We start from the raw sequence: 57671 nt of genomic DNA on the forward strand, positions 1-57671 counted from the left end.
ATGAAATTACAATTTATGGGCAAAAACTATGAAAAAATGCCCACAGACTGGAAAGTCACCGAAGGCAAAGACGGCGGTTTGTATCGCGGCAAACCCTGGAAAGTACATCATTTTAGAGAAGAACACCGTCACCGCCATGACAAAAACCAGCTAACCTATCGTGGCATTCCCTACCATAAAGATTAAAGCTGGTTTCAGTCAATGAAAATACACTATTTTTGTATAGATGGGGCAGATAAAACACCTACTTTAGAAATTGATGAATTTGAGATTACTCATCAACATCGTTTGCCAAATCGCCCCTATCCCTATCTTCGGCATATAACTAGTTTTGAATCTCAAGCTCATCGAGGAAATCGCCTGTCTCATAGCAATATTTCTACAAAATGCCGATTAGATATCGAAACACCATCGGCAAAAATTTTAACGGCAAGTTTTGGCGATTGGCAAAGCCAGCACGCGAAGCGCGATCGCGTTAGGAAATATATTCCTGTTTCTAGCCATAATTGCCTCATAGAACGCTAAATTATCTTTCAAACAAGCTCCCAGGCGCATTACGCGCCTTTTTTTGTCGAACGGCTTTAGAGTACTTAGAGAAATTAGAAAGACTGAAGAAAGCTATAAGACTCAACTGATTTCTACTTTCTACTTGTTTTTATCTAACTTCCTTAAACTTATCTAGTCCCGTAAAGAATTTTTCGCTAAACAAACTCAAAACCGTGCGATTTTCTCTAACTCTGATGTTTGCCTGAACGCCCATACCAGACTGTAAAGGTACTTTTTCACCTCTAATAGTAAGGAATGGTTGGTCTAAACTAACTTTGGCGGTATAGCGGAAAAAATCATAAGGTGGTTCTGGCGGTAAAGAATCTTTACTAATAAACGTTACTTCCCCTTTTACATCGCCAAACTCACTGTAGGGAAAAGCAGAAATTCTAACATCCGTTGCCATTCCTTGGCGTACAAACCCAATATCTTCTGGTTTGATAAATACTTCGGCTACTAGTTCGTCTTCAGGAACGATTTGTAAAACTGGTTCTGCCGCTTGACCTGCTGGAGGAACATAGCCAGGATAGGCTCTCAGGTCAAAGATTTCGCCATCGACGGGAGAAACTATTTTTTGATATTTTAGGGTTTGTTTGGCACCGCTAACTTGACTGTTAAGTTCGGCAATTTGCTTGTCATTCTCAACAATACTTTTATTTAACTGACTGTCAATATCGGCAATACGCTGGCGATTTTCGGCAATTCTATCGAGAATCTCTTTTTCTGACAGGGCTGACGTATTAGTAAGTTCTGCTTGCGCCTGATTGATATCTAAGCGCAATCTTTGTTCTTCTTCTAACAAACGCTGAATTTCTGCTTGGGTAGTTGTTACCTCTTGCTGTTGGCGATCGCGCTCGATCGTGCCTTCGGCTCTTTGCTGCATCAAGGTAGCGCGGCGGTCGTTTACCTCCTGTCGCTGTCTATCGCTCTGAATTTTAGATAGCGCACCTTCTTTTACCAACGGCTCGATTGAATCTAGAGTTTCTTGTTCGATTTTCAAGCTTTCCTCGGCTTGAGCAACTGTTTCTTGATTGCGGCGATCGATTTCTGCCAAGACCTGTTTGGCTGTAGCTAGTTTTTCTCTATTATCACCTAGCTGTAGTTGATTTTGATTTAGCTGTCTTTCTAGCTGTTCGACTTCTAATCTCGCAGCAGCCACCCGAGAATTTAGTTCGGCTTCAGATATTCTCAGTCGGCTTCTTTGTTCGGCAGAAAGATTATTACCATTCCCTCCTAACTGAGCGCGAAGCAACTGATTTTCAGCCTGCAACTCGGCGCGATTGCGGGTTAGAGAGGTTATTTCACTAGGAAGTTTGAGTTTGTTAACCGCTTCGCTAACTCGCTCTGGCTGTATTTCGCCGTTCATTAAAGCCCGATAGAATTTGTTTTCTTGTTGGAGTGACTGACGAACTTGTTGGTAAGAGTCTAACTGTGCCTGAGAAGTAGTCGAATCTAAAACCAATAATAAATCGCCTTTTTGTACTCTTTCTCCTTCTTCTACTGCTACTTCTTCTACCACGCCATTGGTAGGTACCTGAATTTCTTTGAGTTTGCCAATGGGTTTGATTTGTCCCTGGGCAGGAACTACCTGTTCGATTTTAGCGACTGCCGCCCAGAAAACCGTAAATACCGTCACACCTACAATACCCCAAATAATAGCCCGCGACCATTTAGGCGATTGTCGCAGCATAACTGTCTGCTCGAACTTTTCGGGGGCGAACGAGTCCGAACGTCTGGCAAGAGCGGAAGAATCTTCTTGGCTATTCGTACCGACTAGCTGGCTAAAAGTATTAGTTGCTGGGCGATCGCCTGATGCGGTTTGCGCCGCTAGAGAAGATTGAGCGGCAGTTGATTCGGTACCGTTTTTTTTGGGTAACATCGCCAAATTGCGATAAACTCCAGGTCCAATCTGTGCGTAGCCGCGATGCACCGACTTAATTGCGTCGGTGAGTTCTTTAGCTGGGGTTCCCTTAAGCAAATAACCCATTGCGCCACAACTAAGAGAGCTAGAAACATATTCCTGGTTATCAAATGTGCTTAAAACTAGTACTTTGACGTGAGGGAACTTTTGACAGATTATTTTAGTAGCTTCCACTCCGTTCATGCCTGGCATTTCCATGTCCATTAGCAAGACATCAGGTCGAATGCTCTCTAATTTTTTAATGGCTTCTTTGCCATTACTTGCCATATCGATTATTTCCAGGTCTTTATCTGTCTGAATCAAAGCTCTTAGACCTTCGCGAATCATTTTTTGATCGTCTACAATCGCAATTTTTATAGTTTCTTGCTGTAGACTAGTGCGGTTACCCGAAGGATACGCTTCGCGATCGCCATTGTTGCTAGTTAGGTTCATCATAGGTCTATATAAATTATTAGAAAATTTAGTATTGCGAAATTTCCGAACTTTTTGAGAACAATCTCTGTGAGACTACCAAAAGTTGAGTTTTCACCACATACTGGCAAAGATCTACAAAACAGATCTACAAATTCTACCAATGGTCAAATAGGATTGCGATTTCAAAATTCGAGAGATTGTTGCTGGCAAACCAAATCTAGATTATTGAATAACCATGTTTGCAACTCGCAATCATACTCAATGTTTCGCTTTACACTATTACTCCGCTTATGCTTACAAGAAATTACTCAAACTAAAAACATAGTCGGTATTATTTTGCCCAGATCGCTAAAATAATCTCACAATTTAATTAATTCGACTATAACCAATATTTTGATAACTAGACATTAAATGAAGGTTAGAATGCTACGATTGCGTCGTAGCTTTGTGCTACAGTAACAATTCATAACAAGTAGCTGATTGTTCTACAATACAGTAGATAGACATCAATTTTTTTTACTTTAAAATCCCGATATTTTTTATGAGTTCAGCCAAATCTCCCGCCAAAAATCCAGACAAAACTTTACAGTCAATGACCAAGTTTGCCCAACAGTATGCTAGAAGTACTGATACCTATTTTTGTAGTGACTTGTCTGTAACTGCTGTAGTAATTGAAGGATTGGCAAGACATAAAGACGAACTAGGAGCACCTTTATGCCCTTGCCGTCACTATGAAGATAAACAAGCCGAAGTAAAGAATACTTTCTGGAACTGTCCCTGTGTTCCAATGCGAGAAAGAAAAGAATGTCACTGTATGTTATTTATTACTCCAGACAACGAATTTGCTGGCGACAAACAAGAAATCGAGCTAGAGATGATTAAAGAAGTTCGCGAAAATACGCAATCTTAATTGAATTTTAATAAATGTCATCTCCAGCATTTTGGCAGGGTATAGAAGAGTTTAATCAACGGCAATTTTATGCCTGTCACGATACTCTCGAAGCTATTTGGCTCGAAGCTTCAGAATTAGACAAGAGATTTTATCAGGGAGTCTTACAAATTGCTGTAGCGTGTTACCATCTCGGTAACTATAACTGGCGGGGTGCGGTAATGCTGTTAGGAGAAGGTATTAGACGATTGTACGATTACCAACCTTCCTATCACGGTATCGATGTCGAGTTATTGCTGCATCAGAGTATTCAGCTGTTGCACAATCTACAGCAACTCGATCCAGAGCGAGCAGAAGAGTTTTATTGCCAGTTAGCAGCCAAACAACAGCAAAGTAGCGAGCGAGCGTCTGCGGAACTTGCAAATACACTCCACTCATCTAACGAACGTGAAATAGATCTGACTCATGGTTGTCAACTTCCTTACATTCTGAAAGTCTCCGATCGCGCCCAGGGTTAGAACTATAAAATGAGCCGCATTAGGGGAACCGTAACGCTAAATAACTCGTCAAGAGCAAGTGAAGTATATAACTTGTCAGACAAAAATAACTCACGCTATCGATATTTTAAAACCTGCTATCTAGCATCGAAACCGACGGGGTACAAGTTTTTAGCAAAGTTAGCCCCGTTAGTTAGGGGCTTTTAAAATGACAAATAACTCACACACCAATCTATTGGTAAGTCTTATTATTAAGAATTATGTCTGCAAGCTGGCGATCTTTTCGCAATAGAATATTAAAAATTATTACAGTAGTCGCGATCGCTTTTACTCCTGCTAGTGTGTTGGCGCAGAATACAAGTTCGGGAGGAGCGATTACCCTTCGTTCTGACGTTCAAGAATCTAATTCCGAAACTGGAGTAATTACGGCCAGGGGTAATGTCAAAATAGACTATCCAGTCAAACAGCTTCAGGCAACAGCAGCACAAGCACAATATTTTACTCGCGAACGGCGTTTGGTACTGACCGGCAATGTATATGTTTTGCAACAGGGCAACAGTATGCGAGCCGAAACTCTAACCTATTTAGTTGATGAAGGTAAGTTTATTGCTACTCCTAAAGACAATCGCCAGGTAGAATCGACATATATCGTCACCGAACCAATTCCCGATAATAGCGAAGAACAGCTTAATAATTAAGTGAGTTTATTTTTAAAAAATATCCATAAATCTTATGGAAAAAAAGCTATAGTCAGCCGTGTCAATCTCCGCGTTTTACCAGGAGAAATAGTTGGCTTATTAGGTCCTAATGGTGCTGGTAAAACTACCACTTTCTATGTGGCTACGGGAACTGTCGCTCCTAATGAAGGTAAAGTTTTACTTGGAGATCGCAATATTACCAAGCTTCCCCTGCATCAAAGAGCGCGGTTGGGTATTGGTTATCTTACCCAACAACCAAGCATTTTTCGCAATTTGAGCGTTCGCGATAATATTTTATTGGTATTGGAACAAACAGGTATCCCTCATTCTGCTAGAGAAATTCGCCTCCAGCAGATTCTCAAAGAATTTCGCCTCGAAAAAATTGCCACTACTCTCGGTTCTCAAGTATCTGGGGGAGAAAGAAGGCGCACCGAGCTAGCTAGAGCTTTAGCTGCTGGCATTGACGGACCAAAATACTTACTGTTAGACGAACCATTTGCAGGAGTCGATCCTATTGCCGTAGCAGAAATGCAAACAATTATTGCCAAATTGCGCGATCGCGCTATGGGAATTTTGATTACCGATCACAATTTTCGTGAAACTTTAGCTATTACCGACCGCGCTTATGTTTTGCGAGACGGTCAAATTCTTGCTTCTGGTACGACAGAAGAACTATACGATAATCCTTTAGTCAAAAAGTATTATCTGGGAGATAGCTTTAAAATTTGAGCAGAATTCTGATTTCATTCGTATAAGAAGTCTATTTTAATTCTTCCCGTATTAAATAATTATTTAATCTGGTTGCTAATACTCTAACATTCGGTTCTTGTAGTAGAGAAAAATGATCGCCTGGAACTTTGGCAACTTTTAGCTGGGGTGCAATTGTTGGTTGCCAACCAAGGGTAGGAAACAATAATAAAGCGAGTTTACGGCTAAAAAACGAATGATAACTGGCTTTAGTTGCCACAAATAAAGATACTGGTAGTTCGTAAGGTCGAATAATATAAGAATCTCGTCGCTCGGCAAGAGAGCGATCGAGATGGGAACGGGATTTTGTCTGACTATGTACGGAGGGAGACTCGGTAATTCCCAAAAGACGAGTTAACCGATTCCAATTAGTCCGCAGCGTATAGTCAAGGTGCTGATATAGTCGATAGCTTGGCTGAGTGCCAAAAGTATCTAACAAAAATAGCATCGCTGCCGGTTTGCCTATCGCTTTAAGCTGTTGGCAAATTTCCCAAGCCAGAAAACCGCCAAAAGAATAGCCACAGAAAAAATAGGGAGGATCGGGCTGTACGGCTAAAATATCACGTAGATGATAGGCGGCTAGTTCTTTGATTTGGCGGCTAGTGCCTTCAATTGCATAGTAACCAGACTCTAAAAAATACAAACCTCGTTCTGGGTCGATATATTTAGCTAATGAAGCGATTTCATCGTAGGCGTTAGCGCAGATAAATAGCGGCGGTTTAATACTGCGATCGCGTACTGCTACCATCAACGAGTTAGGACGATTGCGCTTACCACCGCGACCCGCAACAATAGTTAACAATAATCTAGCTTGTTCGGGCGAAATACTAGAAAAAATTGGCAAGTCATTAACAGAGCGATTCGAGCGCAAGCTTGTCGCCATTTGTTCGATAGTATTTAACGTCGATAGAGTTTCTATAGATAGGGTTTTATTTAAGGTGCGTTCGACTGCGACTATTAAATTCATCGCTAAGATCGAATTACCCCCCAAATCGATAAAATTACTTTTTACACCAATGGGACTAACCTGAAGTATTTTTTCCCAGATTTGAACTAGTTTTGCTTCTAAGCGATCGCGTGGAGCGACATATTCATCATCGATGGCGCGATCGCGTAAATTTACTGGCGGTAGAGCCAGGCGATCTATTTTACCGTTGAGAGTTTGGGGCAAACTGTTTAAAGTTACAAAGGCAGTGGGAATCATGTAGGCTGGCAACTGTTGCTTGAGAAAATTCCGCAGTTCTTGGGGAGAAGGACTTTGGCTTGCGACAACCACATAAGCAACTAAAGTTTTATTCCCTGACGAGTCATTAACGTCAATAACAACTGCCTCTGTAACGTTGGGGTGTTGCTTAATAACTGCTTCGATTTCGCCAACTTCAATGCGAAAACCACGAATTTTAATCTGGCGGTCGAGACGACCCAAACAGTCTACCGTCCCGTCTTCCAAATAACGAGCTAAATCTCCAGTTTTATATAGGCGAGCTTCCGTTCTCTTGTCAAAAGGATCTGGGATAAATTTAGCTGCGGTCAGTTCGGGTCGATTGAGATAACCCCTTGCCAAACAATCACCACCGATATGTAACTCCCCAGGTACGCCAATTGGTACGGGTCGCAAATGGCGATCGAGAATATAATATTTAACATTATTTAAAGGACGACCGATGGAAATAAAGTCTGAAGCAGTAACTTCACAAGCAGACGACCAAATAGTTGCTTCTGTAGGACCGTACATATTCCAAAGGCGATCGCATATAGGTAATAACTGCTCGGCTAAGTCTTTAGATAGTGGTTCTCCACCAGAGAGAATTTTTAATTGAGGACTGCCTTGCCATCCCGCAGCTAATAATAATTGCCAAGTTACTGGGGTAGCCTGCGCGATCGTAACTTTATGTCGCGACAAAACTCGATCTAATTGTCTGCCATCTGCTGCAACTCGACGACTGGCTATAATTAATTTCGCTCCTACTATTAAAGGCAGAAAAATTTCAGCAACGGAAATGTCAAAGCAAATTGTCGTCACTGATAATAAAGTATCTTCGGCAGCAATCCCTGGCTTACCGTCGATCATTGCAGTTAATAAATTAACTGCCGTGCGATGCTCGATTTGTACTCCTTTAGGTTTACCCGTAGAACCAGAAGTATAAATCACATAAGCTAAATTATTAGGAGCCAGGTAACTTGTTAGTTCGCAACTGCTTTGAGCGAAGGAATTTATACCTCGATCTAGATAGACGATTTGTAGCGACTGCGAAATAGTTAAATCTAAATTAAGATTACTTTGAGTTAGTAAAACACTTAGTTTGGTATCTTCTACCATGTAGTTCAAACGTTCGACTGGATAAGTCGGATCGAGAGGCACATAAGCACCACCAGCTTTAAGTATTGCTAATATTCCTACTATCATTTCGGGCGAACGTTCGACACAAATACCCACCAAAACGTTTGATTTTACTCCCAATTCTTGTAAGTATGCGGCGAGTAAATTAGCTCGCTCGTCTAGTTCTCTGTAAGTAAACTCTTGGTTGTCAAAAACTAAAGCAATTCGTTCTGGCGTTTTTCGAGCTTGTGCTGCTACTGCCTGATGGAGACATAAAAAATTAAGATTTTTATCGGTCTTAGTATCGTTCCAGGTTGTCAGAATCTGCTGTTGTTCGGCAGCAGTTAATAAAGGTAAATCGATAATATTGCTTTCAGGACTGGCGATAATTCCTTCAAGTAAGGTTTGCCAGTGTTTTAGCATTCTGGCAATTGTTTGAGCTTTAAACAAATTGCAATTATAAGCAAACTTACAAGCTAAACCTTCTGTTTTTTCGATAATTTCTAAAATTAAGTCTAGATCTAATTTTTCTGTATCAAAGTAATTTGTTTGGCTCTGTAAATCGCTACTTTTAAACTGAAAAAATACTCGAATTAAATGAAAATTATTAGTAACTAAATCGATATTGGATTTATGAGAAAGCGCGATCGCTCGTTCGAGTTTGAGGGTTAGTCGATCGAAATTGAGATCGTCTTCTAACTGCAAGCGCACAATGCTCGACTGAAAATCTTTATCGGCAAAAATTTGAGTTCCTATAGCGATATCTTTTTGGCTCGTGTAGCGATCGAGCAGCAAATAAAAAGCGGCGAGCAATTTAGTAGATAATTTGCTACATACGAATTTGTCTGAATATCTTAATAAATCATACTGTCGGCGATCGAGAAGTAAACTTTGACTGGCTTGTTTGTAGGTTTTAAGACTCGATCGCGGTATGTCTGTGGGTAATTCTACAATTGGTAATTTGTCGCTTTCCACCGATATTTTTGTCTTTGTATTATAAAAAAAACTTATGTGTTAGCAATGGCGTTCTATTAACACATAAAATAAAGCCACGTATTTCTTATATACGTTTAAAACAAAATTTGCATTCATTTTAAGTGCAATAGCGACGATAATAGCTGACAATAAATTTCGAAGTCTAAATATTATTTAACCATTATTTATAATATTTAGGAAAAAATTTAGATAAGACACAAATATACAGCAGTTTTTTGCTACTAGTACTATAGATAGAGCAACCGTTTAAAAATCTCGAAAGCCTTACCAACCAATAGAACTCCAGTTCTATTAAAGAGTTGCTGGCAAGCAGACAAGCCGTAGAAGTAATTTTTCTACGGCTTTATGACATACAATTTATTTCGTTAAGTTATCAACATAGAAGGTGAAAAAAGGTAAGGTTGCCTTACCATCTCTAATCATCTTGTAGAACAAAGATCGATTGGGTATAAGAACTTTTGTATTAATAACAATTATTAGTTATTAATGAGCAAAATCGATGTGTTCAATGCTCATTGTTCGTTGTTCATTGTTGCTTTGTGCGGCTATGATGACGGCGATCTACAACAATTACTTCGGGATGTTCTCGAATAACTTCATAAATGACCCATTCTCGAACCCTATAGTCTTGCAAAATTGTTTCCGCACCTGATATATCGGCTTCATTTCCTTCTATCATTACTAGATATTCACCCTTATTAACCAGATCGTTATAAACTCGCGCCGTATCAACAGGAATATCTAAGTGAATCAAAGCTTGAGTTAAATCGATTGCCGTTTCGCTAGCAGTGCTAGAGTTTTGTGGAGTAACGCTACTAATTCGAGTATCGAAGCGATCGCGTAAAGATTTACACGATTGAGTATCTACGATTTTTTTTTCTGTCTCCAAGTCTTGAGCAATAACAAAAACTCGCTCTAAAGAATAATGAGAAGCGTCGAGTTTTTTTAATGCAGCTTCAGTATCTGCACGATCTTGAAAGATGCCTATTGCTCTTTGAAAGTTTGCCATAGCTATTTTTGCCTATCTTTAGAAGAATTGTTTAATTTTGATAGGTACGATTGCTATATTCTCTTGTATTAAAAGAAATTTCTATTAAGCCAAAGGTAGATTTCTGTCCGAAGTATTATCCCTCCATCGTTCCCGAATAAACTAGACCACGCTTGGCATCTACGGTTAAAATCGCTCCTTCTCGAATAGTTTCTGTAGCATCTTTAACGCCGACGATTACAGGAATACCCAAACGCAAACCGATTACTGCCGCATGACTGGTAAGATTGTCTTCTTCAGTAATGATTCCTGCGGCTTGCCGAATCAGATCGACAAATTGAGCATTAGTTCTGGGTGCGACTAAAATTTCACCTGGATTAAAATCATTAATTTCTAGAGCATCATGGGCAACTCTGGCTCTACCGCTAATCGAACCTTGACCGATGCCAGTACCCTGACCCAATAAAGCTTTAACTAATTCTACTTTAATTAGATCGGTAGAACCCGAAACCCCTTGTAAAGTTCCAGCGGTCATGACCACCAAATCTCCTGCAAATAGCCAATTTTTTTCTTGAGCTACATTGATTGCTGCCTGAAAAGTTTGACTGGCTGAAGCAAGATCTAAAACCAGAAGCGGTTTTACTCCCCAAACCAACTGTAGCCTCCGAGCTACATAAACGTGAGGAGTAATAGCTAATATGGGAGTTTTAGGGCGAAATTTAGAGACATTGCGAGCGGTAGCACCCGTTTTAGTTAAAGTCATAATTGCCGCTGCTCCCAACTGTGCTGCGATCTGTCCGACAGCCGCTGAAATTGCATGAGTGATCGATCGCTTGGGATGAGTATCAAATACTTTAGGCTTTTGTTCTCTTTCGATACGACAGGCAATTTGTGCCATTGTAGCTACGGCTTCAACGGGAAATTTACCTACAGCAGTTTCATTAGATAGCATTACAGCATCAGTACCATCCAAAATCGCATTGGCAACGTCGGAAACCTCAGCGCGAGTAGGACGGGGATTGTTGACCATGCTGTCTAACATTTGCGTGGCGGTAATTACAGGAATGCCCAATTTGTTAGCACTGGCGATTAAGTTTTTTTGTAAAATTGGTACGTCTTCAGCGGGTAACTCAACACCAAGATCGCCTCTGGCAACCATAACTCCATCGCAGAGAGAAAGAATCGCATCGATCTGTTCGATCGCCTCGTGTTTTTCAATTTTGGCAATTACGGGAACGGATTTACCCGCACTAGCAATTAAATCTTTAATTTCGAGAATGTCTTGTGGATTGCGGACAAAGCTGAGAGCGATCCAATCTACTCCCTGATCCAAACCAAACATCAAGTCTTCGCGATCTTTGTCTGTCAGAGCTTTGACCGAGAGGAACACACCAGGAAAATTAACCCCTTTATTACTAGAAAGCTCTCCTCCTACAACCACCCGACAGTGAAGGCTTCGAGCAGCAAGATCGACTTTTTCTACCACCATTTCGACTTTACCGTCATCGAGTAAAATTACGGCATTTTCGGGAACTTCTTCGGCTAGTTTACTATAGCTGATCGAGGCAATTTCGGTATTGCACTCGACGGGACGACTGGTAAGCACGAAGGGATCGCCCGATCGCAGCATAATTTTACCGCAGGCAAATTTACCCAAACGAATTTTTGGTCCCTGTAAGTCTTGTAAAATTCCTACGGGTTGATTTAGTTCAAACGCTGTCTGACGAATCAATCGTATGGCTTTTTGATGGTCTTGTTGCGTACCATGTGAAAAGTTGATTCTCAGAGTTGTCGCTCCTGCTTTAATCAGCCGACGCAGGGTATCAGGTTCGAGAGTAGCAGGTCCCACAGTAGCAACAATTTTGGTTCGGCGAGGAGATTTTGGCGATCGCATTGCTTTCATCTAGTATATATAGGGGTTCTCTCTCAAATGAGACATGATTTTTTGGCGCGTTAAAGGAAAATTATACTGGATTTGAGTATTTTAATCTTGCATATCTGCTACTACTTTTGCAGGAGTGGTTAAGAAAATAAGCAGGAAGTAGAGCTTGTGTAGTCTACAATACAAACAAACCGCAATTTTTTCTTAAAGATAATCTCAATTCTGGACTAAAAATCGAGATTATTAATGAAAAAAACCCTATTTGCTCTCAATTTCAATCGCCGTTTGCCCATCGCAGCTATTGCTTCAATTTCTTGTTTACTCTCAACTTCTAAAATAATTTCTAATTCTGTTAATGCTGCTGAAGAACCGCTAGTCATCAAATCGACACCAGAAAACGTTGTTTGGGGAGAATTATTCAAACCCGATAGTCAACCAATTATGACTGTGCAATCAGGCGATCGCGTTACTATTGAAACGGTTTCTCACGAAGGCATTTTACCAGACCAGGGAGATACAGTAGAGTTTTTTACCTCGGCAGGAATTGCCGAACAAGATATCCTACCCGACCAACTAGCGGTTAAAAGTCAAATTGAAAGAACTGCACCAGGACCTCATGTAATTACTGGTCCAGTCTATATAGAAGGTGCAGAACCAGGAGACGTATTAGAAATCAAAACGGTTAATATCGATTATCGCGTTCCCTATGGTGTAATTTCCAATCGCCATAGTAAAGGTTCTCTACCAGGAGAATATCCTCTCAACGATGCTGAAATCTATACCAAAGTGATTCCTCTAGATATAGAAAGAGGAGTGGGTATCTTTCGCCCTAGTAATGACAAACCAGACATTGAAATTCCCCTCGCACCCTTTATGGGCATTATGGGTGTAGCTCCTGCAGATCCAGAAGAAGCGGTAAACTCGGTGCCTCCAGGTAAATACGGTGGCAACATCGATATCAAACGTCTTACCGTAGGCTCTAGTATTTACCTACCAGTACAGGTTCCAGGAGCATTATTTTATACGGGAGATCCCCACTGCGCTCAAGGTAATGGGGAAGTTGCCCTTACCGCGATCGAATGTTCTCTTACCCCTACTTTTGAACTAATAGTTCATAAAAACAAACCGTTAGATGGTCCAATGGGAGAAACTGAAGATGCCTGGTTGGCGATTGGCTTGGATGAGGATCTAGACGAAGCAATGAAAAAAGCAGTCAGAGAATCACTCCGCATTATGGAAGAAGAATATGGTATTACCAAGCAAGATGCTTTATTATTTGGCAGTGCGGCGGTTGACTACGAAGTTTCTCAAGTTGTTGATATTGTTAAAGGAATTCATGGCGTTATTCCCAAGGCAGTTTTGCAACCAGCTTTAGTGAATGAGTAAATATAGTATTTAAAAACTATGTGCGGATATAATTTCTTTGGGAATTACAGTAGATCCTTAAAAGTATTCATTGTTTGTCAAACAATGCTCTGCTATTGCGATATCAAAAGAAAAACTTTTTAATTCCCAAAGAAATCCTAAAAAAAATTAGCCATAAAATTTAACACAATTAGCTCGATAAAGATGTTGGGGAACCAAAATTATTTTCAGCTTCTATGTCTGCATCTACATCTATCTCAAAATCGAGCGTGTCATTTTCTGCACCAGAAATTATGTCTAATAAAAACAAGCAAGTTTCAAAGCTGATAAATATTTAGTAGGAAACGCAAACAAAACTGAATAACATTGTTAGCTATAGTTAAGTATTTTTAATGAAGTAATTTTTGATTTAAATTTGCCAAATCTATGTTTATACGGTGTCGATAACATTAAAAAATATTTAAGATTGAGAAGCTTAAAAGAAAAACCGTGCGTTATTGGCTGCTAACACACGGCAAAATTTACGACGCTTAAGTCTATCTATATGGTTAGCAAAAAAAATTGTGAGATATGATTTTTTTTTGCTGTTCAAACATAAATCCGAGCTATTAACTTTGTCGCCAGCAATTTTACCGAAAAAACATGATTGAGTATGTATAGTACAAATATTAGTTAGTAGAATTTACTTAAATAGAAGATACTGATTATTAAAAAGCGGTAAAATAAAACAAAAATAATCGCTCGAAGTAATACAAGAGGTTAGTACATGCAGGCAGGTTCGGATTTAGATAAGCGTAAGTTACTCTCGGCTGGTTGTCACGCTTCTATATTTATTAGTGCGCTTATTGTTTCTATTGGTATTCCCGTGGCAATTATGTTTGTCTCTGAAGATGCGATCGTTAAAGAAAACGCTACCGAAGCGATTAACTTTCATCTTAACGTTTGGGCAATTGGAGTTGTAATTACCGTATTGTCTTTTATTACCTTTGGTTTATTAGGTCTAATTCTCGCGCCTATTTGGTTAATCTATCATTGGGGTCTATCAATTTGGGCAGTTATTCATACTCTTAACAGTCCAGACAAAGCTTTCCGCTATCCCTTTATCTTCCGTCTGATATGAAAACTTTCGTCAAATTGCTGGTTTCACTGTCGTTCGCCCTCTGGCTGGGGGCGATCGCCATTTTTTCGATCCAAAATATTCAACCTGTATCCCTTAAATTTATCACCTTTGAGTCAATTTCTATTCCTGTAGGAGTGTTGCTAGCTTTTTGTGTGGGTGTAGGAACAATCTTGGGTTCGTTAATGCCGCTTTTGTGGCAAAGACGGAGAAGACAGTATTAACTAGATAAATAGTAGGAAATAATATTAGGCTTTAGAGAAGTGAAGCAATAAATAGTAGTTAGTGGGTAGTTGACAATAAAGTAAAACTTATTTGTTATTCATTACTCTTCGTCTCATTTTCCATGCAGCAAGACATAAAAGCAGGGAACTATAAATAGAGTCAGCAAAGTTGCCAGAGCCAAACCGGAAAAAACTACAACTCCCAATGGTTGTAAGAGTTCTGCTCCTTCACCAATACCGAGAGCTAAAGGAAACATTCCTAAAACTGTCGTAATAGTAGTCATCAAAATCGGTCGCAGTCTAGCGGTTGCCGCACTTATAATTGCCGTAGCGCGTAGCGAAGCACAGCCCGGCGTATAGCCCTGTCCGTTAGGCTTATCGCATTGTTCCTGTCGTAGCTGATTGGCGAGTTCCACCATAACGATCGCATTATTAACCACAATTCCTACTAAAAGAACCGCACCTACTAAGACAGTGGCACCAACGGCAGTATCAGTAATATACAATCCCAAAATGCCTCCTGCCAGAGCCAGAGGAACGGTAAATAAGATTATCAAAGGATCGATTAGAGAATTATACTGAACCGCCATCACTACAAATACTAGAAAAACCGCCAAACCTCCCAAAATCTTAAGCGAGTTTTGCACTTCCTGACTGGAGTTGGCTGCATAGCTGGGCAAAATATTAATGCCGTCTGGCAATTCGATTTCAGCCATAATTGACTGTAATTCTGCCATTGCTTCACTAAAGACAGCTTCTTCATTAAATTCACCGACAATGATAAAGACGTTACGTTGGGCGAGTCTTTGAACTTCTCCTGGTGCTTCGGCTAGAGTTATCGAAGCCACATCCTGTAGATTTATCGTACCGCCTCGGTTTGTCAGTATTGGTAGCTGCTCTAATTCTGTAATAGACTGACGAGAACTTTCATTCAAGCGAACTCGCACATCTACCAGGCGATCGCCTCTTTGTAGTTGGGTAGCGACAGTACCGCTAATTGCAGTTTGTACCGTCGTTCCCAAATCGGTTACGGTCAATCCTAAATCTGCCAAACGGGCGGGATCGGGGATTATCTGGACTTCTAGAGGTCTGGGATCGTTGCGAGTGCGATAGCGGGCTTTAGTAGCGCGATTATCTAACATTTCTAAAACCTCATTACCAGTTTGTTCTAGTAGGTCGAGATTTGCTCCCTGTAAAATTAAATCGATATCTTCGTCTACAGGAGAATTATCTAGAGTCAAACCCCTAACCGATTCGGGAAAAACAACCAAGCGAGTATCGACTAGGTTTAGCTGTTGAAATTGGTTTTCGACTCGTTCGACATAAGCTTCAACATCACTATTGGGTTTGAGGGTAATAGTCCCAGAACTACGCAAAGGATTATCAATGGTGCTACTACCAAATAAAAAACCACCTGCGGCAGTAAAAGCGTATTCGGTTTCTGGTTGATTCAATAAAATTTCGTCTACTGCTTGCATTACCCTTCGATTGGTTTCTAAATTGGTTCCTGGGGGAAAGCTGGCATAAAGTCGTGCCTGTCCCGTATCTATAGAAGGTAAAATTTCTTGGGGAAGTTGCTGTAGCATTGCATAGCTACTACCGCCAAATATGGCAAAGGCTAAAATGATGACGATGAGGCGATGGCGAATTACTCTCGTTAAAATGTTTCGATAACTCTCAGTTGCTCTAGTAAAGGCGCGATCGAACCAGACTAAAAAGGGGAATTTAGCAATCTTGCTGCTGCGTTTTATACCCAACAGACGCGAGGCTAACATCGGAACTACAGTCAAAGCCAACAGCAAAGAAGCCGCGATCGCAAAGCTAATGGTTAAAATTAATTCTTGAAATAATAAAGAAAATAAACCGCCAATTAACAAAAAAGGCACAACTGCAACTAAATTAGTGGCGGTAGATGCCACTAATGCCGACTCTACTTCCTGGCTGGCTGCGATCGAATTTGTCAGATAGTTGCGGTTATCTCTACCTCGTTTTCTAACTGTCAGCACGATATTTTCTAGCATCACGATGGAGTTATCGACGACAATACCTACCCCTAATGCCAATCCGCCCAAACTGAAGATGTTAATTGACAAGCCAAATAGCTTCATGAGAATAATGGCGGTAAGGATCGCCAGGGGAATTGCCGTAGCAATGATAAATGTCTGACGCAAAGAACCCAGAAACAACAAGACGGCGATCGCTGCCAACACCGTACCGATTAATCCTGCCGTAATCAGATTGGCAATGGAATTACGAATAAAGATCGCCTCATTTTTGGTAGTAATTAACTGCATATCCGCAGGAATAGTTCCTACAGCTTGCATATTTGCCAGTTTGGTTTTAATTGCCTGAGTAACGCTAATAGTATTAGCTTCTGGTTGTTTCTGCACGCTAACCTTAATTGCAGGTTTGCCATTTAGTGAGACAAATACCCGCTGTTCTGCAGTACCGTCGGTAATACGCGCCACATCCTCTAAATAGACCAGTCTACTAGCACCTGCTTCATTAGCTAAATTCAAACGAAGATTGCGAATTTCGGCGACGCTTTGCCATCTACCCGTAGTTCTCACTAAAGGTTCGCCTGTTTCACCTTGCAGCCTACCGCCAGCCAAATCGCGATCGCCCTGGGCTAAAGCTTCTTCAACGGTATTAAAACCAATTCCCAAAGCCTGTAATCTCTGCAAATCTACATCAATGCCAATTTCTTCGGTCAATCCTCCCGATACCTCTACCGAAGCCACACCTGGAATGATGTTTAACTCTCGTCCTATTTCTTCTTCGGCAAATATTCTTAATTCTAGATTGTCTAACGAAGCTGACTCTACTGCAAATTCATAGAATGGTTCTTCCGAAGGTGAAAACTTATATAGGCTGGCATTTTCAACTCCATCGGGTAAAACGCGATCGCGGTTGCGATTAAAAATTGCCGTAGCATCTGCTAAAGCGCGATCGATGTCTTCTCCTGGTTGAAAATAAAGATCGATACGAACGCTGCCTTCTCTGGTACGAGAAAATATTTGTTCGATCCCTTCAGTAGCACTCAAAATGTCTTCTAATGGTTTGGTTACTTCTTCAACCACTACGGCAGTAGAAACGCCTGGAACATCGAGGCTCAAACCGATACGAGGATAGGTAATAGCTGGCAATAAATCTACCTGTAACCTGAAGATAAAGACTACGCCGACTACAATTGCCGCCAATGCAACCATCAAAGTTCCAATATGACGTTGAATAGCAATGCTGCTAATAGAGATTGATTTCATTAATGAGAGCCATAAGCGAGCGGCAATTCGATTTTAACGTAAGGACAAAACTTCGCCCTTCTATAACTTGTGTTGCCGCTCAAAAAAGCCCTGTCTCAATGAGATAGGGCTTAATAAATATATTTATTGACAGTTAGCTCGAACTAATCAAACAATATGCCAGAAACTTAACTGCTTTTATCTTCTTGCTGGGAAAATCTCTGATTTCCAGAAAACGACGAACGAGAAGCAGATTTTTTACTTAGTGCTTTGGCATATGCTTTATTACGAGCAGCTTTTTCTTTTTTAGGGTTTCGGCGTTTAGCCACGAACGATATCTCCAGATTTAAATAACTAGAATTCCTACAAAATAACAATTATGTTATGTATGCATGACAAAGAAATTATTCGGTTTAGCTGCAAACTATGATTATCATTTTAAAAATGATGAGTTAAAAACGGAAATTTCTACGTCCGCCGCCTCCAGAACTTCTAGGTTCGCGAGGTCTAGCTTTATTAACTTTGAGCGATCGACCCATCCATTCAGCACCATCTAGAGCGCTAATTGCCGCAGTTTCTTCATCTTCCGTTCCCATTTCGACGAAGCCAAAACCACGTTTGCGACCTGTTTCGCGGTCTGTAGGAAGATGAACCCGCTTGACCGTACCATATTCGGCGAAAACCTCATTAAGATCTTCTTGGGTAATCTCATAGTTGAGATTGCCGACATAAATTGACATCTATTGTCTCCTCAATTGAATTAACGTGTGGAGAGACAAGATTGCGAAGAAAAGCCTATCAATACTATATGGAAAAACCTATCAATACCAATCAAACTCGATCGCCGATCTTTATTCTCGCTAATTATACTAGCATTTTTTATTAAAGTCGAAACACACTTTACTGCTTTCAAAAGCATCAGTCAAGACAGAAACCAGTCTCTGAAAACAGAAGCGATCGCACGTTATATTGAGAGAAGTCAGGTTTTGTACGCCGCCCACAACAAATAGTTAATTCGCTCGTACCAAGATGTCGTTCGATCTCAAACAAACAATTAGCGATTCTCCTGCCGATTTTATCGATTCAACTGTATTTAAACCAGAATTGTCAATTCAGCTACGGCAACTGCGAAATAGCCTGCGAGTCGGACAGCAGAGTCTGGCAGATTGGCAGCAAGGAGAAATGGCAGTTTCTGCCGTACCTGGTGCGGGCAAGTCTCACAGTTTGGCGGTAGCTGCGGCAATTGCTATTGCCAAGCATCAATTACACAGTCGCAAACAGCTTGTTATCGTAACTTATACTCGTTCGGCAGCCGCCAGTATCAAAAGTAAGATAAGAAAACGCCTTCAGGAATTATCTTTACCTCCCAGAGGGTTTGTAGTTCATACCCTACATGGTTTGGCTTTAAATATTGCCAGTTCCCATCGCGAACTAGCTGCTTTAGATTTAGATAAAGTCAATCTTATTGCCCCAACAATGGGACATCGTCTGATTAGAAGTTCGGTGGAAAAATGGCTGGCGACTCACCCACGTCAGTATCGGGTTTTGCTAGAAGGGATACAGTTTGACGGCGAGGAAACCGAAAGATTGCGCCGTCAGTCGGTGTTACGAACCGAAGTGTTGCCTGGCTTGACCTATACGGTGGTTAGAGAAGCTAAAAGTTCGGGTTTGCTACCAGAAGATTTACGCAACTTAAGCCAAACTGCTACCGATAACTATCAAATCCTAGCGATCGCCGCAGGACTTTATGATGAATATCAACAGGCAATGCAGTCACAAGATCTGATCGACTATGACGATATGATTTTGGCAGCTTTGAGAGTATTGGCATACGAGCCGATGCGATCGCTTTGGCAAGAGCGAGTATTTGCCGTATTTGAAGACGAGGCGCAAGATTCTAGTCCCCTACAGGAACAGCTAATCTCGATTTTGGCGGGTAATAGCACCAATCCCGATTTATCACCAAATTTAGTTAGAGTAGGCGATCCCAACCAAGCGATCAATTCTACCTTTACCCCTGCCGATCCCCTGTACTTTAATTGGTTTTGCCAAATCTGCGAAGAAAAAAACAGTTTGGCAACTATGGATCGAGCGGGACGCAGCAATCGTACTATTATCGATGCGGCAAATTTTGTACTGCATTGGGTTAACCAGCAAGAACTCAGAGAATTGCGTCTCGCTGCTACAGCAGAACCCCACCCAGATTTACAACTGCCTTTTCGTCCCCAAAATATTCAGCCAGTTTCTCCCGACGATCCCCAACCAGAAGCCAACCCCCAGGCAACGGGCAAAGGTTTAGAAATTTATCGCCCAGATGATATTTATCAGACCGTAGAGCTAATTGGCAAACGGGCGATCGCTTTATTTAAAGAACATCCAGAGAGAAATGCCGCAATTTTAGTTAGAGAAAATCGCCAAGGACGCTTTGTAGCCGAAGAATTAGCTTACTTGCAACGAGACTACAAAATAAAAATTTATGAAGTTGGCGAAACCGAAAGACATTCACATATACCTGCCGAAATTCTCCAGCTACTACAGTTTATCGATCGCCCTCATTCTCCAGACAATCTTAAAGCGGCATTAGAAGTCTTGACCCAGCGAGGTCTAATTCCCACTCAGGATCTCAACGCCCTTGCAACCTATCCCGAACAGTTTCTCTATCCTACCCCCCTCGATCCGCCATCTAAAAAAGAAGTAACGGAAGTGCGTGACTACTGTTGTGATTTACTCCGCGCTCGTTTGGCATTACCTCACTATCAACTGATTCCTTATTTGGGAATGAAGCTAAAATACACGGGTTCGGAATTAGCAACGGTACAAAAACTATCGGAAAAAGTTAACCAGCAGATTGTTGGTAAAAGTTCTCTACAAAGTAGCATTCAAGCTTTAGAAGAAATAGTTGCCTCAGAAAAATTTGAAGGGGTAGAAGAAGACAACGACGACCGCTATACTCGTAGCGGTCAACTGACTATTATTACCATGCACAAAGCCAAAGGATTAGATTGGGACTACGTGTTTCTACCTTTTCTGCATTTGGACGTGCTGCCAGGACAACCCTGGGTTCCTACGGCAGCGCAATTTTTAGGCAATTTTACTCTTTCAGAGGTCGCTCGCGCTCAAATTCGTGCGGTAGTTCACGCTCGGTATACTAATGATGCAGTTTCTATTCCCCAACCAGTTGCCGCTTGGAAAGAAGCCAACAGGCTCAAGCAAGCCGAAGAATTTCGCTTGCTCTATGTGGCAATGACTAGAGCCAAACGTTTGCTGTGGATGTCTGCTGCTCAGTTAGGTCCTTTTCGCTGGAGCGTATTTCGTCCCGACAAACCAGCTAGCTTACAGCAGAAAACACCTTGTCCTGTTTTGCCTGCGTTGGGTCGTAAGTTTCCCCGCTCTGTTATTAATTAAATGTATTTAATTTAGTATTATTAGAACTAAATTTTTTCAATCAAACATGGTAGTGTAACTCCATCGAAAAATTTCGACTAGAGTACTTATGGCTATAGATAGCGGCGAAAACAATTTAGGTATCGTATCAGAATGCCTAGTAACTGATTGCACTTACAATCGCGAAAAGCGGTGTACGGCAGGTGGAATCTATATCAATACTGCCAATGGAGCCGCTTTGTATTATGACTGTACGACAGAATCTTTAAAACCAATAACCCAAGAACGAGAGGAAGTAGAGGACGTATCGCAATGTACGGTTATTGATTGTTCTTATAACAAAGGTCAGTCATGTATTGCCGAATTTATTACCGTTTTCTTGTCGAATAATACTGCTCGATGCGATACCTATACGAAGTAGTAAAATAATCGCAGTAAGTGTCGATCGCATGAAGTACACTTTATCTGTCGAAAACGAGAAAAATTCAAACGTTTTTGTCTTATTTAAATTTAGACTTAACCGATGTAAAGATCGCTGTAAAATCTCGATAGTTGAAGACACATATAAATAATCTTCATCTTCTAGATGCTTTTTTTTCATCGGACATGTTTTTTTATCGCTAAAAAAGTATCAAACTAAACAGAGATATTAAGAAATTACTTATCTCTTAAGTTTTGATGCCTGCATCTTTTATCCCGAACAATTTAGCAATCGCGCCTTCTTATCCTAAAGCAGAGTTACCCAATTTACTATTAAGAAAAGTAGTTCTCGATCGCAACTGCTCGTTTCAAATCTGGTCGCCTAAGTCAAATGCTATTTTACAAGCTGTTGAAGCCGACTTATTAATTAGCGATCGCCTGAGAGTAGAAGCGATTTGTACGAGACTAGTTTCATTATTAGGTGCGACTTGTTCGGAACATGAAGATCATTTATTAACCAATCAAAAGTTAATTTATTATTGGGAAGATCTCAAATACTTTACTTCTAAGTACGGATTCAAACCAAGCGTTATTGACGTGCTGTTTTCAACCCATACTATCCGCCAACTAAACGCGCCATCGATAAATTCTGCAACACAGTGGGTAGTAGAACCAGCCTGTTGGGAAATTTTTTTTCTGGAATTAAAAGCGGTTGCTAATGGCTATCAACTTGTACCTAGACCGCAATATCTCTCAGTTATCGTTTGGACTGGTCTACCTACAGTTAAATATATTCCTCAAATGCGGATGAAGCAATAAAACTAAAAAATGGAACGTAGCTACCTACGTCCCATAATATTCGATCGTAAATATCTACGATTCTGCTCCTGGAACGATCTCAACCTCTAGCTGTACCGTATCGACTCCTGTAATTTCTCTAGCCAATGGCTCGATTGTAGAATATTCTTTTTCACTGGGAACAGTTCCCCTGATAAACACTGCACCATTTTCAGCATCGATAGTTAACTTGCTACGAGGAATGTTTGCTTCGAGTTTAGCTCTGACTTCACTTTCAAGATCGGAATTATCTCTTTGCTCTTGTTCGCCAAAAACATCGTTACGCTCCTCTCTAGCTCTAATATCAGAATTTAGCTGCCTTTGACGAAGATCGCTATCAGCATCTTCTAAAGTGTCTTCTACTTGAGCGGGTTGTTCTACCGTTTCACCTTCAGAAGTAGGTGCATCTCCACTAGTTCTGGCTACATCACAGGCAACGGCACCAAAAAGTAACGTGCTACCTAGTAATACAGTAGTTAGTTTGTTCATAATTATTGACTCTCCGATTGATTATTTGGTAGTAAAGAATTTAGCGATCGCCTTCGACAGTACGCGGAGGGTAATTTCTATTACCGCGATCGATAACAGGATTGCCGTCTACATCTACATCGAGTTCTTCACGACGAACTTTTTCGCTAGCTCTTACGGTGTCCTGTTCTACTTCTTTGCGAATATTTACTTCTTCTCTTACAAAAGCCTGTTTTTTGATGTCGGCTGTTTCTTCGTATACATCAACTCTGGCTACTTCCTCAGTTCCAAAATTAACGCTACCAGGAGTTACTTGAGTAGTAGAGTCGGGGGTGGTACGTTCGACAACGACTCTTTCTTTCTCTACAGGAACAGAAACTCTAGCTGTTTCAGTTGATACTTTTTTACCGACTGCTACTTCTCCAGCTTTTTCACGCTGTTTGTTTACCATCAGACGTTCTTCATATAGTCTGATTTTGTCTGTATCGCTGATATCGGTTCTAGTTCTAATATCATCATCTACATCGGCAACTTGAGTTGGAGTTGCTCCTGGTACATCGTAGATACCAAACTCTTCTACTCCATGTTGCTTCATCAAATTTTCAGCACGAGAAATTTCTGCTGCCGTACCCGTTACCATTACTAGAAAACTACCGCCTGCAACGCGATCGCGATATATTCTAGCTCTTTCTTCGGGAATTCCCAGACCAATCAAAGCTCCGATCAAACCTCCAGCTACAGCACCAATACCAGCACCTGCTATAGTTGTGGCGATCGCAGTTGCTTCTGCMCCTGCCAGTAAAATCGGACCAATTCCTGGAATTGCCAAAACTCCTAAGCCCACTAGTAAGCCGCCAATACCGCCTAAAGCTCCGCCAGTCAAAGCTCCTGTAGTCGCGCCATCATCAGCTTTATTGCCTACCTGTTTCGTATCGGTGGTGTTTGCTCCAGCAACTTTGTCTGCATCTCTAGCAATTACCGAAACGCGATCCATATCAAAATTATTATTTTTTAACCCGCGAACTGCTGCCTCAGCTTCGTCACGACTATAGAACAATCCAGCGGCGCGCTTGTAATGTTTATTAACTTTATTCATTAATGTTTATTTTAATCCTCAAAATTTAGCAAAATAAAAAACTGTAATGCAATTTTTTACCTAAATTTATCAAGATAAATTTAGTGCAATTACTTTACATATTTAATTATTTCAAAAATAAAGAGTATTCACCTCTATCTCTCGAATAATTTAAGTATGTCCCTTAGCTTTTGCTGCTATGCTTTTTTTTACAAAACAATACTTTTTATATATTACTTTTGGTTTTTCTGAAATTCTCAATCATTCTTGAGTACGTTCTTCAATTGATTTGAAAATTTTTACCAGTAATTATTACAACTTTTCTTAGCCTGTAATGGACTGTTTTTATAGTAACAATATTGTTTTGCTACAATAATCGAATTTAGTCTTATTAGTCTCGGTATATGTCAAAAGATATAAAAACTAAACTTTAATCGCCAGCAGAGCCTTTAAAGTTTCAGCTTTAAAAACCTAACTATTATCAGCCTCCACAGCATCATTAATTTTCTGTAATATATTAGCGTCGGCACTCATAACGCGATTCCAGCTAGGAATGACAGGATTCAATTGGGGATTTTGTAGAAAAGCATTGCCTGCATGAATAATCGATTGCGAAAAAAGTTCGATCGCCTTTTCTTCACTATGACGATCTAAAGTTAATCCATTCATAATGGCATCGCTATAGTAACGTTCCACAAAATCTAAAGCCGTACGATAGTAGCTGGCTTTGATGGTTCTGAAAATTTCCTGAGAAAAAACCACTCCATTGGTCGCCATTTTACGAAATATTGCTTTGCAAATATCAATCGACATTTTAGACAAACCTCGTTGACGATCTTCAATGGAAAGTTCTTGATGTTTGTGGTCGTAGGCATCGGCAATATCTACCTGACAAATTTTGTTGAGATTGTGGTTGCGATAAACATCGTAAAGTACGCCGATTTCTAATCCCCAATCATAGGGAATGCGAATGGTGTTGACCACCTCAGAAACCATGGCAAACTCTCCCGATAGAGGATAGCGAAAGCTGTCGATGTACTCTAAAAAGGGATTGTTGGGAAAAATCTTTTGCAGCGATCGCACCAAAGGACTAACTAATAGTCGCATGACTCTACCATGCAATTTATTATTTGCCTGACGATAATAATAGCCTTTAGAAAATTTGAATTGAAAGGCGGGATTGGCTAATGGATAAATTAGTTTTGTTAGTAATTCTTTGTTGTAAGTTAAGATATCGCAATCATGCAAAGCCAAAATTTTTCTTCCGACTCCAGAAGACAAAAAATAGCCCATACAATACCAGACATTGCATCCTTTACCTCGTTCGCTAGGAGCTAACCCTTCATTTTTTAATAACTGATGTACGGCTTGCATACGCGCCCCATCATTCCACAAGATTTTGTAGTTTTGCGGTAACTTAGAAAAGTATGCTTTGGCATAGTCGAATTCTACTTCAGATGCGCGATCTAAACCAATAATAATTTGGTTTATATATTCAACTTTAGTTAGTTCTTCAACAATGTTTGGCAATGCCTTACCTTCAAGTTCGGTAAATAAACATGGCAGCACCAAAGTCATTGGTGTCGTAGTTTGAGAAATATGCAGTAATTCTGCTTCGAGCGATTCGACAGAACGACTGTGTAAATCATGTAAGGTGGTTATTTCACCGTTTTGAAAAAAGTCAGCGATTTCAATTCACCTCCCAAGTATACCTACAAAATATTTTCCAAGCAAAAATCGATCGCTTCTTGCCAGCCATAGGGAGCTAGTTGAGAAGCGTAAAAAACTCGATCGCGTTCTAGCTTTAAAGCTTTGCCTTTAGCTGAAGGAATTACCACCGCCAAATCGGCTCGTTCCAACATTGGCAAATCGTTCGGACTATCACCAAGAGCAATTATTTTCACCTCTTCCTGCCAACGTCGAGCATAATATTGTTTTAATTCACTAAAGCAACTTGCCTTATTAAAATTTCCCATGACATGGTAGAGTCGTCCCCCTTTAATACACTGTAACTGTCGTTTGGCTAACTTCTCTCTAAATTTTTCTAATGCCAGTTGCGAATCTTGCCATAATATTGGTTCGGTGGCTTCTCGCTGCATTGCTTTTTGGGCATCTGCAACGGTTAAATCAGTCCACTTTACTACAACATCTATGGTGACATCGGCAAACCCTTGATAGTTAAGATTTAATTCTTGTTTGAGCGATCGCAAGTATGCTAAAAATTGCTCTCTGGGAGTTCCTAAATATTTAGGAGCAGCTTCTAAACTACATATAATTCCACCATTTTCACAGACAAATGGTTCTCGGTTATCAAGTTTGTGGCGCAGTTCGCTAATTTCTGCCTGAGTCTTACTAGAGTTAAAAATTATGGGAATTTCACGCTGATTTAATTGTGCGATCGCTGTCTTAGCAGGAGTATATTCATAAGTTTGACGGTCTAGCAGCGTTCCATCTAAGTCAGTAACGACAATGTATCGCATAGCTTGTGTTGACTTTTATTTTCTTCAACAAATTATAATATGAAAACTTTAATTTTCATGTTTAAGGTCAAATTAAAACACCGCCAATCTTTAAAAGCAGATACCAATCCATGACGAACGGGATTGTAATTAATGTAGTCTACATGGTTGCGAAAATCTAACGCGATCGCAAACGATACAAAGAAACATTAGAACATTCTGTCTCCTGTCTCTTAAGAAAGATGTGTTCTCATCAAAAAACGTATTGCTATATCTTGCCAAAATCTAAGATCTCAGGCTACATTGCAGTTTTCAGTGTCTATCCATCTAGCTCATTCAAATAATTTACAAATCGCATGGTTGCCAGGCAGAAAGTTAGCTTCACCTCACAAGAACGAGTTTCCAACTCCGAGTCAAAACCTCCCAAAATTCGCCATTACGAATATCCAGATTACAGTAAGCCGCTTGTAGAAATTCCTTATGAAGCCCGCAAGAAAATTTTGGCTCGTTTATCTTTTCTCTATGGAGAAGCAGAGGCGCAAAAATATTTGCCCGAATTGGAGCGAATTTTAAAAGTCTATTACGCACACAAACCACCTGCTAAAATCGAAGCCGAACGAGATTTGCTGCCTGCCAACCGCTTTACAGAAAAAGACGTTATTTTAATTACCTATGGAGATTTACTTCGCAGCGAAAAATCTTCTCCTTTAGCTAGCTTGGTTCATATTTTAGAACAGGTACCAGGATTTAAAAAAGCGATTAATACCCTGCATATACTGCCCTTTTTTCCTTACTCTTCAGATCGGGGTTTTTCCGTTACCGACTTTCGCAATGTAGATCCTAAGCTAGGTTCGTGGCAAGATATCGCTCAGATTGGCGACTCATATCAATTGATGTTCGATGCGGTATGCAACCATACCTCATCTCAAAGCAAGGCTTTCCAAAAATTATTAAACGGCAACCCCGAATACAAAGACATTGCTACAGTTTATCATTCTCCCGATGAATTGAGTCCAGAGGATCTACAAAAGGTAGTGCGTCCTCGTACTAGCGATTTGTTAACCAAATTTCAGTCAATCGACGGTCCTATTTGGGTATGGACGACTTTTTCTGCCGACCAAATCGATTTGAATTATCGCAACCCTAAAGTACTGCTCTGGGTAATCGAAACCCTGTTACTTTACGTGCGTCGCGGAGCAGATTTAATTCGTCTCGATGCCGTTACCTATCTCTGGGAAATTCCTGGGACTTCCTGCGCTAATTTGGAACAAACTCACGAAACCATCAAGCTATTTCGCGATATTTTAAACGTCGTCGCTCCAGGTGTCGCTTTAATTACCGAAACTAATATTCCTCACGAACAAAATATTGCTTATTTTGGTAACGGTCACGATGAAGCACAAATGGTTTACAACTTTGCCCTACCTCCGTTAGTGCTGCATACTTTTTATCGCGAAGATACAACCGCTCTAGCTAAATGGGCAAAACAATTAGAGTTTCCTTCAGATACTTGTACCTATCTTAATATCTTAGATACTCACGATGGCATTGGCTTAATGGGAGTAAAAAACATTCTGGCGAGCGAAGATATTCAATATTTAATTAGCAGAGCCAGAGAACACGGTGCTTTTGTTTCCTATCGTACGGGATCGGGCGGACAAGACGAACCTTATGAAATTAATACTACCTGGTATAGTGCTTTAAATTTAGATAGTGATGATGAATCGTTGGCTATTCAAATTAAACGTTTTGTCGCTTCTCGCAGCATAGCGTTAGCACTAAAAGGCGTACCTGGAATTTATGTACACGGTTTGTTTGGCACTACCAATGATGTAAATACAGTTCTAAAAACCAAGTCCAAACGAGATATCAATCGTCAGATAATTGCCGAAACCGTTTTAGACGAACAATTACAACGCCCTGATTCTAAACTATCTCAACTTACTAAAGCTTTAGGTAGACTTTTAGAAATTCGGGTTTGCCAGCGAGCTTTTCATCCCCACGGAGAACAACAAATTTTGACTCTTTCTCCACAATGTTTTGCTGTATTACGAGTCGCACCCGAATGTGAAGAACATATTCTTACCATAACTAATGTCTCTAACCAAATTTGTCAGCTGGAAATTCCTCTAACCGAACTAAAATTAAACGATTCACAATCTATTGCTTGCGCTACCCCAGAAGACAGTTATTGGTACGATTTGATCGGACATAGAGGCTGGAGAGTTCAAGGACAAAAAATTTCTCTAACTTTGCAACCTTACGATGTTGTTTGGCTAGTTCCTTTTATTGAGTTAGAAAGAAGCATAGATCGGACTTGAACAGGGTGTTTTCTGGGTTGAACTGAGGTGAAAAAGGCAAAAGGAGCGGCGACCTACAGAGGCGCATACGCAAGGGCGCGTTAGCTCCCTTTTAGGGGTGGGTTTTTAATAAACTAAGAGAAAGACACTTGAACTGCATAATTCTGATGAGAATACATCCATGTCTCAAAAGTTGGGTAGGAACAGTAACTCGCAACATGCCGCATTTAAGTAAGCCACAAGCCAAGGTCTTAGCAATGTGGAGTTTTGGAATCGTCATAACGCAATCAAGCGGTTTGACTACTGTATTGATATTTCTCGCCAAATTATTAGACATCAAAAAAAATACGGTGCGACAAAGACTGATTTTCCTCTGTGTTCTGATGCTATTATTTCTCGGTGTTTGGGCATTAATCGCTCAAGTTAATTTTTTGAATTTCATTTTTTACCTTACTCTCTTTTTGCTCTCTTTTCTTCGTAAAATTGCCAAGTCGTGAAAATATCAGCATTAATAGCGGAAATACCCAATGTTTGAGCTATTAAAAGATTACGTCGCTTATGTGTCCCAAGCCCATCGTATCGTGAGAATACAGGACAATCCGCCATCTTCGCTGGGAAACATCTAACTGATTTGACAGACTTGGCATAGTTTTAAGACGGTGATTGGTGGTTGAGCCTCGTACATGGTCAATAGCAATGGTCATGATTTCTCCCACACAAAATGCGATTGAGTGTTTTTTGGAGTATTAATGTTAATTGTTAAAATTACTTATATTTAATAAAAGATTAACTACACCTTAATAATGTGCGAGATAACCATGAAGCATTAGTGAAAAATTAATGAGAGAGTTTTCATGACAACTGACTGTCAATGGTTCGGACAAAATTAAGCAGCAATAGCTCCGTAATCATAGCTATCTTGCTTTGTCAAACATTTTTCAATACTTCTTCTGTAATAATATTGGGGATACTTTTACTACCAATCCAGAAGAATCACTCGTGCTCAAATGTTTAGTTTGAGTGTTTCTGAATTCTTTTTCTTGGAATTAGAGGAAACTAGCGGTAGCGTAATCGTAAATGTTGCTACTTTTCCTTTGCCGAGGCTGTCTACTAGCCCTTCCGAGAGCATAAAACGGCGGAATTTAAAAGTAGTCGCTAGCCAAAACAGACAGAACGGTGGCGAGCAGACCCGAACCAAGTCCACCATACCAAGCACTAAACAAAACGGCGGAATTTAAAAGTAGTCGCTAGCCAAAACAGACAGAACGGTGGCGAGCAGACCCGAACCAAGTCCACCATACCAAGCACTAAACATAACTGCCGCAAAAAATAACGCCGAGCTAATATTTAATTCACATTAGACGTAATATAAAAGGTATTACTAAAACTAAAGGCAGTGGAACGCCCGATTTGGATACTCGACCACAATAGGGGTTGAAAAAATCTCTGCTTGTTGGTTTCGGCTTATGAGGAACTTAAGTTAAAGATAGTGTTCCTTAGTATCAAGCTAAAATAAACGTTACTTAAAATACAAAAAACGTGTTGACATAAACATCAGCAATCGCTTCGCCATAAAATAAAGATAATATGCCTCCCAAAGCTAAAAAAGGACCAAAAGGCATGGGCTGTTTTTTATTTAACAAACCCAAAGCCATTGCACCACCACCGAGTACTGCCCCTAGACCACAGGCTACAAAACAAGTAACCAAGACAGATTTCCAGCCAACCCAGGCACCAATAGTTGCCAGCAATTTACCGTCAGCATCGCCCATTGCTTCTTGCTGAAAAATAATTGTACCGAGAATTCTAATCGTTTCTAACAGCCAAATTCCAACCGTAGCACCAGCAATACCAAAGATAGCATTGGCGATCGCCGCAGAACTGCCGCTATTGCTCCAGCCAATTATAACCTGAAAAACTAAACCTAGTACTAAACCTGACTTAGTAAGGGAAGCAGGTAAAGTCATGGTATCGAAATCGATTAAGGTCAAAGACAATAACCAAGAAAATAAAATCCAGTACCCTATGGTTTCAACACTATAGCCAAATTGTCCAAAGATAATTAGGAACATAATTCCCGTTACCGCTTCGATTAGAGGATAGCGAAAGGAAATTGTAGTTTTACAGTAACTACAGCGTCCTTTCAGCATCAACCAGCCTAAAATCGGTACGTTTTCAGTTTTACCCAACTGATGCTGGCAACGAGGGCAGTGAGAAGCAGGATAAACTATCGAAAGTCCTGCGGGTAGGCGATAAACGACTACGTTTAAAAAGCTGCCAATACAGGCACCAAAAACAAACACGACCAAAGTAGGAGCGATCGCTAAAATTTCCATAGTAAGCTTTTCATTAAATTGGCGATCGGAACTTAACTAAGATGCCCAACTCACTACTAGAAATTTACATTTAGAGCTTAAAATTTAGTTTGCTTAACACTCTCGTATCTAAAAGCCAAATTTAAGTTTCGATCAAGTCCATACCAATAAAACGTTCTCTCGGCAAGAGTATTGGTTTTTCCCGAAAGGTTAGTTGTCCTTTATATGTCTTGCAGTCAATGACAACTCCCAGAGGTTTTTTGTTTAGCTGGGAAAAAGTACAATAGCTTTGATAAACTTTTCTAGCTGCTTTGATTAGCGTTGGGTCGAAAAACATAGTAGAATCTACTTTAACTTTTGCAGAACGATCTCGATTGGTAGTGGCGTAGGTCACTAAACGCCTCCTAAAATAGAACTTCCTAAATTTAACCTAATTTTAAAAGCAATAAATAAGCTCTATTGTAAATTTATATTGCCAAATTCGTGCTGCGAGAAAACAGTTGGGTAATAGTAATTACGTATTAGTGACTAAGTATTTTTTATGAGCTTCTAATTATACATAAAACTTTTTTATTATAAATAGAGATTTTTAGAAAATTAATTTCGAAATTTAGCCATTTTTCCAACTTTAGTAATATTAATATGACGCAGAAGTTAGCTAATGTATTAACAAAGCAAATATTTGCTTCCGTACTTTTGTATAAAAACTTTTTTAGAAACCATTACTAAAAAATCATCATCACAATTTTTAGCAGTTACGGAAGTTTAAGCATAAAAACATAAAAGGAGATTAATAAAATATGAGTAAATATGCTCAAGAGCTAAGAAACACTGCCAAAGCAATGATGGCTGAAGGTAAAGGTATTTTAGCTATGGATGAGAGTAATGGAACCTGTAACAAGCGATTTAAAAATTTAGATATCGAACCCGTAGAAGAAAATCGTCGCGCTTACAGAGAGTTATTGATTACCGCTCCAGATTTAGGTAACTATATTAGTGGCGCGATTTTATATGATGAAACAATTCGTCAATCGACCAAAGACGGCGTATCCTTTGTTAAAGCCATGCAGGATGCGGGAATAATTCCTGGGATTAAAGTCGATACTGGAGCCAAAGATTTAGCCGCACGACCCAACGAAAAAGTAACTGAAGGTTTAGACGGACTGCGCGATCGCATTGCTGAATATTATGAAATGGGTGCGCGTTTTGCCAAATGGAGATCTGTAATTACTATTGGTGACGGTATTCCCAGTGATGGTTGCATTGAAGCTAATGCTCATGGTTTGGCTCGTTATGCCGTTCTCTGTCAAGAAGGCGGTTTAGTACCTATCGTCGAACCAGAAGTATTGATTAATGGCGACCATACTATTGAAACGTGCTACGAAGTAACCGAAAAAACTCTACATGAGGTATTTCGCCAGCTATACGTGCAGAATGCAGCTTACGACCAGATGATTTTAAAACCTAGTATGGTTATTTCTGGTGCAGACTGTTCCCAACAGGCTAGCGTAGAAGAAGTAGCATCAGAAACAGTTCGCTGCTTAATGAACTGCGTACCTGCCTCCGTACCTGGTATTGCTTTCCTATCTGGCGGACAAAGCGAACAGAGAGCTTCGGCACACCTCAATGAAATGAACGCCAAATATAGATCTCAGTTCCCCTGGCGCGTTACGTTCTCTTATGCACGCGCAATTCAGCAACCTGCATTAAATTACTGGAAAGGCGAGCAATCTAACGTAGAAGAAGCACAAAAACGCTTGGTTGAGAGAGCCAAACTAAACAGCGAAGCTAGCAAAGGTAACTACTCTCAAAGCATGGAAAAAGAGCCAGCATTGGTCTAAATTTGTACTGACAATAGGCTCAGTCATAAATTGCAAAGAAGTTATATTTTATTCTTCTCAATCTAAATTTTAAAAGAATTCGACTAAGTCGAATTCTTTTTTTTTGCATTCTCATGACTATCCTGAGAAGTTTCAACCGAGTTATTTAGAAATACCAAAGTGTATTGTTACTGATAGCTTTTAACACTTTTGTTAAATACAGGTGTTAAATACAGGCAATATATTTACTGTAAAACTATACTGTATTTGGCTTTATTCACAAAAGCTTTGTGCTTTATATAGCTTTGATATTTTAGTTATTTCTATAAACCAAACTTTAGCAATTTTTAGTGTTTGCTTGATATAAATGCCCCTAAACTTCATAGAATACACACCTATTTATTCGTAGATATATTTAAACTTTAGTTGTTGAATAAAAAACAAAACAAATATACTCAAATATACTTAAGGGATAAATACTATGACTACTACTAATATTAATGGAACTATTAACAGCGAATTAATTCAAGGTGATAATTTTCATAACACCATTTATAGCGGTAATGGTAATGACACAGTTATTGGCGGCAATGGTCATGACTTTCTCAATGGAGAAAAAGGCCATGACGATCTTGATAGTGGTAATGGGAAAGATACTCTTTATGGCGGCAGCGGTCGCGACAATCTAGATAGCGGCAATGGAAAAGACATTCTTTGTGGTGAAACTCACAATGACATCCTCAATAGTGGTAATGGAAAAGATGCTCTCTATGGTGGAGCTGCCAACGATCTTCTAGAAGGTGATAACGGTAAAGATATTCTCGATGGTGGTTTTGGTCTCGACACACTAAAAGGTGGACGAGGCAATGACATTCTTTATGGTGGAGCAAACGATGACTTACTAGAAGGTGGACAAGGCAATGACACTCTTTATGGTGGCTCGAACAATGACACTCTTTATGGTGGTTGGAATAATGATGAACTTTGGGGCGGTAGAGGAGCTGATACTTTTGTCTATAATGACCGAGGTGAAGGAGTTGATGTAATTAAAGACTTTAATCGTTACGAAGGAGATAAGATCGAAATTGTCACTGATACTTTTGGAGCTTCTGACCTCCAAGACTTCCATTATGATACCAACACTGGAGCTTTGTCATACGATGGAACTCAACTTGCTACTTTACAGTTAGAGAGTATGCCTGGCAATTTCAATCTCAATACAGATATCGTCTTTGTTTAAGAATCTGGCATTGCTAAATTTGTAACGATTTCGAGCTAATTTTAAATAGTTTGCACCCAGACAGGAGAGATATTATCGGTATCTCTCTTGTCTAGAAGAATACTCAATCTATATAGAATTGCATATTTGCCAAAAAAGTTTTAATAGCGATCGCGCCTAATAACCTTACTCCTCTAACACTTTAATTAAAGCTTCTCCCATACCTTTACAGCCAACATCAGTCATGCCAGAAGACATAATATCTCCCGTACGATAGCCTAAATCTAATACTTTAGTTACGGCAGTTGCAATTTTGTTGGCGGCTTGAGGTTGGTTTAAACCATAACGCAACATCATTGCCACACTTAGAACCTGCGCTAGAGGATTGGCTTTATCCTGTCCTGCTATGTCTGGTGCCGAACCGTGGACGGGTTCAAAAACTCCAGGGCTACCAGCCTCGCCCAAGCTAGCAGAAGGCAACATCCCAATACTGCCAGTCAACATCGCTGCCGCATCGGAGAGAATATCGCCAAATAAATTACCCGTGACAATGGTATCGAACTGTTTGGGAGCGCGAACTAACTGCATTGCCGCATTGTCTACGTACAAATGACTTAGTTCGACATTGGGATAGTTAGTTGCCATTGCCTCGATGCGATCGCGCCATAGTTGCGAAACGTCGAGAACGTTAGCTTTGTCTACCGAACAAAGCCTACCTTTACGCTTTTGAGCGGTTTCAAAACCAACTTTAGCAATGCGATCGATTTCGCTAGCGGTATACGCCATCGTATTTACGCCGCGTTGTTCTCCCGTCTCCGTCTCAAAAATTCCTTTGGGCTTGCCGAAATAAACACCACCAGTTAGTTCGCGCACCACCATAATGTCTACCCCTTCGACTACTTCTTTTTTCAGACTAGAAGCGTCAATTAGCTGGGGTAAGATAGTTGCGGGTCTGAGGTTGGCAAATAAACCCAAACCCGATCGCAAACCTAATAAACCCGTTTCGGGGCGTTGCGATCGCGGTAAGTTATCCCACTTGTAGCCGCCAATTGCCGCCAACAACACCGCATCGCTACGGCGACAAGCTTCTAAAGTTTCGGCTGGCAGAGGTTCTCCTGTTTCATCTATTGCCGCACCACCAATCAAAGCAGATTCAAAAGTAAACTCAAGCTGGTGTTGTTTGCCCACTAGCTCTAGCACATCTACCGCCACCGCCATAATTTCCGAACCGATGCCATCGCCAGGAAGTAAGGTAATGCGGTATTGCTCGATCATAATCTTAATTTTAGTTCTGCGAACGGTAGAAAAGACAATGGGATCTAATTTACCATTTAATGACAGAGTTGATTAAGATCTAACGATGAACGACAGAAAAATATCAAGCAACCGAGTTTTTAGACAATGGAGTTTGTTTCTAAAATTTTCTTGCTACTAAATTTAAGCGGTATAGCAGCGATCGCTTTTAAAAAATACAACAATCTTTGTTCGCCCAATAGTCCAAATTATTTTTTTTTACTTAATGAAACATAGTAGCAAGCGAATTGCTTATACCACCTATACAATTATCGGACTCAATTTATTTTTATATGCTTTAGAAATTCGTCTGGGAGGTAGCACCGATATTGCTACATTAGAAAGATTAGGGGCGTTGATTCCCGAACGGGTTGAAGCTGGCGAATGGTGGCGATTGATTGGAGCTAATTTTCTACATTATGGTTCGCTGCATTTAGCCACCAATATGTTGGCTCTTTATTTTATCGGGCGTTTGGTGGAGTTTAATTTGGGAGCGCGCTTTTATTTAATAGTTTATTTAGCTAGCGGTATCGGTTCGATGCTGACATTTTCGTGGCTGGCATTAAAAACGGGTATCAATAATGTTTTTTTAGTTGGAGCTTCTGCGGCAATAATGGGTTTAATTGGCGCAATATTAGCTATTTCTCTACAGCTTTGGTTCAACAATAAAAGTTCTTTAAATACTAGAAGACTGAGGCAAGTTATTATTATTATTCTGGTTCAATTTATTTTTGATAATTTAATTCCTCAAGTTAGTTTTCAAAGTCATTTATTTGGTTTAATTATTGGTTTTTTGGTAAGCAGTTTTTTATTACTGTTGAGATTAAAAATGCAAAATTAAATTTAGCGATGGGCAAAGTCGATCGCTAGTAACCTACTGATTCATTCGATGGCAATACCTAATATTTGCTTGGCATATTTGTCTGATGGTTTTTTGGCTTCTAGGGAAAAGTATTCTCCCTGTCACCGACTCTCCGTGTTTACCTGTTAACCTTAATTATTTAATGTTCGTGCAATACCTAATATTTAGCTGGTACAAATTTTTGTACTTCCATCGGCGGGCGATTGTATTCTAGCTTATGTTCTTGCGGTGGTAGCTCAAATGGTTTTGGTAAGATGTCTTGATAGGGTATCTGACTTAAAAGATGACTGATGCAGTTAAGACGCGCTCGCTTTTTATCATCTGCTTCTACTACATACCAGGGCGATTCGGGGATATCGGTAGCGGCAAACATATCATCTTTAGCTCTAGAATATTCCAGCCATTTTTCCCGCGATTTTAAATCCATCGGGCTAAATTTCCAGCGTTTGAGGGGATTGTTAATTCTTTCTTGAAAACGTTTTTCTTGTTCTTTATCGCTAACAGAAAACCAGTATTTAATTAAGATAATACCCGATCGCTGGATCATCAACTCGAACTGAGGACAGGAGCGTAAAAAATCATTATATTCTTCATAGGTGCAAAAACCCATTACTCTTTCTACCCCCGCCCGATTGTACCAACTGCGATCGAACAGCATAATTTCTCCTGCGGCTGGTAGATGTGCCACGTATCTTTGAAAATACCATTGGGTTTTTTCGCGATCGCTTGGCGTTCCCAAGGCTACTGTTTTACAAATACGAGGATTGAGACATTCACTAATACGCTTGATCGCGCCTCCTTTACCCGCCGCGTCTCTACCCTCAAAAATAACTACTACTTTTAAACCTTTTTGCTTTACCCATTCTTGCAGTTTAACTAACTCTATCTGTAGCTTGGCTAGTTCTTCCTGGTATACTGATTTTTTTAGTTTTTTTTGCTTATTATTTTTTTTGTGTCCGTTGGCAATATCTTCTTGCATAGTGCTTTGGTTCGCGAGCGACAACTCAAGGTTTTAATAATTATAAAACTGTATCTTTTAGTTTTTATTGATTTTATTAAGTTTCTGATATTTAGGAATTTCTTCAGCAGGGATGATTTTAACTTTTCCTTCCTCGTCGCTAATGGCAATAGATTCACCTCTTTGGCGATGTCTTTCTATTGCTTTATCTACCGCCTGTTGTATTAAACCATTTAATCGCTTTGATAATTTTTTATCTGTCTGAATCTTCATAGATTTGATTTATTTGCTGCCAAATTTTTGGTCGATAAATTATAGCAGAGCTATTAAAAGTTTTTTCTGCTACGGCTTCTCTCGATGGCTTAGTATTATCATAAACTATCCAATAATCAGCAAGCTCGCTGTATATATAGTTCCAGAAAGTTTATTCTACCCCGCTCGTAGCGACGACGGATTGTATTTTCAGGAATATTATGTCCGCCGCTTGCTACTCTTAAGGCAACTCTATTAACATCTAGTTCGACACTGTTCAGCCAGACTTAAATAAGGTTAACTAAATAACCTTGAGCTTTGCACTGTTTTAGAAAGTGAGCAAAGCGGTGCGACCCCGCGCCGCCGTTAGGCGCAAGGGAACGCGCACCAAGAGAGCTGCGGGCTGCTAAAGTTGTCTCAAAGGCAAAATCTGCTTGTTGTCGGGCTAAAGTTTTTAGCCGTTCTAGCATAATTCTACTAGCTGAGATGGCAACTGCATCGGGTTCGTCAGGATTTAATTGGGCAGCGATGATGTCAGCGTTGACAAATTCTATATTGCCAGTTTGAGGGAAAATGTTTAAAGCAAAAGTCGTTTTCCCCGAACCATTACAGCCCCCAATTACATAAATTTCGGGCATTGTTGATGCTAGCTTGCTTTGAGTAGATTTATTCTACACCTTCTAAGCGATCGCTGTGTTGTAAAGCTGCGGCAATCTCATCGACGACTAAATCTTTGTTTTCATAGAGCATTACTAGATGATCTTTAGCTCTAGTTATTGCCGTGTATAGTCCCGCTTTGGCTTCAAAGTCAACTTCAGCATCGGGTGCGTATTGAGTCAAGCTATCGACACCTGCAATAATAACCGCGTCAAATTCAACACCTTTTAAGGCATTCCAAGAATCGACAATTATATATGGGCGATCGACTACATTACCTTCTCTATCCTGAGAAGTTCTTGGTGCGTGATGATCGATATTTAAAGCAGCTAATTCGCGACTAATTTCTTGTTTTAAATCTTTGTTTTGAGGATGAACTAAGATGCCAATTGAAGATTCTGAATGAGTATTTAAAGCGTCTCGCACCTCGTAAGCGATTTTATTGGGCATATCTTCGTAATACACTTCTAATAGTAGCGGTTCGATACCAGAACTACGCGTCAGTTTTTTCTTAGGTTCGATAATGCTACCAATACTGGGAGTTTTGATTACTTTGCCACTCTCATCTCGTTCGCGCTTTTCTACGTTCATATCTGCAGCAAATAAAGCAGGTTCGATAAACTGCCAGGCTAACTCTAAAATCTCTGGCGAGTTACGGTAATTGACATCAAAGACTTGCGATCGCCCACCAGGGATATTAATGCCCAAACTTTTCCAAGTCCAGTTAGATTTACGGCGATGAGGCTGACCGTAAACTGATTGGGTGTTGTCGTAAACTATAAACAAAGCTTCGGTTTTAGGATCTAATACTTCTGTAAGGGCTAAAAACCATTCATCATAAAAGTCTTGAGCTTCATCAATTAAAATTGCCTGATACTGGCGATCGCATTTTTTAGCCAGACGCACTACTTCATCTAAATCGTAATCGTAGCGGTACTTTAATTTTTGATATGCCCATTGATGAAAGGTTTTGCATTCGACGCTGACATTCGCTGCCTGGAAATTAGCCTTAAGCCACTCTTTCATGAAGCGGTTGTAGCTCAAAACTAAAAGATCGTCAAAGTCTTCTAAAAGCTTTTGTACTCGATTACGCAACACTAATGATTTACCAGAACCAGCAACGCCGCGAACTATTGCTGCACCTTTAGAACGCAAGTTTTTAGCTTTATTTTGTTCGTTATCTAATTCTGCTACGGTTAAACGCCGATCTATACTTTGCTCGAAATTAATCCACATTTGATAAATTATTAGAATGCTTATTTTAAAATCCTAAGCTGAAACTTTCTTCCCGTCACTAGCTAAAACTACCGAGACAGCTAACGCGATCGCAACTATAACTTGAATAGTCGCTCTGTGCCAAGTTAACTCTAAGCTCAGCTAATAAGAAAAAGCGGTAAGTATTTTTATGTTTAGAACTTACCGCTTTAGTGGTGTGAGGAAAAACTAAATTGTCGATTATCTTTTGGCAGTTTGTGGCACTGGTAAAACACCAACTTCAACTTCAAGATTTACCTGTTTGCCATCGCGTGTTATTTGAAGTGGTAATTCATTACCTACTTTAGTTTGCCGTACAGCCTGTTGAATTTCTTCAGCTTTAGATACTGCTTCGTCATCAATTTTTTGAATTACATCGCCAGCTTGTAAACCAGCCTTATCCGCAGGAGAGTCGGGAACTACATTGACAATTACAATACCTTCGTCTTCTGTTAGCTGCCATTTTTCGTTATTAGCTTTGAGTTGGTCTTTTAACTCTGGGGTAATTGCCGTCATTTGAATACCCAAATAAGGGTGGTCTACTTTACCTTTGGCAATTAGTTCTTCAGCAATATCTCTAGCTGCATCGATGGGGATAGCAAAACCAATTCCCTGCGCTCCTTGGATAATAGCGGTATTGATGCCAATTACTTGTCCATTAGCGTTAAGTAAAGGACCTCCAGAGTTACCAGGATTAATCGCCGCATCAGTTTGAATAAAACTGACTCGCTTGTCGGCTATACCAACTTGAGAACTGCTTCTACCAGTAGCACTGACAATACCCGTAGTTACGGTATTATCCAAACCCAAAGGGTTGCCTATGGCGATCGCATATTCTCCTGGCTGTAACTGTTCGCTGTCGGCAAAAGCAACTTCTGGTAAATCTTCAGCTTCGATTTTTATGACTCCCACATCGGTTAGAGGATCTGTTCCCATTACTTTGCCTTCATAGCTGCGACCATCTTTGAGGGTTACTTTAACCTCATCGCTACCTTCAACTACATGAGCGTTGGTAAGAATTAAACCATCGGAACTTACTACAAAACCCGATCCCATTCCTCTTTGAATTTGTTCGTTGGGAATATCGGGCATCTGAGAACCGAAGAATTGACGAAAAAATGGATCGTCAAACATTGCAGGTACGTTAGTAGATACCTTGCGCGAGGCATCGATACGCACTACCGAATCACCTACTTTATTAACTACATCGCTTACGTAATTTTGGGGTAGATTAACTGCTGTTTTAGTTACTTCTGTTGTTGAGTTTTTTTGATTGGTTACGGTTTCACTATCAGAATTTTGAGCAAAGCTTTGAGGACTATTTATTAGATAGTTGCCACCGAGGGCAATACCACCACTAAGTAAAATTAAAGATAAAGAAGTAGTTGCTTTTTTCCAGATTTTTGATTGTCGCATTATTTAAAAACTGTATATAATTTTTAGTTATGTATGAGAATAAATAAAGTCACCTTGATAAGGTCAAAGATAACCGATGCACCAATTAGTTTTCGATAGAATAAAAAGCCGATCTATAAATTTGGTTTGGTTTCAAATTGCACAAAATAATTTTTGTTGCTTGGCTTCAAACTGTTATTTTTAATTTAGACAGTCGATGTGACTTTGAGATGACAATCTGTTGAAATTTTGACGATGTTTTTTCCGTTATTCGGTATAAATAGGATAAATAGGAACTACCGAACCGTCATCGTTTAAAACAGCAACCATAATTTACACTGCGACAGAAGCTCTGAGCAGTCAAAATAATTAAAGAACTAAAGTTTATTTCTGCTTTGAAGCAGCTAAGTAAAGTTGGTTTTATAAGCTCTTGACAACAGCATATTTTTATCAGCGATCTGGTGCAGGTGCGCTGTATAAATGCATCGGGGTTGCTATTTCATAAAAAAAATTTTGGCTCGCAGAAAAATTGTTGCAATATCAAAAGCTTTAAGCCTGTCTATTACGATAGCAATGCTCAATGATTCATGCTAAAGTTTTTTGCTTATAGTCTATTGCCTTGCTTTATTATCTAAATTTTTTTTACCACGTTAACATTTTATAAAACAATCAGTTTTTATATTTGAATTCAATTTGTCGGTACGATTTATTGCATTAGTTGTAGTATTTATTTTTAAAATGCAAGTAATAAATTCTGCTTCTTGCCGATAAAAACCCAATTTTTATTACATTGAAAATATTGTTAAATACAATCTATCTTAAGTGCGAAGATAGCTAATATAAATTGCTGCATAGTACTTATAAAAGCAGAAAGATAGTATTTAAAGATGTGTCGGCAAAAGTTATCTTTGGCTTAATTCTTACTTCTGCTAGTGCGACAACACTAGCCAAAGCAAGCAACTCTGGCAGAATGATGAATGCGGCGGAGTCATATATTCAGGGATATCAAGGAGAATAAGTTTTTAGTGGAAAGCTTAGAGGGCTTTTAGGCAAATATGCGATCGAGAGTCCTCTCCCCTAAATATCTAATAGCATTAGTTTCAAGTGCTCTACTACTCCTGTCAACTGTTAACGACGACAATCTAGATTATGCGGCTATAGAACCGATAAAAGTTGAGTTTTGCGATTTGAAACCAAACTCGGTAATGCCATAGTTAAAATTGCAAATAAAATAGTTTTGAAAACGGAGGAGACAAAAACACAAATTTTGGCGCAGGCTTTATCTCTACCAAAAGTACTACCTTTACTACTAAATAACTCATAAAATATAGTAACTATCATAAATTAGCTAATTTTGTATGTTTTTTGATGTTTCTCGACTTTTGTTCGAGCATTTGGCTTAAGGTTGCGTTATTTTTTTTGATTGAATCTGTTGATTTTGGCAGTTTTTTTGAGGTTAGTTTGTTTTTGATTTTTACAAGTACTAATGCAGTTAGGATAATAGCTATAAGTTAATGTCCAATTTTTTGTCTGTTGTAGATCGTTTATTTTTCCCACAAACTGTAGCCAAAGTGCGGTTCGAGTTCTAAGATGCAGCTTTAATACAGTAGAGTTTGGAGGTGCAAAAATTTCATCAATACTAGTTTTACTGACAAGAACAATTCTTCGGCAAAAAATAGTAACATTTTTTATGTCTAACAAAACTGGATATCCTGATTCATAAAGCATTGGTACGATGAAAATGGCATAAACGCTATGACGACCGCGCCATGGTTCGACAACCACTTTAGTAGCTTTGACATGAGCTATGTTGTAATTAGCTTTTCTAAACCCTTCTACATCACAAACAGTAATATCGGGATGCCGTAGCTTTACTAGAGCCCCGCTCGACAAAAGAGCAAACGAAAATAATAAAATTTTTATGCCAAACAATTTTATTTTTAGCATCTCCTAATAAACATCTCAGCGATTAATCTAATTTTTTGAAGTCTAGCTATGGTCACGCACATAAAACCGTTGAGCTAAAATAGAAGAATACTTTAGGCTAATTCTTAGGGGTCGAATTAAATAATAAACAAAAGTAAAATAATTCGGCAGATGGATAAAATCCCGATCGTTTTTTGTGATATTCATCCAACCAGAATGTTTCATCAAACCAATAAAACTTTTGACTTTGTCTTGCCAATCCTCTCTAGTACGAATATGAAATATAGTTCTCTCCACTTCTTCTATTGGAGAAATAGCTTGAGAAAAAAGTCGTTTTTTAATATTTTCAGCAATCGATTGAGCGACTCTATCTGCTTTAATGTGTCGCAAAATAGTATCATTAAGTGGAATATCTAAAAAATTGCTAGATATAAAAATACCAACTAAAACCAATCTTTTACACCTCAATTTATTAATTTTAATTATTAATCTTTCCCAATCTATGTTCGGATGAGAGCGCAGCAATTCGGCGACATCACATATTCGATTTAAATTTTGCCAACACTCTTTAGTTCCGTTCAAACAAAGGACAATTAGAGAAGTTTCTAGAGATAAAGTCAATACATTGATACCAGATAAAGAGATAAATTCAATATGCTCCCATAAATAATTTGAACTTGAAAAACAAGAGAGATGTTTGGGTACAATATCTTGATGTAAATCTAAAGAGTAAAGATCGTTGCGTTGGTAATGAGCCTCCCATGGAACTCGAACGCGCAACCAATATCCATAGGAAATCAACAATTGTTCGGCTTTTACAAAATCAGATTCATGAACTAGAATGTCTAAATCCTGTATTTCTCTAAGAGCAAGATTGCCATAAGCTAAAGCAGTTAAAGTAGGCCCCTTAAAAGCTATAACAGGAATTTTGTGTTTTTTGAACAAATCTACAAGTTTTAGAAGTTCGCTGGTTAAAAGTAAGTTACGCCTGAGATTCTTCTTAAAAAAAAGTTGTAGATTGTCCAGGATATTTTTGGGAACAGCATTTGGGCAAGTATCTTTTAAACTTTGGTAAACCAGAGGCATGACCTTATGTTGTTTTGCTATCTCAATTAACTCTGCCCAGTTAATATTTTGCCGAAGTAAATTCTCTATTGCCTCAGCTGTTTGAGAATTCATCTCAGTACGGGTAAGACAAAGTAATAACTGAGTCTCCAAAGAGCCAGTCTCGACAGGTATTTTATTAGCCTGGGATGAAGTAATCATATTTTTTCAGCTTGAATAATTTTTAGCGTTTGTTTTCATTTGTGCTTTCCATGACCTTGCATAAACAGAATCTCGTCTGAGTAGTTCTTCGTGGCTGCCAGATTCGACAACTTTACCTTGGCGCATAACATAGATAAGATCTGCACGCATTGCCAGGGTAAAACGATGAGTTATCACAATCGCTGTTTTTTTTATGGATAAGTCGCGAAAACGAGTAAACCAGTCTACTTCTGTCCAGGGATCCATAGCACTGGTAGGCTCGTCTAAGATGATAATTTGAGCCTTGCGGACAAACGCTCTAGCTAGAGCAATCCTCTGCCATTCTCCGCCACTAAGTTCGCAACCTCCTGCAAATCCTTTTCCCATCAAACTAGAATAGCCTTGAGGTAAAGACTCGATAACATGATGTACACCTGCTCTTTTAGCAGCTGCTTGAATTTCTTCTAAGTTAGGAGAACCTTCCAAATCTCCCAAGGCTATATTGTCTGCTGCATTAACATAATAGGGAATCGGGAACTGAAATACAGCCGAGATCGAGCGACGAAGCTCGGCAATAGATATTTCTCGAATATTGACCCCATCTAGTTCGATGCTTCCTTCTTCAGGATCGTAAAAACGGCATAGAAGCTTAATTAGAGTACTTTTACCCGCACCATTATCTCCAACAATTACTGCTACTTTTCCAGCAGGAATCGTCAAGTTGAAATTTTGCAAAACAAAGCGATCGCTTCCAGGGTAGCGAAAACTTACTTGCTTAAAACAAATACTTGTTTTTAATATTGGTACTGGTTGTGGGTTAGATAATTCTGCAAGCTGAGATTGTAGTTGTAGAAATTCAAATAAATTACTGAGAAATAGACTATTTTGATAAATTTCACCCAAATTACTCAACGTAGAGCGCATCAAATTCTGCCCTTTGTTGAAGACTTGATAAAATAATGTCAGATCGCCTAAACTCATTATTCCCAAAAGCACTTGGCGTCCAATCCAGACCAAAACGCTACCAGAAATCAATAGTGATAACATTCCTGCCCACAAACGTCCCAAACTCCTTTCTCTGGCTAGTTGGATTTTTTCTCGTCGCAGACGAGAGCGCAAGCTTTGGTAAGCAGATTTAAAATGATTTCCTAAACCGAACAAACGTAATTCTGCTACCGCCGAATTATGAGTTAACAATAACTGATAATAGTCAAGCCAACGACGGTCGACTGTAGTCCTTTCCCACCAGCGATAATTTTTTTGATTGAGGGATAGAATAATGTAAAAACCAGGCAAAGTACTAGCAAATAAAAAGACTGGCAACCATAATCCATAAGAAACAAGAAGTGCTGCCATTGCCAACAGAGTAATACTGTTTTGAATTAAACTTCCAGTATTATCGAGCAATAAAAGAGATTGCCCACTAGCATCACTAGTAGCGCGATTGAGTCTATCGTGATAGTCTGAAGATTCATAAAAAGCATAATCTACAGTAATGGCCTTTTGATGAACTAATTCACTAATGTAGTCTTGCGTCAATTCTGATTGAGCGATACGAACCCATGCACTTAAGCCCTGAGACAATTCTGTAAGAATTAAGACTCCTCCAAGTAAAATTCCAGGTAATAAAATTGGTTGAATAGCTCGCACAGAAACTCCGATTCCCCCCACTTTCACCAAACAATCTACTAAAGAGCGAGTTATTGCAACACTAGCAGCAGGAAGTAAGCCTTGAAAGATTAGCAAAGCTACCCAAGCTACTAACCAGTTCCCTGCTGCTTTCCAGATTAACTGGAAAATTTGAGGTAGATAAGCTAAACGAGTTTTTACCGTTCGGAATTGCCGAGCAATTTTGGGCTTTTTCACTACAGATATTTTAGGAATAGAAATATAAGTAAAATATTGATTGGCATGGACGAGAAAATGCTTGTTAGCAAATAAAATTATTGTTCGCTGCTAGCTGTTGTTGAACTTTGAATCTGCTTGATAAAATGCTCCTCTACAGATCTAGCTAGTTCATCGAGCCTAGACAAATCGTTAGGTCTTTTTAGCATATAGACTTTGACTCGATTAACTAGCTCGCTACATTTTTGAAAGTGAGGTTTAATTCCCATTATTTGAAGCATTTGTTCTCCAAATCGAGCACAGTACCAATTTCGCAGTGTGGTTGCTAGTGCTACTGAAGATGACATGGACTCAATTTCGATGTTAGCTCCCAAACTTAAAATATAAATACATTTTAAGGGAACGACAGTCGACACAAATCCTCGATTAAATCGTTGCACTCGTTTTTCAAAGTCAGGATGTAAACGAGGTAGACTTTCTAGTTGATGTCCTAGAGATATAGCTGAGTCACACCAAAGCTTTATTTGGGGAAATCCAGATAAAACTAAAGGGCTAAATGGTTGATTGAGATCGATAGCGGTAACATCATCAGAGAGCGTTAAATGACCCCGATTCATCATCGCTCCAATAGTAGTAGATTTCCCCCAACCTCGATCTCCAACAAAAGCGATCGCCTCTCCATTTACCATAACCGTACTGGCATGGAGAGTCATTAATCCTCTCTGATGCAGTAATAGACCTAAAGCAGCACCCAGTAAATAAATCCTCAGCACTTGCTCTGAAACATTTGGTATTGCCTCGATAACAATCTCACAGCCATTTCTAACTAAGAAAGTTCCACCATCTTTCCAGTAAAGATAAGCTTCTTGTTTGGAAATGTGACAATAGCATTCCGAACTAGTAGCTTGCAAAGGCGGAGGATTTAGGAATCCAAAGCCAATAGTTACATCTACTCGACCTTCACCTGAATTATTACTCAATAACTCTGGCAAGAAGATACCTGAAGTAATTCTCAAGCCATAAGCAATGTATGAATACATTATCTAAATTCCTAAATCCTTCTAACTAAACGTAGATTTAACTAAAAATAAAAACTACGATAGTCTAGCTCCAGTAGTGTTGCCATTGTTAGGTACGCCATTAGCTGTATTAGCTCCATTGGGGGCATCTTTAAAATCTTGTCCACTACCAAGAGTGATCTCTTCAACACTGCCGTAAACAGTTAAGATTGGGGTTTCGTAAGTTTCTTTTTGATGCATTGTTTTGTCTCCATTAATTTGATATTTTCAACATCTACGAATTCAGTCAATAGTCATTAATTAATTCTTGCCAGAACATCACCTCCTTAACATAAATATCACCTCCCAAAAATCTTTAAAAGTTTGTCATTTTGTCGATCGATACTTGGCTAAAATTCTTCTTTACATAGCCACAAACCTAAAGTTGTTGCTATCCATAACAGAGCAGCATCGTCTTCCAAGCCGCAGTCGTTAAAATTTTGATAAGCTCGATTTAATACCTTCGTGTCAATAAATCGCTCGATTGAAGAAGATTTCGTAATCAATACTCCTTCTATACATTGCCGATCTAAAGTACTCAACCCATGATGAAAATTAGGGTAAAGATTACCTTTATCGGTACGCCACTGTACTTTTGGCGGTAAGTACTTTGCCAGGGCGCGACGCATTAAATATCGAATCCAGCCATTGTGGAATTTTTCTTGAGGCGGGATAGCCAAACAGAATTCAACTAATCGCTTATCTGTGAAAGGAAATCTTGCTTCAATACCAAAAGCTGAAGCAGCCTTATTAATACCTTCAAGAGCAAATGAATTGGCTCCACTTATAATATCTTGATGATGATATTCTCTGGCAGTCCAGAATATTTGAGACCGATTTTGTGAAAATGCTTGAATTCTGTCTAGAAGTTTGATGTTTCTCGCAAAATCAGAGTTGACAATTGGATCGAGTTTAGGTGATTCAATTTGATAACCCTTGAGTTTGCGCCATGCCTGACGTAAGTTTTCCGAAACCCAAGGTTTGAGACTATATTGCCATAGATAATGTTTGAGCCATTCTTGCGTAGAGCCTCCATTTCGCTTTGTTGCCGATTGGATTTCTTTTAACAAAGTTATCCAGCGAAACTTACGTGCCAGTTCGATTAAGTATGGCCAGCCATGAGATACGGTAGTATCTCCCAAAAACCCATCTAATATAATCCTTACCCCTTGTTGCTTGGCACTTTTATATAAACTCCAATGGATAAAAAGATTGGGAGCATAAAAAGGTTCATCCTGATGCCAAAGGACACGATCTATATCCCCAAGCGGACTAAGTTGGTCTGCTCTTACGTAGCTAGGGATGACTGAATTGCAAGCTAAAATCTCATTAATATAAACACGCTCATCACATTGAGTAATCTTATCAAATATGGCAGAAAATGTTTTTAATGGGGTATTTTGCCTAGCTAAAATTTGACTTGCCACGCTAGTAATAGAGGACGAATCAAGACCACCACTGAGAAATGAGCCTACAGGAAAAGCACCCCGAAGTCGGCAGCTTACGGCTCGAGTAAAAATATCATCAAACGCGGCAATATATTCTCGCTCTGAACTAAGGTGTAATTCATATTTAGCATCGAGAACATAATATTTTTCTAGCCGAAATTTATGTGAAGATACCGTCAAACAATGACTGGGAGCAAGTCGATAAATATTTTGATAAAAAGTAATCGACCGATCCTCAAACATCGCTTCTAGATAGTCACCCACTCTAGTCTCATTTAACTGGCTAGATACTTCAGGCAGACATAAAATACCTTTGATTTCACTAGCAAAAATAAACGCTTTTTTGGGAAGATAATAATAATAAAAAGGCTTTACACCAAAATGATCTCTGGCACAAAATATTGATTGCTGAGATTTATCCCAAATAGCAAAAGCAAAATCACCCAATAGCTTTTCGGAGCATTGCTTACCCCATTTTTTGTAAGCAGCCAAAATTATTTCACTATCGGATATGGTTTCTTGGAGGTATCTGTTTAATAATAAAGCTGAAATTAGTTCTTCTCGATTATCAATCCGAGCATCAGCAGTAATCACGTAATTGCTATTACGACTAACTAACGGCAGTTTCTCCTGAAGTGATTCTGGAGTATGCCATAACATCCGATGCCCTAAACCAATCGCCCCTTCATGCCATTGACCAGTTCTATCAGCTCCACGATGGGCAAGAATCTCTAGCATTTTGTCTAGATTTGCTGTGTTAACTGGATTACTATCAAGGTTATATATCCCCAAAATGGCGCTCAACTTTCTTTTTCACTCCAAGTTGTCAAGGGAGTAAAGCGAGAAAGGTCAGGAAGATAACCAATTACTATTTTGCCTTCGTTTTCAATCCAAGCATGAGCCTCTAAATTACCACTTCTGTTTTTAGCTACGCCGATTTGTAGTTGGGAACAGTAACCATAACTGCTCATTAGAGTTTGTGTAGTTAAGGCTTTGGCCAAACATTTAACCTCTCTAAACCAATATCGGCTACACAAATCAATCGCCCAAAGAATTTTATCTAACTCAATATGAGATACTTTTTGATAATTGAAAAATTGCTGGCGAACCTTGTCTAACAAGTAACTCAAAGTTCCATAAGGAAGCAACCACAATCCTAATCGTATCAAGCCCAATAAGACAAAAGTATCAATTAATAATCTGCGTTCCTTTCCTGTCAAGTCAATAAAATTAAGTACTTGCTTCATTGCTTATTAGGATTAAACCTTTAGATTGTAATTGTTCGAGCAAAGATAACAAGTCACTTTGACATCGTTCTGAACTGACTTCGTATTTTGTCAAAATAGCATCTCGAACTTCGGCAAAAGTTTTTGGCTGTTGAATGAGATTCCAAACAGTTTGTCCAATAGGATTTAGGCCATAGTATATTCCTGAATTGCTATTGAGAATTAATAGTTCGCCATCCATCTCGGCAGCAATCTGACCTTTGGCTGCTATTATTTTTAGCTTATTGTTTTTAAATGAAGATAGAAAAAAGCTTTGATTCACCTCAACGTTCTCCAACACGAGATTCAAAAAGTATTATACCTGAATTTTTTGCATGCAATCTAAAATAATTCTAAAACTGCCAACAGAGCAGATTCCAGTAAGCTAATAAAGGAATAAAGCTGATTGCGGCGATAGTAACCAAACTGTAATGCGATCGCTCCTGCCAAGACCAATAGTTTTTGCGCCAAACCACCAGTATTGAAACAAACAAAATTAGAGTCAGTACGGCAGATAATATCGGTAAACCAAGTAAACCTACCGCCACTGGTGGAACGCCATAAGCGAGTTTCCAAGGTCCCCACAACCATAAATATAACGGCAATCCAATCAGAAACACTAAGTTTAATAGAGCGATCGCGCCAGCTAAAGTACGAACCCAGGTTAATTTTGGCGTATGTACGGTTCTTTTCGATAGAATCCGCAGTAAAGGGCGAATGATGCCAGCGACTATAGCTGTCAGAAAAAAAATCGCGCAGAAAATTAAAATTCCTAGTTGCACTGTAATCGTCTCGTACCAAGGCATTCGTTGATAGGTACCGATTTTGGGATATAGAGGATTAGAAACATGGGTAACATTGCCCGAATCGTCAGCGACAAAAAACACATAGGCATTATCGCGATCGCGGTAAAATAATCCTGGTTCTGAGGTAGGAGTTAACTCGACGTTCTCTACCTGACTGCGGAATAAAAGCGGTGGAGTTTTAACTAATAAAGTTCCATTGTCTTGAGTAGTTACTTTAATTTCTTTAGCAACGCCAGTTATTTTACCAATTGTAAAGCGCGGATACTCCATGTCGCGGTAAGTTCCAGTATATCGTTCTAACTGTTCGGGTGGAACTTCAGTTTTATCTGAGTTATTAGTATTAGAACCTGGAAAATAGCGATCGAAAAAACGAGTGATAAATTCACCGTGTACGTTACTAAAACTATTACAGGCAATAAAAATACCGATATTTTCTTCGGGAATTAAAGTTAGAGAACTAGAATAACCCCGCAAGCTTCCCAAGTGTCCGATCGCACGTTTATTATTAATCAAACGTTCCCTAAAACTGTAACCCGTACCTGGTAACTTGGGATGAATCTGATAGTGAGTTTGGTGCATCATCTCAACAGTTTCAGGGTTTAATATTTGCCTTTCTCGATAGCTACCCTGTTGCAAATGAGCCAGCATAAAATGAGCCATATCAGTGGCGGTAGTCATCAATGCTGCTGCTGGAGCGATGTTGAGATAAAGATAGGGAACGGCTTTAGCTTTACCTTTTTGTATTTGATATCCCGTAGCAAAGTTATCGGGTAATTCCGCAACTGGTGGTTGTTCAAAACTACTTTGCCTCATTTCTAGAGGCTGAAAGATATTTTTATCTACATAGTTTACAAAAGGCATACCCGATATTTGTTCTACCAAATAACCGAGTAAAGCAATACTGTGATTTGAGTAGCTGTAAAACTTACCTGGAGGATAGTTAATAGCTGGCATATATTTGGGTAAATATTCTGCCAAAGGCTGCATTTGAGCTTTAGTTCGCGCACCCAATCCAATAAGACGCTGTGTTGTACCATCAGTGTGCATCATCATGCGCGCGGGTGTTACCGATTCGCTGTAGGGATTTTCAAGTTGCCAGTCTGGTAAATATCGATCGATATTTTCGTTTAAATCTAGCGCACCTCGTTCGTATAGTTGCATGGCTGAAGTGGCAGTAAACAACTTAGAAAGAGAAGCTACCCGAAATAAGGTTTTGTCTGCATCTACGGGAATCTTTTGTTCTAGATTGGCATAACCATAACCATTACTAAAAAAAATTTCCCCATCCTTAACCACAGCAATAGCTGCACCTGGAATCTTAGTCTCCGATAGTTGCTGTTGAAAAAAATCATTAACAAAATTAGCAAATTCTTGAGGATTGTCGATGTCTATTTTTGGTAATGTTGTAGCCGAACTTTCTCCTGGTGATGAGAGTTGTTGAGATTGATTATCTAAAATATGAAATTTAGGAGTATCGCGAGCCGAACCAGGTAAGAGAAAAACGAAAAAACATAAAACAAAGCTAATAAAACCGATAATAAAATAACGAGTTTTGCGGTCGCTGGCAATATTTCTTAAAATTTGAAATTTTGATAAGTTATTCATCTGTATATTAAGGATCGATAGATATTTTGAGCTTAGTCACAATTTATGTTTGATTATTTTTGGTACTTTTAAACTGTCATTTTATTTGCAGTATTTCTCGATCGCCTGAGACAATTTTGTACTGAAACAATCTAAAAACCGCTCTCTATCTAATAGTCTATTTATAAAATTAGATTTGTATGTTTATTTTTGATTCTATCTACAGATAGTTTTTATAAAATTGAAAGTCGTTCGTTTGTCAATTGTTTTATGGTAGATAAAAGAAATAGCAATTGATAAATTAAATTATTATTATGAAAAATATCTCCGAAAAATTTAAATATGCAGCTTTAGGATTAGTAGGCGTAATTGGTTTATTAGTAATTTGGAGTTTTATCGAGCCACGAATTCTCAATACAGAAAGCGAAGTTGCAAACATACCCAATCTTCCCAAATCTTGGCAGGGTAAGCAAATCGGTCAAATCTCTGATTTTCAAATTGGACTATGGGGCGATAATCGCGGCACTGCACGTCGCAGCGTTGCAGAGTTGATAGAAGCCAAACCTGCCGTGGCATTAGTCAGTGGCGACTTTATCTATCACCCCGGTCAAAATATCGAACCAGAAATTGAAACAGCAGTAGATATAGTTCGTCCTCTAGTAGAAGCAGGGATACCTACCTATGCGGTTCTAGGCAATCATGACTACGGTATGAGTAGTAAAACTGCATCTCCCAAAACAGAAGAAGCCGAACGTTTGGCAACGGCATTAGAATCTGCTGGTATAGAAGTATTAGAAAACGAAGCAGTCGAACTGCAACTGCCAAACAGTAACGAACCTTTGTATTTAGTTGGAGTGGGTTCGCTGTGGGCAAATAGAGACAATGTGGATAAAGCTTTAAGCGGTGTACCAGATAATAGCCCTAGAATCACTATGATGCACAATCCAGACTCATTCGAGCAGTTTCCGCCTAACTCAGCACCACTGGCGGTAGCAGGACATACTCACGGAGGACAGGTACGCGTACCAAATACTCCCCACTGGTCTTGGTTGAGGTTTACCCAAGACGATAAAGTTTATGCAGATGGCTGGGCAAAAGGTTATGGAGAACCAGGCAATCAACTTTACGTAAATCCTGGAATTGGCATGAGTATCGCACCTATACGACTATTTTGTCCGCCCGAACTAACTTTATTTACGCTTCAGTTAGATAATTCTAAACAATAACTATTCTCTCTAGATTGAATATTGAAAATAAAAATTGCAACTATCTAAAGATTGAATTAATTTATTAGTTTGTATTTTACACCAGCGACAAGCGATCTCATAGTCGGAAATATTATATCTAAGGCTAGAAGAACTCAGACAAAAAATATTTTTAAGTTAGAGAAACAAGGAACTATTTAAACGGTAATTTTATATAGCGTTTTTTTTAGTCCACACCAATTTAAAAATAGCTATAGCACTTCAATATAATTAAATACTGAGAGGACATTAATCTCATGTCAAACTATGCTTTGTTCTGGTTTTTATTAAGCGCAGCGGTACTATTGCCGTTTGGAGTTAATGGTAACAGTCAGGTAAACGCGCAATCAGCAGAAACTAATGTAACTCTAGAAGAAATAAACGACAATACAAACAAGTGGCTCGGCAAAACAGTAACGGTTACGGGAACGATTGAAAACCTAAATGATTCTACGTTTACGATTGAAAATGAAGCCTATTTAGATAGCGAAAGAATACTAGTAATTAACCGTTCTGGCGAACCAATACCCCAGCTACCAGAAAAAAATATTGCCCTACAGGTTACGGGAGAGGTAGAAAAAGTCGATGAAGCAGCATTAGTAGAAGGGGTGGATGTAGAGCTTTCATCAAGCCTTCCAACAGAATTTACTAATAAACCAGCTATTTATGCCGATTCCATTGTTCTTGCTCCCGCTCCTAGAGAAGTAATTGAAGCTCCCGATAATTTTTATGGTCGAAAAGTAATAGTAAATGGACGAGTAGCAGAAATTTTAAATGAAAATACTTTTACCCTCGCTCAGCGTTCTTATGCCTTACCAGAAGACAAAGATTTATTAGTATTAAATGTGGCTTCTGAATCGATGCCGAGTGACGATGCTGAAGTATCTATTATAGGTGAAGTTCGTCCTTACGATCGCCAACAACTAGAACGAGATTATGGTATAGAACCATTGTCTGAAGAATTAGCTGAAAAATACACTAACGCAGGGATATTAATAGTTGAATCAATTTCACCAGGAGATGTCGAGGGAGCATCCCATTTTGGAAGAAAAACAGAAGAAGTAGAGAAATAGAAGCAATGGCGGTCAAACTATAAGAAGACTTGAGTACATAAAAAGATTAATGACTCCATCAGAAAAAGCTCGTGTTCAAGAGTGCGTTCAAGAACTATCAGAGATTTTGTATCGTAATACTCCATCAGACAATCGCGCTTCGCGATTCGCCGGACTCCAGCCCGCGCCAAACTTTCTGGGAGATGGACATTCAGGAGTGTGGAATCTTTTTAGTCAAATTTCTACCACACAACAACGATATGAAATTCTAGATTGGTTTCATCTCAAAGAAAACTTGTTCAAAGTTGGTGGTTCATTAAAACGCCTGAGACAGGCAGAAACATTTTTATGGCAAGGAGAAGTCGAGCAAGCGATCTCTTTATTTCAACAAGAATGTCCTAAACGAGCGCGGAAATTTATTGCTTATGTTGAAAAACACCGTCATCGTCTAGTTAATTACGAGCTATTACAAGCTGAAGATTATATTTCAATTGGTTCTGGGGCAGTCGAATCAGCTATTAAACAACTCGATCGCCGTTTAAAAATTTCAGGAGCGCAATGGAATTTTAATTCAGTCAGTCCAATGTTGCGATTGCGCTGTGCTTATCTTAATAGACAAATTGCTGCTTAGTCTATTTGCCAAAATGGGATGCTCCCGATGTCGATGCGAGCGAGGCTGAAATTGATATTACTCCTTAAAAAATAACTAATACGGCTAAATTAAATAAAAAGTGTTTGTTGTTATAAATATTAAAAATATTTAAAAAATAAATTTAGTTTCAAACTTTTAATAGACGCATTAAAATTCAGCAATTATTAAACTAGTCGCAGAAAAAATGATTTTAATAAACACAGAAATATGTTAAAACTACAAAACAAATTTAGTTTTTCAGATTCAAAAATTACCAAAATTTTCTTTAGTAGTTTGCTAATTGGATTTCCAGTATTAACAGCTTTAGAAGCTAAAGCAGATATGCACGCGGAATCTATGCCCAAAACAGAAATGGGTACAGAAAATGATGCCGTAGAATCTGAAGAAGATGGACTTTATAATCAGAGCGATGGTGGTTATGATGGCGAACCTACGGTTACAGTAGCCCCTACTGAAGGAACTATAAATGTGTTAGTTAAAAACCAAACTAATGCCGCAATTGACTATCAGGCGCGTGGCTATACCGAAAATCAAACTTTAGAAGGTGGAGAACAACACATTCTAAGAAATTTACCCGTACCCGTAGTAATTAGAGCGGCACGTCAAGATGATGGCTTTATTCAAACAATGCCAGAAGTTAACCAGGAGGGAATGTTAGAGTTAACTTTAGACGAAGCTTCAGAAAGAAATATTGGTGTAGTCAGAATTGAAGAAGACGGAAGTGTTTACATAGATCCGAGTAATTCTGGTTAAATAATTACTCAGTCTAGAGAAGATAAACGATCTTGTTCTAAAAAAGCGAAAAAAATAGTTATTTAAATAAAGCGATCGCTTCAACTAATTCTATTGTTAACGAGCGATCGCTCTGCTGTTTTAATATAAATTAAAAACGAATAATAACTTTAGTTCTGTTTCTTTTTCTGTATCTATTGTTATTTTTATACTTAATATTTCTAAACAATAAAAAGTAAATAAATGCTTACAAAATTTAATCTATATCTAGAGTTATAAATATCATTTACTACGGTTGATAGACGAATCAGACAGCACATTTTTTTACTATCCGAGTAACAAAGTAAAATAACAGGAAATATCTAATGTTATTAGTTCATGAAGAATATCAATCCAGCTTTGATGTAGCGATGAAATGTGCGGTAGAATGCGAACATTGTGCCGAAGCCTGTATGGGCAATCCAGATATGCTTAAATGCGCTCGCACCTGCTTAGATTGTGCAGAAATTTGTCGTACTATTTGTACATATATGGTGCGAGGTTCGCGCTTTATTCCTAATTTATCTAAAGCCTGTGCGGAGATTTGCCAGGCTTGTGGCGATGAATGCAGTTCTCATAGCATGGAACACTGCCAGAAATGTGCGAAAGCTTGTTGCCAAGCAGTAGAAGAATATAACAAAATTGCTGCTGTAGCTGCCTAAATAACTAGAGCGCGGCTCTAAGAGACTTAGTAATTTATTTTTAGTTCTCGCGCTCTCTCAACAACAAGGGTAAGTTTTCGGGATAAAGCGTTTGAATAAGCGAACGAGTAATTAATAATCATGGATAAGAATGAACATCTAGAAAAAAATGCTTCAAAAATAACTGAAGCAATTAGTCCCACTCAACCTCAAGAAATTCCAACCCAGGAAGTGACTGCGAGTTATGACGGTGGAGTACATTTGCTATTGATATGGATAGTTTCAATTGTGGGATTTTGTTTTTTGCTCAAAAAATCAAAATCCCAACCAGATAAAACCAATTCTCAAAACTTAAGTGTCTTCCAACATTTTACTCAGCCTGACTGCGAAAAATGTCGCTTTTTCGATAAAAACTCTTACCTTAAGTGTGCCGTACATCCAATTTATGTAGGCAAAATAAATGCCAAAGATTGTTCTGATTATTGGCAGCGCGATCGCCGTAAATTTTTTTATCACTAAATAACTCATTTACCTCGAAACGATAATTTGAACCATAAGGAAATTAGTTGGAACGACTATATAAACCTCGCATAATTCTTTATAAGACTTACTAAACTAAATATGAATGACGCTAATTTTTGGCAACTTTACAGCGAAGCCGTACTGACTACTCTCGGTTTTTTTTGGAAAGCCTTATGGGCATTTATTTTTGGTTATATCATCAGTAGCGCGATTCAAGTGTTTGTTACTCGCGAAAAAATGAGGCAAACTATGGGGCAAGCAGGAACAAAAAGTATTGCCATCGGTACTTTTTTTGGCTTTCTCTCTAGTTCCTGTAGTTTTGCCGCCCTCTCTACTACCAAATCTTTATTTAAAAAAGGTGCGGGTTTTGTACCTTCCTTAGCTTTCTTGCTAGCTTCAACTAATCTGGTAATCGAACTAGGATTTATTATCGCCATCTTTTTAGGTTGGCAATTTGTAGTTGGTGAATATCTTGGTGGAATTTTGTTAATTCTCTTTACCTGGTTAATTGTTAAGTATACACGTCCTAAAGAATTACTAAGAAAAGCCAAAAGACGCTTAAACGAACGAGAAGGGGAAGAGAACCAAGATAAAGATGCCCCCAACTGGAAAGACAAAATTACCAGCAAAAAGGGATGGCAACAGGTAGCCAAAAAATACTTTATGGAATGGGGTATGGTTTGGAAGGACGTAACCTTTGGTTTTACCATAGCGGGAGTTATTGCCGCCTTTGTACCCCGTTCTTTTTTTCAGGCTTTATTTCTCGGTGCTGGTTCGCAAAATCCTGGCTTTTTTGCC

General features: G+C 39.2%; 53 protein-coding genes and 2 pseudogenes (1 of these 55 only partly in view). 24 read left to right on the forward strand and 31 right to left on the reverse strand.

Features of this window, described 5'->3' with window-relative positions:
• Both KV40_RS02440 and KV40_RS02445 read left to right on the forward strand, forming a co-directional pair.
• Complete coding sequence (locus tag KV40_RS02440; protein ID WP_036477658.1) at nucleotides 1-186, forward strand: DUF4278 domain-containing protein; 186 nt, start codon at nucleotides 1-3, stop codon at nucleotides 184-186.
• Between the two features lie 15 nt (nucleotides 187-201).
• Entirely contained in the window at nucleotides 202-525 is a 324-nt protein-coding gene (locus tag KV40_RS02445) for a hypothetical protein (protein ID WP_036477659.1), read from the forward strand.
• A gap of 130 nt (nucleotides 526-655) precedes the next feature.
• On the opposite strand, the gene KV40_RS02450 is transcribed toward KV40_RS02445, so the two are convergent.
• Nucleotides 656-2902 carry a response regulator gene (locus tag KV40_RS02450; protein ID WP_253274138.1) on the reverse strand — a complete coding sequence of 749 codons (2247 nt, stop codon included), beginning with the start codon at nucleotides 2900-2902 and terminating at the stop codon, nucleotides 656-658.
• Between the two features lie 520 nt (nucleotides 2903-3422).
• Between KV40_RS02450 and KV40_RS02455 the strand changes: the two genes are divergently transcribed.
• The 4 genes from KV40_RS02455 to lptB all read left to right on the forward strand — a co-directional run bounded on the left by KV40_RS02455 (nucleotide 3423) and on the right by lptB (nucleotide 5694).
• Entirely contained in the window at nucleotides 3423-3791 is a 369-nt protein-coding gene (locus KV40_RS02455; RefSeq protein ID WP_036477662.1) for a ferredoxin-thioredoxin reductase catalytic domain-containing protein, read from the forward strand.
• A 14-nt stretch (nucleotides 3792-3805) separates the two neighbouring features.
• Complete coding sequence (locus tag KV40_RS02460; protein ID WP_036477664.1) at nucleotides 3806-4288, forward strand: DUF309 domain-containing protein; 483 nt, start codon at nucleotides 3806-3808, stop codon at nucleotides 4286-4288.
• A 239-nt stretch (nucleotides 4289-4527) separates the two neighbouring features.
• The gene (locus KV40_RS02465; protein ID WP_036477667.1) at nucleotides 4528-4965 is read left to right on the forward strand and encodes an LptA/OstA family protein; all 438 of its coding nucleotides are present in this window, start codon (nucleotides 4528-4530) and stop codon (nucleotides 4963-4965) included.
• On the forward strand, nucleotides 4966-5694 hold the full coding sequence (lptB, locus tag KV40_RS02470) for an LPS export ABC transporter ATP-binding protein (RefSeq protein WP_036477669.1): 729 nt from the start codon (nucleotides 4966-4968) through the stop codon (nucleotides 5692-5694).
• A gap of 31 nt (nucleotides 5695-5725) precedes the next feature.
• Here lptB and KV40_RS02475 read toward each other — a convergent pair whose 3' ends face one another.
• The 3 genes from KV40_RS02475 to pyk form a co-directional block, all read right to left on the reverse strand.
• Nucleotides 5726-9007, reverse strand: a complete 3282-nt coding sequence (locus KV40_RS02475; protein WP_052055282.1) for a non-ribosomal peptide synthetase — start codon at nucleotides 9005-9007, stop codon at nucleotides 5726-5728.
• 547 nt (nucleotides 9008-9554) lie between these two features.
• Entirely contained in the window at nucleotides 9555-10037 is a 483-nt protein-coding gene (locus KV40_RS02480) for a hypothetical protein (protein WP_036477672.1), read from the reverse strand.
• Between the two features lie 115 nt (nucleotides 10038-10152).
• Entirely contained in the window at nucleotides 10153-11910 is a 1758-nt protein-coding gene (gene pyk / locus KV40_RS02485; RefSeq protein ID WP_036478062.1) for a pyruvate kinase, read from the reverse strand.
• A 234-nt stretch (nucleotides 11911-12144) separates the two neighbouring features.
• Here pyk and KV40_RS02490 point away from each other — a divergent pair, with 234 nt between their 5' ends.
• The 3 genes from KV40_RS02490 (at nucleotide 12145) to KV40_RS02500 (ending at nucleotide 14604) form a co-directional block, all read left to right on the forward strand.
• On the forward strand, nucleotides 12145-13284 hold the full coding sequence (locus tag KV40_RS02490) for an acetamidase/formamidase family protein (protein WP_052055283.1): 1140 nt from the start codon (nucleotides 12145-12147) through the stop codon (nucleotides 13282-13284).
• Between the two features lie 745 nt (nucleotides 13285-14029).
• The gene (locus KV40_RS02495; protein WP_036477674.1) at nucleotides 14030-14383 is read left to right on the forward strand and encodes a DUF4870 domain-containing protein; all 354 of its coding nucleotides are present in this window, start codon (nucleotides 14030-14032) and stop codon (nucleotides 14381-14383) included.
• Nucleotides 14380-14604, forward strand: coding sequence for a lipopolysaccharide assembly protein LapA domain-containing protein (locus KV40_RS02500; RefSeq protein WP_036477677.1), 225 nt, complete (start codon nucleotides 14380-14382; stop codon nucleotides 14602-14604). The genes KV40_RS02495 and KV40_RS02500 overlap by 4 nt, the downstream gene beginning before the upstream one ends.
• A gap of 113 nt (nucleotides 14605-14717) precedes the next feature.
• Here KV40_RS02500 and KV40_RS02505 read toward each other — a convergent pair whose 3' ends face one another.
• From KV40_RS02505 to KV40_RS02510, 3 genes are all read right to left on the reverse strand, one after another.
• Complete coding sequence (locus KV40_RS02505) at nucleotides 14718-17867, reverse strand: efflux RND transporter permease subunit (RefSeq protein ID WP_036477680.1); 3150 nt, start codon at nucleotides 17865-17867, stop codon at nucleotides 14718-14720.
• Nucleotides 17868-18034: 167 nt separating this feature from the next.
• A complete protein-coding gene (locus KV40_RS35565) occupies nucleotides 18035-18175 on the reverse strand; it encodes a hypothetical protein (RefSeq protein ID WP_172657218.1) in 141 nt (46 codons plus the stop codon).
• A 123-nt stretch (nucleotides 18176-18298) separates the two neighbouring features.
• Nucleotides 18299-18586, reverse strand: a complete 288-nt coding sequence (locus KV40_RS02510) for an RNA-binding protein (protein WP_036477682.1) — start codon at nucleotides 18584-18586, stop codon at nucleotides 18299-18301.
• A gap of 289 nt (nucleotides 18587-18875) precedes the next feature.
• Here KV40_RS02510 and KV40_RS02515 point away from each other — a divergent pair, with 289 nt between their 5' ends.
• The 3 genes from KV40_RS02515 (at nucleotide 18876) to KV40_RS02525 (ending at nucleotide 22469) form a co-directional block, all read left to right on the forward strand.
• A complete protein-coding gene (locus KV40_RS02515; RefSeq protein WP_081942727.1) occupies nucleotides 18876-21251 on the forward strand; it encodes an ATP-dependent helicase in 2376 nt (791 codons plus the stop codon).
• A gap of 88 nt (nucleotides 21252-21339) precedes the next feature.
• The gene (locus KV40_RS02520; RefSeq protein WP_036477685.1) at nucleotides 21340-21651 is read left to right on the forward strand and encodes a DUF1540 domain-containing protein; all 312 of its coding nucleotides are present in this window, start codon (nucleotides 21340-21342) and stop codon (nucleotides 21649-21651) included.
• A gap of 257 nt (nucleotides 21652-21908) precedes the next feature.
• Nucleotides 21909-22469, forward strand: coding sequence for a hypothetical protein (locus KV40_RS02525; RefSeq protein ID WP_036477688.1), 561 nt, complete (start codon nucleotides 21909-21911; stop codon nucleotides 22467-22469).
• 54 nt (nucleotides 22470-22523) lie between these two features.
• Here the strand turns inward: KV40_RS02525 and KV40_RS02530 are convergent, their stop codons facing one another.
• From KV40_RS02530 to KV40_RS02545, 4 genes are all read right to left on the reverse strand, one after another.
• Entirely contained in the window at nucleotides 22524-22976 is a 453-nt protein-coding gene (locus tag KV40_RS02530; protein WP_036477691.1) for a BON domain-containing protein, read from the reverse strand.
• Nucleotides 22977-23016: 40 nt separating this feature from the next.
• Nucleotides 23017-24051: a YsnF/AvaK domain-containing protein gene (locus tag KV40_RS31740; RefSeq protein ID WP_052055284.1), complete on the reverse strand. Its 1035-nt coding sequence runs from the start codon at nucleotides 24049-24051 to the stop codon at nucleotides 23017-23019.
• Between the two features lie 450 nt (nucleotides 24052-24501).
• Entirely contained in the window at nucleotides 24502-25719 is a 1218-nt protein-coding gene (locus KV40_RS02540; protein WP_036477693.1) for a glycosyl transferase, read from the reverse strand.
• A gap of 23 nt (nucleotides 25720-25742) precedes the next feature.
• Nucleotides 25743-26510 carry a mannosyl-3-phosphoglycerate phosphatase gene (locus KV40_RS02545; protein WP_052055285.1) on the reverse strand — a complete coding sequence of 256 codons (768 nt, stop codon included), beginning with the start codon at nucleotides 26508-26510 and terminating at the stop codon, nucleotides 25743-25745.
• A gap of 335 nt (nucleotides 26511-26845) precedes the next feature.
• On the opposite strand from KV40_RS02545, the gene KV40_RS02550 reads away from it, so the two are divergent.
• Nucleotides 26846-28810: a sugar phosphorylase gene (locus KV40_RS02550; protein WP_081942728.1), complete on the forward strand. Its 1965-nt coding sequence runs from the start codon at nucleotides 26846-26848 to the stop codon at nucleotides 28808-28810.
• Nucleotides 28811-29328: 518 nt separating this feature from the next.
• Here the strand turns inward: KV40_RS02550 and KV40_RS35570 are convergent.
• From KV40_RS35570 to KV40_RS02565, 5 genes are all read right to left on the reverse strand, one after another.
• On the reverse strand, nucleotides 29329-29493 hold the full coding sequence (locus KV40_RS35570; RefSeq protein ID WP_172657213.1) for a hypothetical protein: 165 nt from the start codon (nucleotides 29491-29493) through the stop codon (nucleotides 29329-29331).
• A 438-nt stretch (nucleotides 29494-29931) separates the two neighbouring features.
• On the reverse strand, nucleotides 29932-30012 hold the full coding sequence (locus KV40_RS37180) for a DUF4118 domain-containing protein (protein ID WP_072013758.1): 81 nt from the start codon (nucleotides 30010-30012) through the stop codon (nucleotides 29932-29934).
• Nucleotides 30013-30023: 11 nt separating this feature from the next.
• On the reverse strand, nucleotides 30024-30104 hold the full coding sequence (locus KV40_RS37185; protein ID WP_072013758.1) for a DUF4118 domain-containing protein: 81 nt from the start codon (nucleotides 30102-30104) through the stop codon (nucleotides 30024-30026).
• A gap of 208 nt (nucleotides 30105-30312) precedes the next feature.
• Nucleotides 30313-31125: an A24 family peptidase gene (locus KV40_RS02560; protein ID WP_036477698.1), complete on the reverse strand. Its 813-nt coding sequence runs from the start codon at nucleotides 31123-31125 to the stop codon at nucleotides 30313-30315.
• A 121-nt stretch (nucleotides 31126-31246) separates the two neighbouring features.
• The gene (locus tag KV40_RS02565; protein ID WP_036477700.1) at nucleotides 31247-31498 is read right to left on the reverse strand and encodes a hypothetical protein; all 252 of its coding nucleotides are present in this window, start codon (nucleotides 31496-31498) and stop codon (nucleotides 31247-31249) included.
• Between the two features lie 406 nt (nucleotides 31499-31904).
• Here KV40_RS02565 and KV40_RS02570 point away from each other — a divergent pair, with 406 nt between their 5' ends.
• The gene (locus KV40_RS02570) at nucleotides 31905-32945 is read left to right on the forward strand and encodes a class I fructose-bisphosphate aldolase (protein ID WP_036477703.1); all 1041 of its coding nucleotides are present in this window, start codon (nucleotides 31905-31907) and stop codon (nucleotides 32943-32945) included.
• Between the two features lie 460 nt (nucleotides 32946-33405).
• Nucleotides 33406-34164: a calcium-binding protein gene (locus KV40_RS02575; RefSeq protein WP_036477706.1), complete on the forward strand. Its 759-nt coding sequence runs from the start codon at nucleotides 33406-33408 to the stop codon at nucleotides 34162-34164.
• 165 nt (nucleotides 34165-34329) lie between these two features.
• On the opposite strand, the gene leuB is transcribed toward KV40_RS02575, so the two are convergent.
• Nucleotides 34330-35418: a 3-isopropylmalate dehydrogenase gene (gene leuB, locus KV40_RS02580; protein WP_036477709.1), complete on the reverse strand. Its 1089-nt coding sequence runs from the start codon at nucleotides 35416-35418 to the stop codon at nucleotides 34330-34332.
• 244 nt (nucleotides 35419-35662) lie between these two features.
• Between leuB and KV40_RS02585 the strand changes: the two genes are divergently transcribed.
• Nucleotides 35663-36277: a rhomboid family intramembrane serine protease gene (locus KV40_RS02585; RefSeq protein WP_036477711.1), complete on the forward strand. Its 615-nt coding sequence runs from the start codon at nucleotides 35663-35665 to the stop codon at nucleotides 36275-36277.
• Nucleotides 36278-36455: 178 nt separating this feature from the next.
• Here KV40_RS02585 and ppk2 read toward each other — a convergent pair whose 3' ends face one another.
• The 5 genes and pseudogenes from ppk2 to KV40_RS02610 all read right to left on the reverse strand — a co-directional run bounded on the left by ppk2 (nucleotide 36456) and on the right by KV40_RS02610 (nucleotide 40835).
• Nucleotides 36456-37277: a polyphosphate kinase 2 gene (ppk2, locus tag KV40_RS02590; protein WP_036477712.1), complete on the reverse strand. Its 822-nt coding sequence runs from the start codon at nucleotides 37275-37277 to the stop codon at nucleotides 36456-36458.
• A gap of 57 nt (nucleotides 37278-37334) precedes the next feature.
• Nucleotides 37335-37529, reverse strand: coding sequence for a hypothetical protein (locus tag KV40_RS02595; protein ID WP_036477714.1), 195 nt, complete (start codon nucleotides 37527-37529; stop codon nucleotides 37335-37337).
• Nucleotides 37510-38146 (reverse strand): annotated as a pseudogene (locus KV40_RS37190) (AAA family ATPase). The gene KV40_RS02595 and the pseudogene KV40_RS37190 overlap by 20 nt, the downstream one beginning before the upstream one ends.
• A 28-nt stretch (nucleotides 38147-38174) precedes the next feature.
• Nucleotides 38175-39401 carry a UvrD-helicase domain-containing protein gene (locus KV40_RS02605; protein ID WP_036477718.1) on the reverse strand — a complete coding sequence of 409 codons (1227 nt, stop codon included), beginning with the start codon at nucleotides 39399-39401 and terminating at the stop codon, nucleotides 38175-38177.
• Nucleotides 39402-39620: 219 nt separating this feature from the next.
• On the reverse strand, nucleotides 39621-40835 hold the full coding sequence (locus tag KV40_RS02610) for an HhoA/HhoB/HtrA family serine endopeptidase (protein ID WP_036477721.1): 1215 nt from the start codon (nucleotides 40833-40835) through the stop codon (nucleotides 39621-39623).
• 823 nt (nucleotides 40836-41658) lie between these two features.
• Here KV40_RS02610 and KV40_RS35575 point away from each other — a divergent pair.
• Entirely contained in the window at nucleotides 41659-41832 is a 174-nt protein-coding gene (locus KV40_RS35575; protein WP_172657219.1) for a hypothetical protein, read from the forward strand.
• A gap of 392 nt (nucleotides 41833-42224) precedes the next feature.
• Here KV40_RS35575 and KV40_RS02620 read toward each other — a convergent pair whose 3' ends face one another.
• The 9 genes from KV40_RS02620 to KV40_RS02655 all read right to left on the reverse strand — a co-directional run bounded on the left by KV40_RS02620 (nucleotide 42225) and on the right by KV40_RS02655 (nucleotide 52012).
• Nucleotides 42225-42707, reverse strand: a complete 483-nt coding sequence (locus KV40_RS02620) for a hypothetical protein (RefSeq protein WP_156113916.1) — start codon at nucleotides 42705-42707, stop codon at nucleotides 42225-42227.
• 96 nt (nucleotides 42708-42803) lie between these two features.
• The gene (locus KV40_RS02625) at nucleotides 42804-44006 is read right to left on the reverse strand and encodes a nucleotidyltransferase family protein (protein ID WP_072013759.1); all 1203 of its coding nucleotides are present in this window, start codon (nucleotides 44004-44006) and stop codon (nucleotides 42804-42806) included.
• Nucleotides 44007-44012: 6 nt separating this feature from the next.
• Nucleotides 44013-45851, reverse strand: a complete 1839-nt coding sequence (locus KV40_RS02630; protein WP_216595505.1) for an ABC transporter ATP-binding protein — start codon at nucleotides 45849-45851, stop codon at nucleotides 44013-44015.
• A gap of 77 nt (nucleotides 45852-45928) precedes the next feature.
• Nucleotides 45929-46870, reverse strand: a complete 942-nt coding sequence (locus tag KV40_RS02635) for a hypothetical protein (RefSeq protein WP_052055287.1) — start codon at nucleotides 46868-46870, stop codon at nucleotides 45929-45931.
• Between the two features lie 54 nt (nucleotides 46871-46924).
• Nucleotides 46925-47089 (reverse strand): lasso peptide, encoded by a 165-nt coding sequence (locus KV40_RS34570; protein ID WP_156113918.1) that lies wholly within the window; start codon nucleotides 47087-47089, stop codon nucleotides 46925-46927.
• A gap of 149 nt (nucleotides 47090-47238) precedes the next feature.
• Nucleotides 47239-49140, reverse strand: a complete 1902-nt coding sequence (locus tag KV40_RS02640) for a lasso peptide isopeptide bond-forming cyclase (RefSeq protein ID WP_036477732.1) — start codon at nucleotides 49138-49140, stop codon at nucleotides 47239-47241.
• A complete protein-coding gene (locus KV40_RS02645; RefSeq protein ID WP_036477735.1) occupies nucleotides 49137-49583 on the reverse strand; it encodes a lasso peptide biosynthesis B2 protein in 447 nt (148 codons plus the stop codon). Before KV40_RS02645 ends, KV40_RS02640 begins: the two co-directional genes overlap by 4 nt.
• Nucleotides 49567-49884, reverse strand: coding sequence for a PqqD family peptide modification chaperone (locus tag KV40_RS02650; RefSeq protein WP_036477737.1), 318 nt, complete (start codon nucleotides 49882-49884; stop codon nucleotides 49567-49569). Before KV40_RS02650 ends, KV40_RS02645 begins: the two co-directional genes overlap by 17 nt.
• A 70-nt stretch (nucleotides 49885-49954) precedes the next feature.
• On the reverse strand, nucleotides 49955-52012 hold the full coding sequence (locus tag KV40_RS02655) for a serine hydrolase (protein WP_081942729.1): 2058 nt from the start codon (nucleotides 52010-52012) through the stop codon (nucleotides 49955-49957).
• A gap of 293 nt (nucleotides 52013-52305) precedes the next feature.
• On the opposite strand from KV40_RS02655, the gene KV40_RS02660 reads away from it, so the two are divergent.
• The 7 genes and pseudogenes from KV40_RS02660 to KV40_RS02690 all read left to right on the forward strand — a co-directional run.
• Entirely contained in the window at nucleotides 52306-53217 is a 912-nt protein-coding gene (locus tag KV40_RS02660) for a metallophosphoesterase (RefSeq protein ID WP_036477740.1), read from the forward strand.
• Nucleotides 53218-53492: 275 nt separating this feature from the next.
• Nucleotides 53493-54308 (forward strand): hypothetical protein, encoded by an 816-nt coding sequence (locus KV40_RS02665; RefSeq protein ID WP_052055288.1) that lies wholly within the window; start codon nucleotides 53493-53495, stop codon nucleotides 54306-54308.
• Between the two features lie 175 nt (nucleotides 54309-54483).
• A pseudogene (locus KV40_RS02670) lies at nucleotides 54484-54918 on the forward strand (ISKra4 family transposase); the annotation flags it as partial.
• Between the two features lie 228 nt (nucleotides 54919-55146).
• Nucleotides 55147-55692: a hypothetical protein gene (locus KV40_RS31745; RefSeq protein WP_052055289.1), complete on the forward strand. Its 546-nt coding sequence runs from the start codon at nucleotides 55147-55149 to the stop codon at nucleotides 55690-55692.
• Nucleotides 55693-56036: 344 nt separating this feature from the next.
• Nucleotides 56037-56372 carry a four-helix bundle copper-binding protein gene (locus KV40_RS02680; protein WP_036477743.1) on the forward strand — a complete coding sequence of 112 codons (336 nt, stop codon included), beginning with the start codon at nucleotides 56037-56039 and terminating at the stop codon, nucleotides 56370-56372.
• A 120-nt stretch (nucleotides 56373-56492) separates the two neighbouring features.
• Entirely contained in the window at nucleotides 56493-56870 is a 378-nt protein-coding gene (locus tag KV40_RS02685) for a hypothetical protein (RefSeq protein ID WP_036477745.1), read from the forward strand.
• A 102-nt stretch (nucleotides 56871-56972) separates the two neighbouring features.
• Nucleotides 56973-57671, forward strand: the 5' portion of a protein-coding gene (locus KV40_RS02690) for a permease (protein ID WP_036477748.1). 609 nt of this gene lie beyond the right edge of the window; only the first 699 of its 1308 coding nucleotides appear in the window; it begins with the start codon at nucleotides 56973-56975; its stop codon lies off the right edge, out of view.

It is taken from the genome of Myxosarcina sp. GI1 (genome assembly GCF_000756305.1).
Classification (GTDB): domain Bacteria; phylum Cyanobacteriota; class Cyanobacteriia; order Cyanobacteriales; family Xenococcaceae; genus Myxosarcina.

Excerpts from the sequence above, each read along its gene's own strand:
- KV40_RS02440 (WP_036477658.1), top strand. The coding sequence starts at position 1 with ATGAAATTACAATTTATGGGCAAAAACTATGAAAAAATGCCCACAGAC.
- KV40_RS02445 (WP_036477659.1), top strand. The coding sequence starts at position 202 with ATGAAAATACACTATTTTTGTATAGATGGGGCAGATAAAACACCTACT.
- KV40_RS02450 (WP_253274138.1), bottom strand. The coding sequence starts at position 2,902 with ATGATGAACCTAACTAGCAACAATGGCGATCGCGAAGCGTATCCTTCG.
- KV40_RS02455 (WP_036477662.1), top strand. The coding sequence starts at position 3,423 with ATGAGTTCAGCCAAATCTCCCGCCAAAAATCCAGACAAAACTTTACAG.
- KV40_RS02460 (WP_036477664.1), top strand. The coding sequence starts at position 3,806 with ATGTCATCTCCAGCATTTTGGCAGGGTATAGAAGAGTTTAATCAACGG.
- KV40_RS02465 (WP_036477667.1), top strand. The coding sequence starts at position 4,528 with ATGTCTGCAAGCTGGCGATCTTTTCGCAATAGAATATTAAAAATTATT.
- KV40_RS02480 (WP_036477672.1), bottom strand. The coding sequence starts at position 10,037 with ATGGCAAACTTTCAAAGAGCAATAGGCATCTTTCAAGATCGTGCAGAT.
- pyk (WP_036478062.1), bottom strand. The coding sequence starts at position 11,910 with ATGCGATCGCCAAAATCTCCTCGCCGAACCAAAATTGTTGCTACTGTG.
- KV40_RS02490 (WP_052055283.1), top strand. The coding sequence starts at position 12,145 with ATGAAAAAAACCCTATTTGCTCTCAATTTCAATCGCCGTTTGCCCATC.
- KV40_RS02495 (WP_036477674.1), top strand. The coding sequence starts at position 14,030 with ATGCAGGCAGGTTCGGATTTAGATAAGCGTAAGTTACTCTCGGCTGGT.
- KV40_RS02500 (WP_036477677.1), top strand. The coding sequence starts at position 14,380 with ATGAAAACTTTCGTCAAATTGCTGGTTTCACTGTCGTTCGCCCTCTGG.
- KV40_RS02505 (WP_036477680.1), bottom strand. The coding sequence starts at position 17,867 with ATGAAATCAATCTCTATTAGCAGCATTGCTATTCAACGTCATATTGGA.
- KV40_RS02510 (WP_036477682.1), bottom strand. The coding sequence starts at position 18,586 with ATGTCAATTTATGTCGGCAATCTCAACTATGAGATTACCCAAGAAGAT.
- KV40_RS02515 (WP_081942727.1), top strand. The coding sequence starts at position 18,876 with ATGTCGTTCGATCTCAAACAAACAATTAGCGATTCTCCTGCCGATTTT.
- KV40_RS02520 (WP_036477685.1), top strand. The coding sequence starts at position 21,340 with ATGGCTATAGATAGCGGCGAAAACAATTTAGGTATCGTATCAGAATGC.
- KV40_RS02525 (WP_036477688.1), top strand. The coding sequence starts at position 21,909 with ATGCCTGCATCTTTTATCCCGAACAATTTAGCAATCGCGCCTTCTTAT.
- KV40_RS02530 (WP_036477691.1), bottom strand. The coding sequence starts at position 22,976 with ATGAACAAACTAACTACTGTATTACTAGGTAGCACGTTACTTTTTGGT.
- KV40_RS02545 (WP_052055285.1), bottom strand. The coding sequence starts at position 26,510 with ATGCGATACATTGTCGTTACTGACTTAGATGGAACGCTGCTAGACCGT.
- KV40_RS02550 (WP_081942728.1), top strand. The coding sequence starts at position 26,846 with ATGGTTGCCAGGCAGAAAGTTAGCTTCACCTCACAAGAACGAGTTTCC.
- KV40_RS35570 (WP_172657213.1), bottom strand. The coding sequence starts at position 29,493 with ATGACCATTGCTATTGACCATGTACGAGGCTCAACCACCAATCACCGT.
- KV40_RS37185 (WP_072013758.1), bottom strand. The coding sequence starts at position 30,104 with ATGTTTAGTGCTTGGTATGGTGGACTTGGTTCGGGTCTGCTCGCCACC.
- KV40_RS02560 (WP_036477698.1), bottom strand. The coding sequence starts at position 31,125 with ATGGAAATTTTAGCGATCGCTCCTACTTTGGTCGTGTTTGTTTTTGGT.
- KV40_RS02570 (WP_036477703.1), top strand. The coding sequence starts at position 31,905 with ATGAGTAAATATGCTCAAGAGCTAAGAAACACTGCCAAAGCAATGATG.
- KV40_RS02575 (WP_036477706.1), top strand. The coding sequence starts at position 33,406 with ATGACTACTACTAATATTAATGGAACTATTAACAGCGAATTAATTCAA.
- leuB (WP_036477709.1), bottom strand. The coding sequence starts at position 35,418 with ATGATCGAGCAATACCGCATTACCTTACTTCCTGGCGATGGCATCGGT.
- KV40_RS02585 (WP_036477711.1), top strand. The coding sequence starts at position 35,663 with ATGAAACATAGTAGCAAGCGAATTGCTTATACCACCTATACAATTATC.
- ppk2 (WP_036477712.1), bottom strand. The coding sequence starts at position 37,277 with ATGCAAGAAGATATTGCCAACGGACACAAAAAAAATAATAAGCAAAAA.
- KV40_RS02595 (WP_036477714.1), bottom strand. The coding sequence starts at position 37,529 with ATGAAGATTCAGACAGATAAAAAATTATCAAAGCGATTAAATGGTTTA.
- KV40_RS02605 (WP_036477718.1), bottom strand. The coding sequence starts at position 39,401 with ATGTGGATTAATTTCGAGCAAAGTATAGATCGGCGTTTAACCGTAGCA.
- KV40_RS02610 (WP_036477721.1), bottom strand. The coding sequence starts at position 40,835 with ATGCGACAATCAAAAATCTGGAAAAAAGCAACTACTTCTTTATCTTTA.
- KV40_RS02625 (WP_072013759.1), bottom strand. The coding sequence starts at position 44,006 with ATGATTACTTCATCCCAGGCTAATAAAATACCTGTCGAGACTGGCTCT.
- KV40_RS02635 (WP_052055287.1), bottom strand. The coding sequence starts at position 46,870 with ATGTATTCATACATTGCTTATGGCTTGAGAATTACTTCAGGTATCTTC.
- KV40_RS34570 (WP_156113918.1), bottom strand. The coding sequence starts at position 47,089 with ATGCATCAAAAAGAAACTTACGAAACCCCAATCTTAACTGTTTACGGC.
- KV40_RS02645 (WP_036477735.1), bottom strand. The coding sequence starts at position 49,583 with ATGAAGCAAGTACTTAATTTTATTGACTTGACAGGAAAGGAACGCAGA.
- KV40_RS02655 (WP_081942729.1), bottom strand. The coding sequence starts at position 52,012 with ATGAATAACTTATCAAAATTTCAAATTTTAAGAAATATTGCCAGCGAC.
- KV40_RS02660 (WP_036477740.1), top strand. The coding sequence starts at position 52,306 with ATGAAAAATATCTCCGAAAAATTTAAATATGCAGCTTTAGGATTAGTA.
- KV40_RS02665 (WP_052055288.1), top strand. The coding sequence starts at position 53,493 with ATGTCAAACTATGCTTTGTTCTGGTTTTTATTAAGCGCAGCGGTACTA.
- KV40_RS31745 (WP_052055289.1), top strand. The coding sequence starts at position 55,147 with ATGTTAAAACTACAAAACAAATTTAGTTTTTCAGATTCAAAAATTACC.
- KV40_RS02680 (WP_036477743.1), top strand. The coding sequence starts at position 56,037 with ATGTTATTAGTTCATGAAGAATATCAATCCAGCTTTGATGTAGCGATG.
- KV40_RS02685 (WP_036477745.1), top strand. The coding sequence starts at position 56,493 with ATGGATAAGAATGAACATCTAGAAAAAAATGCTTCAAAAATAACTGAA.